The 57671-nt window shown below is 38.8% G+C and carries 55 protein-coding genes (2 of these 55 cut by a window edge); 14 read left to right on the top strand and 41 right to left on the bottom strand.

All coding sequences use genetic code 11. The annotated features are described in order from the left end of the window. Window positions 1-17 carry the end of a tryptophan--tRNA ligase gene (gene trpS / locus LJY09_RS03605; RefSeq protein WP_028412367.1) on the top strand. 973 nt of this gene lie to the left of the window's left edge, so only the last 17 of its 990 coding nucleotides appear in the window; the start codon falls outside the window, past its left edge; its stop codon occupies window positions 15-17. A gap of 29 nt (window positions 18-46) precedes the next feature. Here trpS and LJY09_RS03600 read toward each other — a convergent pair whose 3' ends face one another. The 10 genes from LJY09_RS03600 to LJY09_RS03555 all read right to left on the bottom strand — a co-directional run bounded on the left by LJY09_RS03600 (window position 47) and on the right by LJY09_RS03555 (window position 10130). Next, window positions 47-796 (bottom strand): YjbA family protein, encoded by a 750-nt coding sequence (locus tag LJY09_RS03600; RefSeq protein WP_028412368.1) that lies wholly within the window; start codon window positions 794-796, stop codon window positions 47-49. A gap of 28 nt (window positions 797-824) precedes the next feature. Further along, a complete protein-coding gene (locus tag LJY09_RS03595) occupies window positions 825-983 on the bottom strand; it encodes a hypothetical protein (RefSeq protein ID WP_155916267.1) in 159 nt (52 codons plus the stop codon). A 112-nt stretch (window positions 984-1095) separates the two neighbouring features. Further along, complete coding sequence (gene opp4C / locus LJY09_RS03590) at window positions 1096-2010, bottom strand: oligopeptide ABC transporter permease (protein WP_028412369.1); 915 nt, start codon at window positions 2008-2010, stop codon at window positions 1096-1098. Window positions 2011-2021: 11 nt separating this feature from the next. After that, window positions 2022-2987, bottom strand: coding sequence for an oligopeptide ABC transporter permease (gene opp4B, locus LJY09_RS03585; RefSeq protein ID WP_013055410.1), 966 nt, complete (start codon window positions 2985-2987; stop codon window positions 2022-2024). A gap of 28 nt (window positions 2988-3015) precedes the next feature. Beyond that, window positions 3016-4755: an oligopeptide ABC transporter substrate-binding protein gene (gene opp4A, locus LJY09_RS03580; RefSeq protein ID WP_098113539.1), complete on the bottom strand. Its 1740-nt coding sequence runs from the start codon at window positions 4753-4755 to the stop codon at window positions 3016-3018. A 43-nt stretch (window positions 4756-4798) separates the two neighbouring features. Continuing rightward, entirely contained in the window at window positions 4799-5782 is a 984-nt protein-coding gene (locus tag LJY09_RS03575; RefSeq protein WP_048021971.1) for an ABC transporter ATP-binding protein, read from the bottom strand. Further along, the gene (locus LJY09_RS03570) at window positions 5782-6804 is read right to left on the bottom strand and encodes an ABC transporter ATP-binding protein (protein ID WP_098113540.1); all 1023 of its coding nucleotides are present in this window, start codon (window positions 6802-6804) and stop codon (window positions 5782-5784) included. The genes LJY09_RS03575 and LJY09_RS03570 overlap by 1 nt, the downstream gene beginning before the upstream one ends. A gap of 226 nt (window positions 6805-7030) precedes the next feature. Further along, complete coding sequence (locus LJY09_RS03565) at window positions 7031-7804, bottom strand: DUF2268 domain-containing putative Zn-dependent protease (RefSeq protein ID WP_099330623.1); 774 nt, start codon at window positions 7802-7804, stop codon at window positions 7031-7033. A 106-nt stretch (window positions 7805-7910) separates the two neighbouring features. Beyond that, window positions 7911-9152 (bottom strand): beta-ketoacyl-ACP synthase II, encoded by a 1242-nt coding sequence (gene fabF, locus LJY09_RS03560; RefSeq protein WP_033578043.1) that lies wholly within the window; start codon window positions 9150-9152, stop codon window positions 7911-7913. Window positions 9153-9191: 39 nt separating this feature from the next. Continuing rightward, window positions 9192-10130: a beta-ketoacyl-ACP synthase III gene (locus tag LJY09_RS03555; RefSeq protein ID WP_013081747.1), complete on the bottom strand. Its 939-nt coding sequence runs from the start codon at window positions 10128-10130 to the stop codon at window positions 9192-9194. A gap of 256 nt (window positions 10131-10386) precedes the next feature. Between LJY09_RS03555 and LJY09_RS03550 the strand changes: the two genes are divergently transcribed. Beyond that, a complete protein-coding gene (locus LJY09_RS03550; protein ID WP_028412375.1) occupies window positions 10387-10587 on the top strand; it encodes a hypothetical protein in 201 nt (66 codons plus the stop codon). A gap of 28 nt (window positions 10588-10615) precedes the next feature. On the opposite strand, the gene LJY09_RS03545 is transcribed toward LJY09_RS03550, so the two are convergent. From LJY09_RS03545 to LJY09_RS03535, 3 genes are all read right to left on the bottom strand, one after another. After that, on the bottom strand, window positions 10616-10810 hold the full coding sequence (locus LJY09_RS03545; RefSeq protein WP_013081746.1) for a ComZ family protein: 195 nt from the start codon (window positions 10808-10810) through the stop codon (window positions 10616-10618). A 76-nt stretch (window positions 10811-10886) separates the two neighbouring features. Continuing rightward, entirely contained in the window at window positions 10887-11771 is an 885-nt protein-coding gene (locus LJY09_RS03540; RefSeq protein WP_033578042.1) for an NAD-dependent epimerase/dehydratase family protein, read from the bottom strand. A gap of 181 nt (window positions 11772-11952) precedes the next feature. After that, on the bottom strand, window positions 11953-12693 hold the full coding sequence (locus LJY09_RS03535) for a hypothetical protein (protein WP_013055401.1): 741 nt from the start codon (window positions 12691-12693) through the stop codon (window positions 11953-11955). Window positions 12694-12902: 209 nt separating this feature from the next. Between LJY09_RS03535 and LJY09_RS03530 the strand changes: the two genes are divergently transcribed. Continuing rightward, the gene (locus tag LJY09_RS03530) at window positions 12903-13091 is read left to right on the top strand and encodes a YjzD family protein (RefSeq protein WP_028412377.1); all 189 of its coding nucleotides are present in this window, start codon (window positions 12903-12905) and stop codon (window positions 13089-13091) included. 203 nt (window positions 13092-13294) lie between these two features. Beyond that, window positions 13295-14179, top strand: coding sequence for an NAD(P)-dependent oxidoreductase (locus tag LJY09_RS03525; RefSeq protein WP_154973591.1), 885 nt, complete (start codon window positions 13295-13297; stop codon window positions 14177-14179). A 42-nt stretch (window positions 14180-14221) separates the two neighbouring features. Here LJY09_RS03525 and galT read toward each other — a convergent pair whose 3' ends face one another. Beyond that, on the bottom strand, window positions 14222-15745 hold the full coding sequence (galT, locus tag LJY09_RS03520; RefSeq protein WP_033578040.1) for a UDP-glucose--hexose-1-phosphate uridylyltransferase: 1524 nt from the start codon (window positions 15743-15745) through the stop codon (window positions 14222-14224). Between the two features lie 30 nt (window positions 15746-15775). After that, a complete protein-coding gene (locus LJY09_RS03515; protein ID WP_228307486.1) occupies window positions 15776-16954 on the bottom strand; it encodes a galactokinase in 1179 nt (392 codons plus the stop codon). A 338-nt stretch (window positions 16955-17292) separates the two neighbouring features. Here LJY09_RS03515 and LJY09_RS03510 point away from each other — a divergent pair, with 338 nt between their 5' ends. Continuing rightward, window positions 17293-18186, top strand: a complete 894-nt coding sequence (locus LJY09_RS03510; RefSeq protein WP_013081740.1) for a helix-turn-helix domain-containing protein — start codon at window positions 17293-17295, stop codon at window positions 18184-18186. Window positions 18187-18214: 28 nt separating this feature from the next. On the opposite strand, the gene LJY09_RS03505 is transcribed toward LJY09_RS03510, so the two are convergent. From LJY09_RS03505 to argC, 11 genes are all read right to left on the bottom strand, one after another. Continuing rightward, window positions 18215-18466 carry a hypothetical protein gene (locus tag LJY09_RS03505; protein WP_014461601.1) on the bottom strand — a complete coding sequence of 84 codons (252 nt, stop codon included), beginning with the start codon at window positions 18464-18466 and terminating at the stop codon, window positions 18215-18217. Window positions 18467-18654: 188 nt separating this feature from the next. Next, window positions 18655-21258 carry an ATP-dependent chaperone ClpB gene (gene clpB, locus LJY09_RS03500; protein ID WP_098113542.1) on the bottom strand — a complete coding sequence of 868 codons (2604 nt, stop codon included), beginning with the start codon at window positions 21256-21258 and terminating at the stop codon, window positions 18655-18657. 115 nt (window positions 21259-21373) lie between these two features. Then, window positions 21374-21553: a YjzC family protein gene (locus tag LJY09_RS03495; protein WP_154973593.1), complete on the bottom strand. Its 180-nt coding sequence runs from the start codon at window positions 21551-21553 to the stop codon at window positions 21374-21376. 133 nt (window positions 21554-21686) lie between these two features. Continuing rightward, the gene (locus LJY09_RS03490; RefSeq protein ID WP_028412382.1) at window positions 21687-22331 is read right to left on the bottom strand and encodes an SDR family oxidoreductase; all 645 of its coding nucleotides are present in this window, start codon (window positions 22329-22331) and stop codon (window positions 21687-21689) included. A 102-nt stretch (window positions 22332-22433) separates the two neighbouring features. Continuing rightward, on the bottom strand, window positions 22434-23384 hold the full coding sequence (argF, locus tag LJY09_RS03485) for an ornithine carbamoyltransferase (RefSeq protein ID WP_028412383.1): 951 nt from the start codon (window positions 23382-23384) through the stop codon (window positions 22434-22436). Further along, on the bottom strand, window positions 23381-26491 hold the full coding sequence (locus LJY09_RS03480; protein WP_154989586.1) for a carbamoyl-phosphate synthase (glutamine-hydrolyzing) large subunit: 3111 nt from the start codon (window positions 26489-26491) through the stop codon (window positions 23381-23383). Before LJY09_RS03480 ends, argF begins: the two co-directional genes overlap by 4 nt. After that, window positions 26484-27557 (bottom strand): carbamoyl phosphate synthase small subunit, encoded by a 1074-nt coding sequence (locus LJY09_RS03475; protein WP_155010430.1) that lies wholly within the window; start codon window positions 27555-27557, stop codon window positions 26484-26486. The genes LJY09_RS03480 and LJY09_RS03475 overlap by 8 nt, the downstream gene beginning before the upstream one ends. Window positions 27558-27627: 70 nt before the next feature. After that, window positions 27628-28782, bottom strand: a complete 1155-nt coding sequence (locus LJY09_RS03470; protein ID WP_155010431.1) for an acetylornithine transaminase — start codon at window positions 28780-28782, stop codon at window positions 27628-27630. Beyond that, window positions 28748-29572 carry an acetylglutamate kinase gene (gene argB / locus LJY09_RS03465; RefSeq protein ID WP_155010432.1) on the bottom strand — a complete coding sequence of 275 codons (825 nt, stop codon included), beginning with the start codon at window positions 29570-29572 and terminating at the stop codon, window positions 28748-28750. The genes LJY09_RS03470 and argB overlap by 35 nt, the downstream gene beginning before the upstream one ends. Before the next feature lie 12 nt (window positions 29573-29584). Further along, on the bottom strand, window positions 29585-30817 hold the full coding sequence (gene argJ / locus LJY09_RS03460; protein ID WP_372507730.1) for a bifunctional ornithine acetyltransferase/N-acetylglutamate synthase: 1233 nt from the start codon (window positions 30815-30817) through the stop codon (window positions 29585-29587). A gap of 48 nt (window positions 30818-30865) precedes the next feature. After that, the gene (argC, locus tag LJY09_RS03455; RefSeq protein WP_033578033.1) at window positions 30866-31909 is read right to left on the bottom strand and encodes an N-acetyl-gamma-glutamyl-phosphate reductase; all 1044 of its coding nucleotides are present in this window, start codon (window positions 31907-31909) and stop codon (window positions 30866-30868) included. 353 nt (window positions 31910-32262) lie between these two features. Here argC and LJY09_RS03450 point away from each other — a divergent pair, with 353 nt between their 5' ends. After that, window positions 32263-32961: a Crp/Fnr family transcriptional regulator gene (locus LJY09_RS03450; RefSeq protein WP_033578032.1), complete on the top strand. Its 699-nt coding sequence runs from the start codon at window positions 32263-32265 to the stop codon at window positions 32959-32961. Window positions 32962-32992: 31 nt separating this feature from the next. On the opposite strand, the gene LJY09_RS03445 is transcribed toward LJY09_RS03450, so the two are convergent. Continuing rightward, on the bottom strand, window positions 32993-33301 hold the full coding sequence (locus LJY09_RS03445; RefSeq protein ID WP_013055384.1) for a metal-sulfur cluster assembly factor: 309 nt from the start codon (window positions 33299-33301) through the stop codon (window positions 32993-32995). A 235-nt stretch (window positions 33302-33536) separates the two neighbouring features. Between LJY09_RS03445 and LJY09_RS03440 the strand changes: the two genes are divergently transcribed. From LJY09_RS03440 to LJY09_RS03430, 3 genes are all read left to right on the top strand, one after another. Further along, complete coding sequence (locus LJY09_RS03440) at window positions 33537-34349, top strand: Cof-type HAD-IIB family hydrolase (RefSeq protein ID WP_028412391.1); 813 nt, start codon at window positions 33537-33539, stop codon at window positions 34347-34349. Window positions 34350-34470: 121 nt separating this feature from the next. Then, window positions 34471-34620 carry a hypothetical protein gene (locus tag LJY09_RS03435; RefSeq protein ID WP_162200718.1) on the top strand — a complete coding sequence of 50 codons (150 nt, stop codon included), beginning with the start codon at window positions 34471-34473 and terminating at the stop codon, window positions 34618-34620. A 3-nt stretch (window positions 34621-34623) separates the two neighbouring features. Then, window positions 34624-35250 (top strand): DUF3813 family protein, encoded by a 627-nt coding sequence (locus tag LJY09_RS03430; RefSeq protein WP_155010434.1) that lies wholly within the window; start codon window positions 34624-34626, stop codon window positions 35248-35250. A gap of 37 nt (window positions 35251-35287) precedes the next feature. On the opposite strand, the gene LJY09_RS03425 is transcribed toward LJY09_RS03430, so the two are convergent. After that, the gene (locus tag LJY09_RS03425) at window positions 35288-36127 is read right to left on the bottom strand and encodes a YitT family protein (RefSeq protein ID WP_025749916.1); all 840 of its coding nucleotides are present in this window, start codon (window positions 36125-36127) and stop codon (window positions 35288-35290) included. 255 nt (window positions 36128-36382) lie between these two features. Between LJY09_RS03425 and LJY09_RS03420 the strand changes: the two genes are divergently transcribed. Further along, window positions 36383-37243 carry a DegV family protein gene (locus LJY09_RS03420; RefSeq protein ID WP_028412393.1) on the top strand — a complete coding sequence of 287 codons (861 nt, stop codon included), beginning with the start codon at window positions 36383-36385 and terminating at the stop codon, window positions 37241-37243. A gap of 52 nt (window positions 37244-37295) precedes the next feature. Next, window positions 37296-37427, top strand: a complete 132-nt coding sequence (locus LJY09_RS03415; RefSeq protein WP_013055378.1) for a DUF3941 domain-containing protein — start codon at window positions 37296-37298, stop codon at window positions 37425-37427. A gap of 34 nt (window positions 37428-37461) precedes the next feature. Here the strand turns inward: LJY09_RS03415 and LJY09_RS03410 are convergent, their stop codons facing one another. Beyond that, the gene (locus LJY09_RS03410) at window positions 37462-38325 is read right to left on the bottom strand and encodes a CvfB family protein (RefSeq protein WP_098999225.1); all 864 of its coding nucleotides are present in this window, start codon (window positions 38323-38325) and stop codon (window positions 37462-37464) included. Between the two features lie 255 nt (window positions 38326-38580). On the opposite strand from LJY09_RS03410, the gene LJY09_RS03405 reads away from it, so the two are divergent. The 3 genes from LJY09_RS03405 (at window position 38581) to LJY09_RS03395 (ending at window position 41589) form a co-directional block, all read left to right on the top strand. Then, the gene (locus LJY09_RS03405) at window positions 38581-39072 is read left to right on the top strand and encodes a YajQ family cyclic di-GMP-binding protein (protein ID WP_014461618.1); all 492 of its coding nucleotides are present in this window, start codon (window positions 38581-38583) and stop codon (window positions 39070-39072) included. A gap of 136 nt (window positions 39073-39208) precedes the next feature. Further along, a complete protein-coding gene (locus tag LJY09_RS03400; protein WP_155010435.1) occupies window positions 39209-40072 on the top strand; it encodes an SDR family oxidoreductase in 864 nt (287 codons plus the stop codon). A gap of 104 nt (window positions 40073-40176) precedes the next feature. Further along, window positions 40177-41589: a sigma-54 interaction domain-containing protein gene (locus LJY09_RS03395; protein ID WP_098113545.1), complete on the top strand. Its 1413-nt coding sequence runs from the start codon at window positions 40177-40179 to the stop codon at window positions 41587-41589. A 27-nt stretch (window positions 41590-41616) separates the two neighbouring features. Here LJY09_RS03395 and LJY09_RS03390 read toward each other — a convergent pair whose 3' ends face one another. From LJY09_RS03390 to asnB, 12 genes are all read right to left on the bottom strand, one after another. Next, the gene (locus tag LJY09_RS03390) at window positions 41617-43035 is read right to left on the bottom strand and encodes an amino acid permease (RefSeq protein ID WP_098113546.1); all 1419 of its coding nucleotides are present in this window, start codon (window positions 43033-43035) and stop codon (window positions 41617-41619) included. A 23-nt stretch (window positions 43036-43058) separates the two neighbouring features. Next, a complete protein-coding gene (locus LJY09_RS03385) occupies window positions 43059-44738 on the bottom strand; it encodes a M20/M25/M40 family metallo-hydrolase (RefSeq protein ID WP_098625746.1) in 1680 nt (559 codons plus the stop codon). A 103-nt stretch (window positions 44739-44841) separates the two neighbouring features. Continuing rightward, window positions 44842-46047, bottom strand: coding sequence for an ornithine--oxo-acid transaminase (locus tag LJY09_RS03380; protein WP_098999227.1), 1206 nt, complete (start codon window positions 46045-46047; stop codon window positions 44842-44844). Between the two features lie 23 nt (window positions 46048-46070). Continuing rightward, window positions 46071-47618 carry an L-glutamate gamma-semialdehyde dehydrogenase gene (gene pruA, locus LJY09_RS03375; RefSeq protein WP_098999228.1) on the bottom strand — a complete coding sequence of 516 codons (1548 nt, stop codon included), beginning with the start codon at window positions 47616-47618 and terminating at the stop codon, window positions 46071-46073. Between the two features lie 345 nt (window positions 47619-47963). Continuing rightward, window positions 47964-48998: a LacI family DNA-binding transcriptional regulator gene (locus tag LJY09_RS03370; protein ID WP_028412401.1), complete on the bottom strand. Its 1035-nt coding sequence runs from the start codon at window positions 48996-48998 to the stop codon at window positions 47964-47966. Window positions 48999-49055: 57 nt separating this feature from the next. Continuing rightward, window positions 49056-50570 carry an alpha-amylase family glycosyl hydrolase gene (locus tag LJY09_RS03365; protein WP_098113550.1) on the bottom strand — a complete coding sequence of 505 codons (1515 nt, stop codon included), beginning with the start codon at window positions 50568-50570 and terminating at the stop codon, window positions 49056-49058. A 149-nt stretch (window positions 50571-50719) separates the two neighbouring features. Continuing rightward, a complete protein-coding gene (locus LJY09_RS03360; protein ID WP_034327384.1) occupies window positions 50720-52120 on the bottom strand; it encodes an ammonium transporter in 1401 nt (466 codons plus the stop codon). A 37-nt stretch (window positions 52121-52157) separates the two neighbouring features. Further along, window positions 52158-52499: a P-II family nitrogen regulator gene (locus LJY09_RS03355; protein ID WP_098113552.1), complete on the bottom strand. Its 342-nt coding sequence runs from the start codon at window positions 52497-52499 to the stop codon at window positions 52158-52160. Between the two features lie 185 nt (window positions 52500-52684). Next, window positions 52685-53533, bottom strand: coding sequence for a phytoene/squalene synthase family protein (locus LJY09_RS03350; RefSeq protein WP_034267741.1), 849 nt, complete (start codon window positions 53531-53533; stop codon window positions 52685-52687). A gap of 59 nt (window positions 53534-53592) precedes the next feature. Then, window positions 53593-55050, bottom strand: coding sequence for a phytoene desaturase family protein (locus LJY09_RS03345; RefSeq protein ID WP_028412406.1), 1458 nt, complete (start codon window positions 55048-55050; stop codon window positions 53593-53595). Beyond that, window positions 55047-56579 carry a phytoene desaturase family protein gene (locus LJY09_RS03340; RefSeq protein WP_034267744.1) on the bottom strand — a complete coding sequence of 511 codons (1533 nt, stop codon included), beginning with the start codon at window positions 56577-56579 and terminating at the stop codon, window positions 55047-55049. Before LJY09_RS03340 ends, LJY09_RS03345 begins: the two co-directional genes overlap by 4 nt. Window positions 56580-56893: 314 nt before the next feature. Beyond that, window positions 56894-57671, bottom strand: partial view of an asparagine synthase (glutamine-hydrolyzing) gene (gene asnB, locus LJY09_RS03335; RefSeq protein WP_098113554.1) — the end only. 1070 nt of this gene lie beyond the right edge of the window; the window shows 778 of its 1848 coding nt (coding positions 1071-1848); its start codon lies off the right edge, out of view; the stop codon is at window positions 56894-56896.

The raw sequence follows: 57671 nt of genomic DNA, 5'->3' as shown, positions 1-57671 counted from the left end.
TTGGCCGTAAACGTTAAAAAAAAACGACTGCTATGCAGTCGTTTTTTTAATTCACTTTTGGCTCTTGTTCAATTTCCCAAAGTTTTTCAAAGAAAGGTTGTCCTTTTACTAAGCGCTCGCATAATAATTTATGTTTCGGTGACCACCCTGACTTCGTTTCATCGTATAGCTGATTCCATACGTCTTGAAACGGCATCTCTTGAATGTCTTCGTATTTCGTTGGATTCCACTCTGTGTACCAGTAGCGGATTTGAGCTGTATTTTTTGTTGTATGTAGCTGATCAAGTGCCATAAATAACAGCTGTTTTAGCTGACGTTCTTTACGTGTTAGCCCTCTCATCGTTTCAGGAGACGGCGAAAGAATATGATGCTCTTTTTTAGTTAGCTCGTCTTCACTGAACTTATATTCTAGCTCTTCTTGATCCGCAATCATCTCATAAACTAACTGTTCTTGTCTTGGAATTAAGCGGCTTTTTCGAATTGGGATATGATAGCCCATCGTATCAATTGCTAAAATATTCGTTCCATCTGTAACAATAAAACAATATTCAACCTGCGTGCGCTCATGATTTTTCCGAATGTATGCTTTCTGATAGACATCTTGTAGTAGTTGTTGAGGTAGCTCGGAAAGATCATTTTCAATGTAATGAAATAAAAGCGGATTTACTTTTAATAACGGTGCTTGATCGAGCAGTTCTACACAATCGTCTTTTCTCCACTCATGGAAATGACACACATTATAACCGTTTTCTTCGCCTTCAAACCAATTAACCCATACATCATGAAGATATAGCATAATTTACCCCTCACTTACTATCTGTTTGTTATCCATCAGTATAGGCAGAGAAAGGAATTTTTATTCCAAATGATGTTATTTTTCTAAAAATTAATTGTAAAATACCTTCGTTTTTGGCTATTATGCAAATGCACTTATTTCGAAGCTCAGACATAACGCCAGTGCTAATGATTGCTACAGGCTTCATGAACTATATCCACCCCTATAAGCAGAAAAAATCCGAGTTTCTTCTATAGTAATAGGTTTGTCAGGAGGTCTGACAAACCTAAAAAAATCTATCACACTTTTGTGATAGATTTTTAACGAAGAGATTTTGGATTTAAAGCATCTTTTAATCCTTCACCAATGAAGTTGATAGCCAGGATCGTAAATGTAATAGCTAAACCTGGCGGAACCCACATCCAAGGCTTATTCTGCAGCACATCTGATTCCCTTGCTTCTGTCAGCATATTCCCCCAGCTCGGCGTATCAGCCGGCACGCCAAAACCGATAAAGCTAATCGCTGACTCAAACACGATAAGGATGGCCATCTGCAAACTGGCTTGAACCACAATCGTTGAAAACACATTTGGCAGCAAATGTTTGAAGATGATTTTAAACGGGCTGCACCCAATGGAAACAGCTGAAAGCACATATTCATTTTCTTTTTCAGCCAAGACTTTGCTTCGCACCAGCCGGGCCGTACTTCCCCAGCTTAGGAAACTAACAACTAGGATGAGCGTCCAAACGCCTGAGATTTTTCCAATTAGAATTGTATTTAACACTACAACAAAAACAATGAGCGGAAAGTTTAAGACAAAGTCTGTAAAACGCATTAAGAATTGGTCCACTTTGCCTCCGTAATAACCCGCAATCGAACCAATAAGAGTTCCGATTAAAATAACGAGTGTTGTACAAGCAACTCCAATCAGTAACGAAGTTCTTCCTCCATACAATGTACGTGCAAATACGTCTCGACCATTTGTATCCGTTCCAAACCAATGCTCACTGGAAGGCGCTGCATTCATCGCCATATAGTCGATACGTGTAATATCTGCTTTTGTAAGCAGCGGTGCAAAAATAGCAAGAAGCGTAATCACAATCATGAAAGCTAAACTTATCATAGCTAGTTTATTTTTAAAAAACTTCTTTCGCGCAATCGCCCATGGAGAAAGGTTTTTAGGAGCTTTCATATTCACTTCTGGCTGTACATCTTTTTTCGTTACAATTTCCATACTTTCTCCTCCTAATCCAAACGAATACGCGGATCTGCTACGCCGTATAACAAATCAGCAACCAGATTCCCAACCAATGTTAAAATTGAAAACAGCATTGTAAGCGACATCATAACTGAGTAGTCACGAGTTGCTACAGAGTCAACAAACAACTTTCCGATTCCTGGATACGTAAAGATTGTCTCTGTAATGATAGAACCGCTAATGATTGTTACAAGATCAAACCCTAAAAACGTAATAAGCGGAATCATTGAGTTGCGTAAGATATGAACATTATAAATTTTAGATTCTTTTGTTCCTTTTGCTCTAGCTGTGCGCACAAAATCTTTGCGACTGTTTTCAATAATATCATTGCGCAAAAATTGGGTATACTGCGCGGTCGACATCAAGCCAAGAATCAGTGCAGGTAATATAACGTGATGAATTCTACTTTGAATAAATTCCCATGATCCCTCTTTTAATCCTACTTCAACAGAACCGCTAAACGGAAACCAGCCTAACTGAAAGGAAAATAAATAAATGCCTACGATCCCTGCGATAAACGATGGAACCGCTAATGCAAAGTAATTATATCCTGCAATAAAGTTATCTGCTAAGGTATACGGTTTTCTTCCTGCATACATACCTAAAATAAATGCAAACACATACGTAATCAAAAGCGAAGTCAAAGCTAAAAAGATCGTATTAGGCATACGCTCTAAAATAATATCTAATGTCGGTAACTTATGAGTTGTTGACTTTCCTAAATCTCCTTGTGCCACTCCCTTTACCCAGTTCCAATATTGAACGTAGATAGGATCGTTATATCCTAGCTTATCACGCATTTCCTCAATGTATTTTGGATCTGTATTACTGGGGTTGATTTCTCCCCCAAAAGGGTCCCCTGGCATCATTTTCGCCAGGGAAAACACAACAAAGGAGATCAGAATCAACATTGGAATCATCCCTAAAATACGTCTTAGTGAGTATTGCAGCATCGTTGACTCTCCTTTACATGTAAAATACTTATTCCGTTACAGACCATTTCTCCGGATCTACAACTACCGTTGATGGATCTAGAGTTACGTTTTTCACACGCTTATTCACAGCATAAATATTGATATTTTCCCATAAAGGAAGTGCTGGCAGCTGCTCGTTAAAGAATTTTTGCCATTTTACATATACATCTTTACGGTATTTATCATCAAATGATTTTTCACTCAAACCGTCTTTAAGCATTTCGTCAGATTCCTTATTTACCCAACGGCCATAGTTCCATTCAGCATTAGAGCTCCATAATCCTGTAGGATCTGGATCTGAACCAGTGTCCCAAGAACCGAAGAACGCTTCTAACGCCTTATCGTCGTTATCTTTCATTTCATTGTACAAGTTAAATTCAACAAGTGAACCCGTTGCTAATTTTGTTTTAATACCAATATCATTCCATGCTTGCATAATAGCCTTCGCACGACCCTCGAAGTTGGCTGGACCAGCATAGTGACCAAATGAGATCGTAAATGGTTTTCCGTTTGGATCTTCTACAAAACCGTCATTATTCTTATCTTTATAACCAGCTTCAGCTAACAATTTCTTAGCTTTTTCTGGACTATACTTGTACTTTGTTAAATCTTTTTGGTCAGCAGCAATCCAGAATACAGACGGAATAACTGTGTTAGAAACAACCGCTTTGTCGTTCATAAATGCTTTTACCATTGCTTTTCTATCTATTGCGTAAAGCAATGCTTGACGAAGTTTTAGATCTTTGAACTTATCATAATCATCTACGTTTTTACCAGCATTTTTATCACGATGTCCAAATCGTAGACCAATATACGAATAACTAGTTGATTTCCCTTCCAAAAAGTCTAAGTTTTCTGCTTTTTCAACTTGCCCTAAATCAGCTGGGCGAACATCCATAATGTCGACATCGCCTTTTTTCAATGCTCCGGCGGAAACAGATGGATCCAGTACTTTTACAACAACGCCATTAAGATGAGGCTTACCTTTCCAATAGTCATCATTGCGTTCCATCTGAACATATTCACTTGCTACCACTTTTTTCACTTTAAACGGTCCAACACCAATAGGCTCTTTACGAACTTGTTTAGACTCTGCAAGATCTTTTACAGCAATTCCTTCATAGTACTTTTTCGGCATTGGATACGGCCATAGATTGTCTAAGTTATTTACACGAACTTCTTTAAACGTAACTTTAAATGTTTGCGGATCTACCACTTCAACTCCGGAAATAGAATCCGCTTTGCCGTCATGATATTCTTGAGCGCCTTTAATATGCTCAACGTTTACATAGCGTGGACCTGTATAGTCTTTATCAGCAATCGTTTCATACGTATATTTAAAATCATCTGCAGTTAATGGATCTCCGTTATGCCACTTAATCCCTTTTTTTAATTTAAACGTGTAAGTTAGTTTATCACCACTCACGTCCCAAGTAGCTAAGTCAGATTTAATTTTTAATTTCTTATCATAAGTAAAGAGACCTTCATTGATAAATTCTAAGATTTGGCTATCATATGCACTACCATACAATGCGTACTCAAAAAGCCCTTCCGGCGCTCCGTCAATCCCATACGTAATCGTTCCGCCATCTTTTGGCTTGTCTGTTTTTGCACCTTCAGTTTTTGCTTCTCCGCCTTCTTTATTACTAGAAGATGAAGAACTGCTTCCACCGCTGCATGCCGCTAGAAAAAGCGATAGCACAAGCAAAATGGAAACAAGTGATAAAAACGATTTCTTTTTCATCATGACGTTCCCCCTATTTAACTAATAATCTGTTCGTATGTAGCTTTTACGAGTTATATAAATGGCAAGCTACTTGATGGCCAGGTCTCACCTCCTTTAAGGCAGGTTTCGTTTGGCTGCACTCTGCCATGGCATGTATACAGCGAGGATGAAACGCACAGCCTTTTGGCGGATCAATTGGACTTGGCACATCTCCCTGTAAAATAATACGCTGTTTTTTCTTTCGTGGATCTGGTTCAGGTATAGCCGATACAAGCGCTTGCGTATAAGGGTGCAATGGCTCTGCGTATAGGCTTTTCTTATCAGCAATTTCTACTAAACCGCCTAGGTACATAACACCGATACGGTCACTCATATGTTTAACAACACTCAAATCATGGGCAATAAATAAAAAGGTTAGGTCGAATTCTTGTTGAAGTTCTTTAAGAAGGTTTAAAACTTGTGATTGGACAGAAACGTCGAGTGCCGATACCGGTTCATCAGCAATAATAAGTTTTGGACGAAGTGCAAGTGCACGTGCAATTCCAATCCGCTGACGCTGTCCACCGGAAAATTCGTGAGGATATTTATAGTATGCATCTTCCGGTAATCCTACTTTTGTAAGTAGATTCATAACTTCTGATTTTAATTGATTGGTTGATTTTCCTGTAAAATTCCGAATTGGTTCAGAAATAACATCTCCAACCATTTGCATTGGATTGAGGGAAGCATAGGGATCTTGAAAAACCATTTGGAAATCTTGTCTGATTTTACGAAGAGAAGTTCCTTTTACTTCTGTGATATCTTTACCATCGAAAATAATTTTTCCGCTAGTTGGTTCCAGCAGTCTTAGAATCGTCCTTCCTGCCGTGGATTTTCCACAGCCAGATTCTCCTACCAGACCGAGCGTTTCTCCTTTTCGAATCGCAAAAGAAATACCGTCAACTGCTTTTACATCACCAATTTTCTTTCGGAAAAATCCCCCGTGAATAGGATAATAGGTTTTTAAATGCTGAACTTCTAGCAATACATCTTTCACCGCTTTAGTCATTAGCTTGTCTTCACTCCTTTTGACGGATAGCTGTTTTCATACAGCAGACATGCGACGTCATGCCCCTGTGAATCCTGGCGAAGAACAGGCGTAACGGAACTACAGTCTTCCATTGCATGAGGACATCGGTTAACGAAACGACAGCCTGTCCGCGGCATGTTTACAAGAGAAGGCACAATTCCTTTGATCGTATTTAATACTTCTACATCATCTTCCATGCGTGGAATTGAGTGAAGAAGCGCTTTCGTGTACGGATGTTTTGGGGCATAAAATAACGTATCAACATCTGTATGCTCAACAATTTTCCCGCCATACATGACAATCACTTCATCACACATCTCAGCAACGACTCCTAAATCATGAGTAATCATAATAATAGACATATCATTGCTTTCTTGAATTTCTTTTAACAATTCTAAAATTTGAGCTTGAACCGTAACATCCAGGGCGGTTGTCGGCTCATCCGCAATTAAAAGTTTAGGCTGACAAGCTACCGCCATGGCAATCATGACGCGCTGCCTCATTCCTCCCGACAGCTGATGCGGATATTCATCGATGAGCTTTTCGGATCTCGAAATACCAACGCTTTTTAAAAGCGCAATGCTTTTTTCACGCGCTTCCGCTTTCGATATATTCATATGGTTAAACAATACTTCCTGCAGCTGATACCCAATGGTTAAAACAGGATTGAGAGATGTCATCGGTTCTTGGAAAATCATTGAGATGTCTTTTCCTCGAACATCATTCATCTCATCTTCTGATAAGTGCGTAAGATTCTTTCCGTTAAATACAACGCTTCCGCTTCTAATTTGACTATTTACTTTAGGTAATAGCCCAATAACGGATAAAGACAATACGCTTTTTCCACAGCCAGATTCTCCTACAACTCCTACAATTCGCTTTCGTCCGACTTGAAACGACACGTCGTCCACAGCATTATGCCAGGAATCATTAATGGAAAAAGCAGTTTGTAAATTTTTTACTTCTAGTAAAGGTGTTGATTCGACGGGCTTTTTATCCATTTATAGTGCACACCTCATTTTTCTAAAAATTGTTATATTTGAATAAGATATTATTACAATTTCATTACAAAATCAATATATTTTGAAAATTAATTATATTTTTTATTTTTAAAATAATGATTTTTGAATATCTCTTCAGCACTTTAACGCATAAACCTCCTAATTTTTTGTTGAAAACAGGATAAAATTTACTATTTTTTGTTTTAGGTATATAGAACTTATTTTTTTACAGTTGGAACGCAGATTTTTTTAAGATAGTATTGGTACTAAGAGGAAGCAGCTGGGTAGTAGTTAAAGTGTGAGGCTTCATACATGAAGTAACAAGATGATAACCGATATTGTAGCCCATCATTTCTGGATACCAATTTTGGCCGAATAACAGTTGATCATATTTTTTTTCGTCAGCGCACAGATTGTAATGAGGTTTAACATGCTTTTCCCACATTTTTTTAGCTTCTTCAATGGTATAATAATTTGTCCAAGGAGCTAAATATTTTTTACCACAATATTCCTCCACTGCTCTTTCAGCTAACCCTTCCATCATCATAGCGTCTAACAAAGTAATCGTTTCATCAGATTTGTTAATGGCTTTTAGCCTGCAAACGTGATGATATTCATGGGTAAGCACCGCTAACATTTCTTCATCGGATGTATGACTTGTCATAAACACAAATAATTTATCGGTAAAAGCGACACCTGCTCTTCCGTTAAATTCACGCTGCATTTTTCGATTTCGAGGATTGCTTGGCAGCACTAGCACCGCTACATCCGGCCCATTCCATGCTTTTTTAAGCTTTTCATAATGTGCTTTTACTTTCTTCCAAACCTGCCTTTTCTTCATTTCTTCTAATTCTTTTATAAACATTAAAGAAGGCGGACACATTCCATAGTTAAAAAGTAATTCCATATATTCTTTTTCTTTTAATTTCTTAAAATAGCGCGCAAGATAACGGCTTATTTCTTTCGGCTCCGTCCAAGTAGAAGTTGAAACAATCGGCATGTTTTCCCCTCTCTTTCTTCATCCTTTTGCTTCATGATATGTTCACAGCTACTCTTTTGGTTATTAAAAATAAAAAAAATTCTAGGCGTCAGCCTAGAATTTTTCATTATGCTTCGTATTTTTTAAAGATGATTGTTGCATTGTGACCGCCAAATCCAAGTGAGTTGCTTAGCACCGCTTTTACTTCTTGCTTACGCGCTTTGTTTGGAATGTAGTCTAAATCGCACTCTTCATCGGGTGTTTGATAGTTAATTGTTGGAGGAAGAATACCGTCTTGAATTGCTTTCACACTAAAAATAGCTTCTACTCCACCAGCAGCTCCTAGCAAGTGGCCAGTCATTGACTTTGTTGAACTAATTGCTACTTTTTGAGCGTGGTCACCAAATACTTCTTTAATAGCCATCGTTTCAAATTTATCGTTGTACCCTGTACTTGTACCGTGAGCATTGATGTAATCAATATCACTTGGCTGTAGACCTGCATCTTCAATCGCATGACGCATTGCACGAACGCCCCCTTCTCCTCCTGGAGCTGGCGCTGTGATATGATGAGCATCTCCTGTTGAACCATAACCCACAATTTCAGCATAAATACGTGCGCCGCGTGCTAATGCATGTTCAAGCTCTTCAAGCACAATAACACCCGCACCTTCTCCCATAACGAAGCCGTCGCGGTCTTTATCAAACGGACGAGATGCTGTTGCAGGATCTGGATTTGTAGAAAGTGCTTTATTCGCACAGAAACCAGCAATAGATAAACGCGTGATTGGTGCTTCCGTACCGCCCGTCACCATCACGTCTGCATCTCCGCGTTGAATGACTTTAAATGCATCACCAATAGAGTTTGTACCTGTTGCACACGCCGTTACCGTACAAGAGTTCACGCCTTTCGCCCCTAAAGCAATAGAAACTTGTCCTGTTGCCATATCAGGAATCATCATCGGAATAAAGAATGGACTTACACGGCGGGCACCTTTTTCTAATAACGTTGAATATTGATTTTCAAACGTTTCCATACCGCCAATTCCAGAACCAATCCAAACCCCGACGTTTGGAGCAATCTCTTCCGTAATAGTCAAATTCGAATCTTTAACAGCCGCCAATGCAGCTACCATCGCATATTGAGTAAAGCGATCCATCTTACGAGCCTCTTTGCGGTCAATAAAATCTTCCACGTTAAAATCTTTTACTTCAGCCGCTACTTTAGCAGGAAATTCATCTGCATCTAGTCTTGTTAAAGGACCAACGCCAGACACGCCTGCTACTGCGTTTTTCCAAGCTGTTTCTACGTCATTTCCAATTGGTGTAAGCCCACCAAGTCCTGTTACAACTACACGTTTTTTATTCATCGTACATTCATCTCCTTCAGTTGCTTTAAAAATGTAGTGTTATTTTCCCCATCTAATGGCAATAGCTCCCCATGTTAAGCCGCCTCCGAAGCCAACCATTACAATTAAATCATCGTCTTGAATTTTCCCTGCTTCAAGCTCATGAACAATTGAAATTGGAATCGATGCTGCTGATGTATTGCCGTAGTATTGGATTGTTTTAGACATTTTTTCTTCAGGCAAGTCTAATCGCTGTCTTGCAGCTTCCATAATACGAATATTCGCTTGATGAGGTACAAGAAAATCAACATCCTCTTTTGTTAAACCTGCTTTTTCAATTACATTAACAGCAGATTCCCCCATTTGTCGAACAGCAAACTTAAATACTTCACGTCCGTTCATGACAATATGATCAAGCTCGTTTTGATACAAGTGCTTGCCTCCTGTACCGTCGGATCCTAGTTCAAAGGATAAAATACCTCGTCCTTCTGACACAGGTCCCATTACAACTGCACCTGCTCCGTCTCCGAATAAAACAGCCGTGTTACGGTCGTCCCAATCTGTAATCTTAGAAAGCTTTTCTACACCGACCACTAATATATGCTTGTAAGCATTAGTTTCAATAAATTGCTTAGCTGTAATCATGCCGTACATAAATCCTGCACATGCTGCACTCACATCGTAAGAAGCTGCTTTTTTTGCTCCCAATTTTTCTTGCAGCATACATGATACTGTAGGAAACGGTTGATCTGGCGTTACCGTAGCAACAATGATCATGTCAATATCTTCTGCCTCGACGTTAGCTTTATGTAAAGCTTCAACTGCTGCTTTATAAGCTAAATCAGATGTGTCCTCGTTATCGGCTGCAATTCGGCGCTCTTGAATACCTGTGCGCGTACGAATCCACTCATCTGATGTATCCATTACTTTTTCAAGATCTAAATTTGTTACAACTTTCTCTGGTACATAACGTCCAATTCCTAGAACACCAGCGTTCATATCAACCTCTCCTTTAAATAAAAGGCTTATATTCCTATAAAACCTATATCTGTCATTTCATTTACCGATTATATAATCAATTATTATGAGTTGGTACTAATTTTACTTCATTTTTTATTTTTTGTCTATATGGGTGTTCGTCCTACTCAGGTATCTATCATGCTACATATAGTAATCATACGGGTCCCTCTTACTCTAGTATGGGACATTAGGTAAGAACTTACCCACCATTAAAATAGTGAAAGGAATGAGTATCATGGCAAGAAGACAAAGAAATGAAGCTTTTTCTGATTTTATGTTTGGAGCTGGGCGCAGAAAATCAAGAGAAGAAAGAGAGCGAGAGGAGTGGGAAAGATTATTCAAACAAATCGATGAAATTGTACTCGCCGTTGAAGAACTAGCTCCTCTTCTTAAACAGTTTGCCCCTTTAGTCGATTTATTTTACAAACAAAAATAACAGCTCGGATTCTACCGAGCTGTTTTCTTTAGTTGTTTTCATTTTCAGCTAATGCATCTTGCTTGCCAAGCTCATAGGCGTCGTTCATTACTTTTGTCAGTAATGTCAATACCGGCTGTACGTGTTCCATTGATAACTCAACGCCTGTTTCATCTAAAATCTGCTTTGCTTCTGGCAAGTACTTCATTGCAATTTGCATGAATTGCATATTTTGCTCTTCCATAGTGAAATCTCCTTTATTAAAAACATTTATTCCTCCTTATATTAGCGAATCTATTCTATAAGTACAACTTTCTCCTTTAATGAAGAGGTAAAAAGAATGTTCTCATATGTTTTTTTTGCAGGTAAATGCCTTCTTTAGCCGTTACTTTGGAAGAAAAATGCAGCAGTTCTTTCGCTTTCCTGCTGATTTCATATTTTTCTTGAGCCGCTTCTTCCTTCACCTCCATATGAGTAATGTTTGCTCCAGCGCTCCAAGGCTGTAATTTTTCTTCAACTAAATGAACCACTTCATATGAATATGCACCAGTTTTACAGCGTCTGAGTGCACTGACGGCGTCTTCAATATAAATAATAAAATCCGTGCCTTCCATAATGGTAAAAGCTTCCTCGTACCCGGCAATATTTTTAGAATAGCACATTGACAAAGGCTGCCAAGGTCCGTAAAGAGTGGGCGTTCTGACAATCATAATGGGCCATCCATCATCTTTATATTTTTCTATCATTCGCTCAAAATGAACGTATAGCCTTCCTTCACTACTGTCCGGTTCTGGAATCGTTGTTTCTTCAATCTTTCGCTGCTGGTCTCCAAATACGCGCATGGTAGAAACAAACACAAATCGAATGTTGAATTGACGGCATTTATTAAGTGCTTGAATGAGTACTTGCTGCGCTTTTTGCATTTCTTGTCTTAAAAAATCAGGATGATAAAAATCTCCTCCATCGAAATACGTGAAGTAGACAATATCCGTTTCTGATGTAATCATATCTAATGAATCGCCTACTTCAGTCGATACATAATTAGCGTTTCGCCCTAAGAAAAATTTCATCTCTTCCTGCAAATCATCTTCTTCTTTATGAGCAGAATGTGTATATCCTTTTACTTCTGTACCTTCGTCTAAAAAAGTCATACATAAATGAAAACCAATAAAGCGGTTTGCCCCTATTACTACTACATTTCCCATATCGCTTCCTCCAATTCTTCATTCATCATTTATTAAACAAAAGCTTAAAGCCCTATAGTTATAGAGAGTACTCATTCCTTATTTCAAAGTAGTTCATCCCTAAAAACATCATGAACTCTCTTTTTCCTTTTATCTCTTATACAAAAAGCCCCTATGATATGTATAATCATAGAAGCTTTGCTTATAACACTTTTTCATGCTGTTTATAAAATTGGAGAAGGGACCGTTCAAATAAATAGTTTTTTTCAGGCAAATAAAGTGAAAGCATAATCGGAGAGTGAAGTTCTTCACGATGTAGTTCATATTTTTTACTGTGTGCAATTGGATAATGAGTAGAGGCATTAGGCGCGGTCCATATCTTCACGGGCAGCGTTGATTTTAATTCCGTAACGGAAGGGTACTCCTTAATTAGCTTTGATACTTGCTTCCGCTCCACTTTATAAGCTTGAGTCAAGTCCTTCGTAAATTGTTTATAAAAGAATTTATTGTTTTTTTCATGTTCTGCATGCGTATGAAGATCAATACACGGATTTAGTAAACCAGCTGATCGAATGAACGTATTCCCGTCATTTTCCATTAGCTGCAGCGCTAACAGAGCCCCCATTCCTTCAGCTAAAATATGAATTCGTTTATTTAAAATTTCTTGTTTCATTACTAAATGATAAAGTTGTTTTGCAAGGTGATATGCTTCAGGAGACCCCCAATGCCGGCCATATAAATTGGAATAAAATACTGTGTATCCTTCATCTTGTAAACATTGCAACAGCTGTGACCTTCCGCCGTGCTGAATCCATAAGCTAGTTGAACTTTCAACAAAATGATCTTTATCACCCAATACTAACACACCGAAACCATTCGGTCGTTCAGGGACATGTACGACATTCCATTGCGTATCTAAGCTAAAAAAGCGTCGATGTATCATAGCTCTTCCTCCGTAACTTACTAGTTGTTCCATACAGTGTATGATAGAACCATAAAAAAGCGCACTAGAATAATGCCTATTTCTGACTTATTGCTCTTTTGTTTCTGCATGGGAGCACGCCCCTTATTTATTCATAAAAAATTCAATTTCTTATTTGACTGCTATATGCTAAAATGAAATCAAACTGTACTGTAAACGAGGTGAATAGAATGCGTGTCGTAATGGCTTTTGTTTGGGGCTTTTTACTAATGAATATGGCAGTGTACGTAATCTCTGCAATGACGGGCGGTACTTACAGTTTCGCAACCGCTTCCATCCTTGGAGTAGTTTTCACGCTAGTTGTAATTTTGATTGGAGAACTGGGTGTACCGAATAAACCAGCAAATAATCAACACTAAAAAGTGTTGGCTGTAAAGCCAGCGCTTTTTTTATTTTTCGGCATAGGTTCTTCTCAGTACTTTCTTTCCTTACCTCGTATTCAAGACATAGGACTGAGAGTGCTTTTCTCTATCTATATATAGTCGGAATCATTGATTATCCCAAACTTTAACTATATAATTTTAGAATAATCAAACTATTAACTTTAGGAGTGAATACTGCTGTGACTAAAGAAAAAATTGGTTTTATCGGAACAGGCGTTATGGGTCAAAGCATGGCCGGGCATTTAATTGACGCAGGATATGAAGTCCTTGTTTATACACGAACAAAAACTCGTGCTCAAGCACTACTTGAAAAAGGGGCCAAATGGAAAGAAACCGTTCAAGAAGTGGCCGAACAATCTGATGTTATTATCACCATGGTAGGCTATCCTCACGATGTAAAAGAGATTTATTTAGGAAAAGACGGCATTATACATAATGCAAAGAAAGGCTGCTATACAATTGATATGACGACATCAAGCCCTATACTTGCTCGTGAGATTTATCAAGCAGCAAAAGAGAAGCACATTCATGCGCTTGACGCTCCTGTTTCAGGAGGAGATATTGGGGCTCAGAAAGCAACCTTAGCGATTATGGTAGGAGGCGATTCTGGAGCATTCTCTGCCGTTACGCCTATTCTTGAAAAAATGGGGACAAATATCGTTCTTCAAGGAAGCGCCGGTGCTGGTCAACATACAAAAATGTGCAATCAAATTGCTATTGCCTCTAATATGATGGGTGTCTGCGAAGCGATACTTTATGCTGAAAAAGCCGGATTAGATCCGAATACCGTTCTAAAAAGTATTGAAACAGGCGCAGCGGGAAGCTGGTCGTTAAGCAATTTAGCTCCTCGCATGATTAAAGGAGACTTCGAACCAGGCTTTTATATTAAACACTTCATTAAAGATATGAAGATTGCCATTGAATCAGCTGAAGAAATGGAGCTGTATACACCCGGGCTAAAATTAGCAAAATCGCTTTATGAACAGCTCGAAAAACAAGGCCAGGATAATAAAGGAACACAGGCTCTGTATACCCTTTTAAAACAGCATGCCCTAACTGTATAAAGACAGGCAGCTCATTACGAGCTGCCTGTTTTTATTAATGATTTACGCTTCATTTAACGAATTCATAAAACGACTGAATGCGAGCTGCCCTTCAGCAGTTTGTTTAAACACACCTGCATGCTCTAAAATAGTCGCAAAGATCAAACCGAGCTCTTGTTGAAGAATGCTTTGGACATTTTCCACTTCAATATGCGGATATTTTTTCTTGATGTGTTCAGCCCACTTCACGTGTTTTTTCACTTGATCATGCCTGCTGGCTACTTCACTCAGGTTATTCTGAACTAACCCTTTGGCCACTAGACTCATTTCGTCTTTCAAACGACCGGGTAAAACCGCAAGCCCCATTACTTCAATTAAACCTATGTTCTCTTTTTTGATATGATGAACTTCTGCATGCGGATGATAAATGCCATCTGGATGCTTGCTGTTTGTTCGATTGTTTCGCAGTACTAAATCTAATTCGTACAAATCCCCTCTTTTCCTAGCAATAGGCGTGACCGTATTGTGAGGAGTTTGATCTGTAAAAGCTAAAATACCAGCACTTTGATCACTATATGATTTCCATTTCTTCAAAATGAAATCCGCTGCTTCCACTAATGGTGCAAGGTGCGAACTTTGAAGACGAACGACCGACATTGGCCAATGAACAATTCCAGCTTTCACGTTTGGATGCGCTTCAAGAGAGAACAATTTATTTATTCTTGCTTTAGCCATAGGAAACTCATGATAGCCTCCTTGAAAGTGATCATGCGTTAAAATAGATCCTCCTACGATGGGTAAATCTGCATTTGACCCTAAAAAATAATGTGGGAATTGTTCAACGAAGGCAAGCAGCCGCTTAAACGTTTGCTTTGAAATATGCATAGGTGTATGCTCACTCGCAAAAACAATGGCATGTTCATTATAATAAACGTAAGGTGAAAACTGCATGTACCACAGCTCTTCCTGCAATTCCACAGGGATAATCCGGTGATTTTGGCGAGCTGGGTGGTTAATGCGGCCTGCATAGCCAGCATTTTCTTTACAGAGCAGGCATAGCGGGTAGTTGCTTTCTTTCAGTGATTTGCTTGCTGCAATTGCTTTTGGATCTTTTTCCGGCTTAGATAAGTTGATAGTAATTTCAAGTTCTCCAAAGTCAGTGTTTGTTACCCATCTTTCGTTTTTAGCAATTCGATCTCTGCGAATATAGTGAATGTCTTTTGACAGCTTATAATAATAGCTTGTGGCTTTTTGAGGGTTTTGCTGATAGTGATCGTAAAAGGTTCGATTAACCTCTGAAGGCATGCTTGCAAAGCATCCCATTATTTTGGTATCGAATAAATCTCTATATGTGATAGAATTATCGGCGATTCGATTGTTTTCGGCAGCCCAATCAAGCATGTTATCTAAAATAGCAGCTGGATGTTCCAAACGTTCTTCTTTAACTTCTACCGTAATACATTCGTCGAGTTCTAACACTTCCAGCAGTTTATTTCTCACCACATCTATATCCCATTTTGTTACTAGATTCTTTTGTAAACCATATTGAATAAGTCGGGTGATTTCTTCATGAATGTTGACTGACATACACTCGTTCCTTTCTCTATCTGTTTTCTCTTATACTGCTTCTAATGTGAGTTCACGCGCTCCTTCTCCAACCGTAACCACATAAAATTCAGCTTCTAAACTCGTTTGCTTATAATAAGCGTCTTTTACTTCCTCAATAAATCTATCAACCTGTGCTTTTTTTACGATACTGATTGTACAGCCTCCAAAGCCTGCACCTGTCATGCGTGATCCAATCACACCTTCTTGCAACCAGGCTGCTTCTACAAGAGCATCTAATTCTTTTCCACTTACTTCATAGTCATCTCGCAGCGAACAGTGCGACTCATTCATCAATTGACCAAATCCTTTTAAATCGCCGTTTTGCAATTTAGCAACCGCTTCTTTTGTGCGTTCATTTTCATATACCGCATGTTTAGCGCGCTTACAATCTACTTCGTTTTGTATTAAAGATTTGTGCTTTTCAAATTGTTCTTTTGTTAAATCACCAAGCGAATCAATGGAAAGTGAAGTTTGCAAATCTGATAGTGCTCTTTCACACTCCATACGGCGCTCATTATATTTTGAATCTGCCAGCCCTCTTCGCTTATTTGTGTTAGAAATAACGAGCACAGCATCTGTTAACTGCAGCGGGCTATACTGGTATTCAAGAGTCTGGCAGTTTAACAATACGGCTTGATTTTCTTTTCCCATTCCAATTGCAAACTGATCCATAATCCCGCAGCTTACGCCGATAAATTCATTTTCAGCTTGCTGCGCCATTTTTACAAGGTCCATCATATCAATATTCAATTCAAGAATTTTATTTAAAAGTACGCATGTGACTAACTCAATTGATGCCGACGATGAAAGCCCTGCTCCGTTAGGAATGTTGCCGAAAAACAAGATATCAAAACCAAAAGGAAGATCATATCCGTGCTTTTTAAAGGTGTCCATTACTCCTTTTGGATAATTAACCCAATCATCCTCGGTTTTGTACGTTAATTGCTCTAAAGAGGATTCAATAACGCCTGCTTCAGAGAAGTTTTTAGAGTACATACGTATTTTTCGATCATGACGTTTTTGTACTACCGCATACGTTCCTATACTCAATGAACAAGGAAAAACATGCCCTCCATTATAATCAGTATGTTCTCCAATTAAATTGACACGCCCTGGTGCAAAAAAGCAGCGAATAGCTTCTGACGAATGAAATATTTGTTTGAACTCTTCGATTAATTTTTCCAGCATTTATTATCACCTATTTTAAGTAGTTTTTTGGAAACGGATTCATATGTACATTGTAAAGTCCAATTTTCCTTGCCTCAATGGTAAAATTCCTATCGATAATCGGTACTTTTTTGCTTATCACTTTAAAAATGATTCTTTTAAATTGATGATGAACTGCTCTTGCGCCAAAAAGGTGTTATCTTCATGGGAGCCTTGACTTGCAAATTATAAGAAAATAATAGATTTAGAGACATTCACCAAAAATAATCATGATATTTTCAAAAAATTATAGAAAAATGAAAGCGATTACGTTAAAGTAAGAATTAAGTACTACTTTATTTCAAAAAGAAGGTGAAAATTTGCTCTCACATTTCCAAGCTCAAGAATATTCAACGTACGCATACAGGTTTTTAGAATCCCGCACAAACGAAGTTGCGCAGCTCTGGTCGGTTGGATGGGATGAAGTTTTCTCGCCCCTTTATAACTGGAGCGGAAATCAGCGAAAAGATGTAGGAAAATATATTTTTCAATACACGGTTTCTGGGTACGGGATGATTGAAATAGATGGACAAGAATATAAAGTGGATGCTGGAAAAGCATTCATCGTCAATATACCTGGAAATTATCGCTATTACTTACCAAAGGAAAGTGAAAACTGGGAGTTTATTTTTCTTACATTATACGGAGATGAAGTACAAAAATGCTGGGATTATATTCAGTCAACCCACTCCCCTGTAATTCGATTTCACCCTGAATCAGCACCTGTTCAGCTGCTTGCTCAGATATATAAGAGGGCAAGTGAAAAACATATAGCAGATCCATTTCATGCCTCAAGCTTATCTTACCGCTTTGTAATGGAGCTGTATCAATATATTAAAAGCATGGACAGTTTTACAGAGGATTGGCCTGAAAGTATCATTAGCTCTATTTTATTTGCCCGCAATCATTATCATGAAGAAATCGGTCCGGATGAAATGGCAGATGCAGCTCATTTATCTCGCTATCATTTTAGCCGGTTATTCAAACAAACAACAGGGATTACGCCGATTCAATATTTAACGAAGCTTCGCATTCAAAAAGCGGCCGAGCTATTGCATCAAACCAAGTATTCAATCGAAGAAATTGCTGAAAACGTCGGCTATGCAAATGCCAATTATTTAACAAAAGTATTTCGTAAAACAACCAATATGACACCCGGGCAGTATCGAAAAAGTGATGCATCCATTGATGAACACTTTGCATTACCAAAATAAAAACGACTTCCATAAAAGGAAGTCGTTTTTATTTTTTATCGGGAATTTCTACTACCACAGAACCTTTTTCGTAAATAAAAGTCAATTTTTTACCCGGGATAATCATATTTTCTAAAATATCTCGTGCAGCTTGAAGTGCAAACTCTGTCCGTTCTGCCTTTTCCTGCACTTCTTCATTTTCAGCTTGAAGATCATTTTTATCCAGCGCTCTTATTTTAGTTAATGCCTGATCTATAAAATCGTATGCTTCGTCATATATAAGCTCTATACGGTCCTTCATGTGCTCATTCATGCTCCTTTGCCCATTTTGTATTATCATAAATGAATTAGATATATTCTACAACCTAAAACTGAATAAGTTTTTACGCTTAGCTCTCACGTATTTTTTTTATTTATTTTAAAAGGGATGCTGCTCTTAATAGCAAAAAAAGACCATTCAAATTATCATGAATGGCCTTTTGAGAAAACTTATACGCTGACAACAAACTCATCATCTTTTACATCAACTGTCACTTGACTATAATCTTCAATTTGCCCTGCAATTAATTCTCTGGCAATTTTTGTTTCAATATATTTTTGAATAAACCTTTTTAAAGGGCGCGCTCCGTATACCGGATCAAACCCGGAGGCCGCAATATGATTTTTTGCTTCTTCTGTTAACATTAACGAAATATGACGATCGGATAAACGCTTTTCAAGCTGAAGCAATAGCTTATCAATAATTCCCTTTACTTCATGAACAGTTAGCGGTTTGAATAAAATCGTGTCGTCTACTCGATTTAAAAATTCTGGGCGAAAATGCTGTCTTAATTGAGCCATCACTTGCTCTCTGGCTTTTTCAGTAATCTCGCCTTCACTTGTTAAACCATCTAATAAAAATTGAGAACCAATATTTGACGTCATAATAATGACTGTATTTTTAAAATCAATGACTTTTCCTTTTGAATCTGTTGCTCTTCCATCATCTAGTATTTGAAGGAGCACGTTAAATACTTCAGGATGAGCTTTTTCAATTTCATCTAACAAAACGACTGAATAAGGCTTGCGTCTCACCGCTTCCGTTAGCTGTCCGCCTTCTTCATACCCTACATAGCCAGGAGGCGCTCCTATAAGCCTAGAGACCGCATGCTTTTCCATGTATTCAGACATATCAATACGAACCATTTGTTCTTCACTGTCAAATAACGAATGTGCCAACGTTTTGGCTAGCTCCGTTTTTCCTACTCCGGTAGGTCCTAGGAAAATAAATGATCCAATTGGGCGGTTCGGGTCTTTAATGCCTGCCCTTGCGCGAATCACAGCATCTGTAACTAAGGATACGGCTTCGTCCTGTCCAATCACACGCTGCTGTAAAATTGACTCAAGCTTCAACAGCTTTTCTCTTTCTCCTTCAACTAGTTTCGACACCGGAATTCCCGTCCATCTTCCTACAATTTCAGCAATTTCTTCTTCCGTTACTTCTTCTCTTAACAAACGGTTTTCTTGTGCTTTTTCAGCAGCTGTTTCTTCCAGCTGTTTTAGTTCTTTTTCAAGAGCTGGAATGCGTCCGTGGCGAAGTTCGGCTGCTTTATTTAAATCATATTTCCCTTCAGCTTCTTCTAGGTCTCGCTTCGCTTTTTCAAGCTGCTCCCGGACATCTTGCACCGTTTGAATCGACTGCTTTTCTTTTTCCCACTGCAGCTTCATTGTATCTGCACGTTCTTTTAAATCAGAGACTTCTTTTCGAATTGCCTCTAACCTTGTGATGCTTGCTTGATCTGTTTCTTTACTTAATGCCGCTTCTTCAATTTCAAGCTGCATGACACGTCGCGTTACTTCATCTAATTCTGATGGCATCGAATCAATTTCTGTTCGAATAGTTGCGCATGCTTCATCAATTAAATCAATTGCTTTATCAGGTAAAAAGCGATCTGAGATATAACGATCCGACATAACCGCTGCTGAAACAATCGCCCGGTCATGAATATTTACACCGTGATGAATTTCAAATCGTTCTTTTAAACCACGTAAGATAGAGATTGTATCTTCTACTGAAGGTTCTTCAACCAGCACCTGTTGAAAGCGTCTTTCAAGAGCTGGATCTTTTTCAATATACTGACGATACTCATCAAGAGTTGTAGCTCCTATACAGTGAAGTTCTCCTCTAGCAAGCATTGGTTTTAAAATATTCCCTGCATCCATCGCTCCGTCCGTACGACCTGCTCCAACGATTGTATGAAGTTCGTCAATAAATAAAAGAATTTGACCGTTGCTTTTCTTAACTTCTTGAAGAACAGCTTTTAAACGCTCTTCAAATTCGCCTCTGAACTTCGCTCCTGCTACTAAAGCTCCCATATCTAATGAGAAGATGGTTTTATCTTTTAATCCCTCAGGCACATCTCTACGAACAATACGCTGTGCTAGACCTTCAACAATCGCTGTTTTACCAACGCCAGGTTCTCCAATCAAAACTGGATTGTTTTTTGTTTTTCGCGATAAAATGCGGATAACGCGGCGAATTTCTCCGTCTCGTCCAATGACTGGATCAATGTTCCCTGCTCGTACTTCTGCCACTAAGTCTCTTCCATATTTAGCTAACGCTTCATATGTAACTTCCGGATTTTGACTTGTAATTCGCTGATTTCCTCGAAGGCTAGTAAGCACATCTTGCAAAGCTTTTTTTGTTATACCGTGACTTGAAAATAACTTGCCATATTCACTAGAAGACGGTTCCTGTGCTAAGGCTAAAAAGATGTGCTCAACTGAAACATAATCATCTTGCAGACGAGATGCTTCTTCTTGAGCTTTGACAAACAGCTGCTGGAGTTTATTTGTAATATAAACTTTCCCTGCTTCAGCTCCACTTCCTGTAACGGCAGGTTTTTTCGCAAGCAGTTGATTTACCTGCTGCTGAAAAGATTGATGATCTATATGTAAATGATCTAATATGCGAGGAGCAATACCATCTTGCTGATGAATAAGCGTATAAAGCAAATGAGCAATATCCACTTCCTGCTGATTTCGTTTAATAGCTTCGGACTGCGCTTCCATCACGCCTTCTTGCAATTTTTGGGTCATTTTATTTATGTCCATTGAACATCCTCCTTCGATACATTTGACCTTTATTGACCTTTATTTCATTATACCCAGCAATGGGAAAACAAGTAAAGCCATTCAATTTAGAATGGCTTCTTTATTTTTTTACTATTTAAGGCTTGCGAATGTATGTCCAGTGGCGATCATCGTTTGCCGTCTCTGGAAAACGCTCTCCTGCTTTTAATTTAACCTTTTGAGGATTATTTACGTTGCTTCCTGTTTCACCAATTTCAATATACACTCCGTTATTAGGAGCTTTTTGACCCGGTGTGAAATGACGATTTTGTCCCATTGTCCTGCCTCCTCATTCCTGAAATGAAATGTTCTCCTATACTATTCCCTTAAGATTTCCGTTTCATAATGGAGATGTTTTCATATTAGGAACAGAACAGAAAAGAGCAGACCTTTAGATCTGCCCTTTTGTATCAATGAGTAAATTTAATAGCTTGTTCAATTTCAGTTTCTCCGGCTAACATTTCAAACGTTTTTCCTATCGTAGCTTCTTCGTTTAGGCATTCTACAAGCACGGTTGCTACATCTGCTCGAGGAATCGTCTGAGATTTATCTTCAATATCATTATTGATATCAATTTTTCCAGTAGCTGAATCATTCGATAAAGTTCCTGGTCGTACAATTGTATATTGCAGATTAGACTGCTTTAAGTATTCATCCGCTATCGCTTTAGCACGCAGGTAAAGTTGTAAGCCTTCTGGTCCTTGTTCAGGTGCATCTGTTCCCATTGAACTTAACATAACAAAGCGCTTCACACCTTGATTTTTTGCTTCATCAATGATATTTTTAGCACCGTTTTGATCCACAGCGATTGTTTTTTCGTCTCCCGTATGTCCTCCAGAACCTGCTGCAAATATGACAGCATCCATACCTCTTAAAGCATCTGAAACATCTTGCTCCAAGTCACCAAGTACAACGTTAGCGCCCAGCTTTTTTAAAGCGTCTGCTTGTTTTTCGTCGCGAATCATCGCATAAGCTTCATGCTGCTTGCTGTTTGCGACTTTTTCTACCACTTGTTTTCCCGTTGTTCCGTTTGCTCCAACAACTAATACTTTCATCATAAATCACCTTTCGTTCTGTTTAGTATACAACTGGTGTTCCCACAATTAATTCCCTTTAAACAAAAAAACCTTTCTGATATTCTCAGAAAGGTTTTTTTCTTAGCCTAAAATTGCTTGAAGCAAGGCCTTTTGTACATGCATACGATTTCCAGCCTGCTGGAAAACAACCGAATTTGGTCCGTCAATAATGCTTGCTGTCACTTCTTCTTCACGATGCGCAGGCAAGCAGTGGAGAAATAAATAGTCTGACTTCGCATGGGCAGCTAGCTCTTCATTTACTTGATAAGGAGCAAATATTTTCAAGCGCTGCTGTGCTTCTTCTTCCTGTCCCATACTTGTCCACACGTCTGCATAAATAGCATCGGCATTTTTTACAGCCTCTACAGGATCTTTTGTAATCGTAACCTTCGCACCCGTTTTAGCAGCTACTTCATTAACATAAGCTGTTACAAAGTCTTTTGGCTCATATCCGTCAGGGCATCCAATTGAAATATCTATTCCCATTTTTGCACATGCAATCATTAAGGAATGCGCTACATTATTTCCGTCTCCAACATAAGCTACTTTTAGCCCATCAAATGATTTCTTGTGCTCGTAAATCGTTAATAAATCAGCTAGAGCCTGACAAGGATGATAATCATCTGTCAAACCATTAATAACGGGAATGGATGCGTAATCTGCAAGCTCTTCGATCTTGCTATGTTCAAACGTACGAATCATGATAGCATCGATGAATTCAGATAGTACGCGTGCTGTATCAGCAATCGTTTCTCCGCGTCCAATTTGTAAATCCTGGCTGCTTAAAAAGAGGGCGTTTCCTCCAAGCTGCATCATTCCCGCTTCAAATGAGACTCTTGTTCTTGTTGAAGATTTTTCAAAAATGAGCCCCAGCGTTTTTCCTTTTAACGATGTGACGATTTCACCATTTTTATGCTTTTCTTTCAGCTCAATGGCGCTTTCTAAAAGTGACATAATATCGTCTGATGATAAATCTTTAAGCGTAAGCAAATCTTTTCCCTTTAAATTCGTATTTACCGATACTGTACTCATGATACTGTCACTTCCTTTTTAGTTTTTTGAAACCATTCTTGTAGTGATGAAACGTGATATTCATCGACTTGGAACGATTGGAAAAATAGCGAAGCCGTTTCTGCCTCCGTCATAACCATTAAACCGTGTTTTAATGCTGACATACGGCTTTCTTTATCTTCAGGCTGTAAACTTACATATAATAAAGCTTCTTTCGTTTTTACCCATTCACTAACTTCTTTATCTTTAACAAGAGTTAATCCCGCGCTTTGCGCAAGTTCTTCAAGGCCCTGTGCTTCTCCGTTAATATACACTTCTGCAGCACCTTTTTTACTTAACACATACTGATGGAATACTTTTTTTGCTGCTTCTTCAATCGTTGAAGAAATCGCAATTCCTTCACCAGTTGACTTCATTTCTGGTCCAACAAGCGGATCAACTCCTGATAATTTACTTGTCGAAAACACTGGAAACTTAATAGTTGTATAAGCCGGATCCGGCAATAAACCTAGCTTCTCGCTAATTTCCGACAATGATTTCCCAAGCAATATTTGAGTTGATAGCGAAACAAGCGGCGTGTTGCACACTTTGCTTACTACAGGCACTGTACGGCTGGCACGCGGATTAACTTCCAGCATGTAGACTTCATCGTTGTAAATAACATATTGGATATTCATAATCCCTTTATATTGAAGTTTGTTTACAATTTTTTGAGCGTAGCTCACCATTTTTTCTTTATGTGCTGCTTCTACTGTTTTTGCTGGTAAAAGCGCATAGCTGTCTCCTGAATGAACGCCGGCTTTTTCAATATGTTCAACGATTGTCGGAATCAACACATCTTTTCCGTCTGCTACAACATCAATTTCTGCTTCTTTTCCAGGGAAGTAAGCATCAATAAGCATTGGGAAATGAGACGCTTTAATAGCTGGTAAACAAGCCTGCAGCTCCGTTTCATTTTGAATTGTCAGCATTCCTTTTCCGCCAATGACGTAAGAAGGACGAATAAGTAATGGGAATCCCATAGCTTTTGCTTTTTGTACAAGTTCTTGCTCATCTTTCGCCATTTCACCTGGGATATGCGGAATATCACAGTCGTCTAAGAGCTTATAAAACAGGTCGCGATCTTCAAGTGCATCAATAACATCATTTGTAATCCCTAGTAAATTGACGCCAGCTTCTTCTAGCCCTTTAACAAGCGAAATAGCCGTTTGACCTCCGTATTGAACAATTACATCCGTCACATTTTCAGCATCAAGAACGTTTAGCACATCTTCTACTGTTACAGGTTCAAAATATAAGCGGTCTGCTACTTCAAAATCCGTACTTACCGTTTCTGGATTGTTGTTAATTAAAATTGTTTCGTATCCTTCTTTTTCAAGAGCTAACACACCGTGTACAGAACTGTAGTCGAATTCTACTCCTTGGCCGATACGAATCGGTCCAGAACCGATAATCGCAACTTTTTTATTCGTTGATGGTTCAATCTCACTCTCGCCATAATAACTAGAGTAGAAATAAGCCGTAGAGGATTCGAACTCCGCTGCACATGTATCTACCATTTTGTAGCTTGGCGTAATATGTAGTGCTTTACGTTTCGCTCTTACGTCAAGCTCTGGCACGTTCCATACGCTTGCTAGATACGCATCTGTAAAACCATGCTCCTTCACTTGCTTGAAGTGTTCAGCTGTAATGGAATCAAAACGTACTTCCTTCAAAGAGGCTTCCATTTTAATCAGCTGCGTAAAGTGTGTTAAATAGAAATAATCAATTTGCGTTACTTCATGGATATACTCAGGCGTTGTACCGCGACGTAAAAGCTCAAGGATAACAAAAATACGCTCATCGCTTTGTTCGCCAAGCTTGCTTTTTAATTCATCCGTTGAAAGTTCTTGCAGTTCTTCTACTTCCAATCCTTGTAAATCAATTTCTAAAGAAGACAGTGCCTTTTGGAAGCTACGTGTAAAGTTACGGTCAATAGCCATTACTTCTCCAGTTGCTTTCATTTGCGTGCCAAGCGTTCTCTCCGCGTAGAAAAACTTGTCAAACGGCCATCTTGGAAATTTCACTACTACATAGTCAAGAGCTGGTTCGAAGCTTGCATATGTGTCTCCTGTTACAGGATTTAATAACTCATGAAGCGTGTAGCCTACTGATAGTTTTGCAGCAATTTTAGCAATCGGATAGCCCGTTGCTTTTGATGCAAGAGCAGACGAACGGCTCACACGCGGATTTACTTCAATTAAATAGTACTGCTTGCTTTTTGGATCAAGCGCAAACTGAATGTTGCAACCTCCAATAATGCCAAGCGATGAAATAATTTTAACTGAAGCCGAACGAAGCATTTGATATTCCACGTCGGTTAACGTTTGAGAAGGAGCAACGACTACCGAATCTCCAGTATGAACACCCACGGGATCAATATTTTCCATGTTACAAATTGTAATGCACGTATTGTTCACGTCACGCATAACCTCGTACTCAACCTCTTTAAATCCAGCGATGCTTTTTTCAATTAAGCATTGAGTAATAGCACTTTCACGTAAACCTGACGCTGAAAGTTTTTCAAGTTCTTCCATAGAATGAGCAATTCCTCCGCCCGTTCCGCCTAACGTATAAGCAGGACGTACAATAACAGGAAAACCAATTTTCTCGGCAAAAGCTAATGCTTCTTCTACTTTTGTGACAACTTCACTTTCCGGCACCGGTTCATTTAGTTCATTCATTAATGCACGGAACTCTTCACGGCTTTCACCTTTTTTGATTGATTCAATCGGTGTTCCTAAAAGTTTCACATCGTATTTTGGCAAAATATTTTGTTCATGAAGCTCAAGGGCTAAGTTTAAACCCGTCTGTCCGCCTAATGTAGCTAACAAACCATCCGGCTTTTCTTTTGCAATAATTTTCTCTACGCAGTCTACTGTTAATGGTTCAAAATAGATTCGATCTGCTACGTGAGTGTCCGTCATAATCGTAGCTGGATTATTATTGATTAAGATAACTTCATAACCTTCTTCTTTTAATGACAAGCATGCCTGAGTTCCTGAATAATCAAATTCTGCTGCTTGCCCAATTACGATTGGTCCTGATCCGATTACTAAAATCTTTTTTAATGTTTGGTCTTTAGGCATATACTTTTCCGCTCCCTACTTGCTGTACTTTCGTCATAAATTCATCAAAGATATACGTGCTGTCACTTGGTCCAGGATGTGCTTCTGGATGATATTGAACCGAAATAACAGGAAGGTCTTTATGCATTAAACCTTCAACCGATCCGTCATTCACATTTTTAAATCGAACGCTTAATGGCGTAGACGTAATCGTCTGTTCATCTACGACATAGCTATGGTTTTGAGACGTCATACACACTTTGTTAGTCGTTAAATCAATTACAGGCTGATTAGCTCCTCGGTGACCGAACGCCAGCTTTTTGGTTTCTGCCCCAAAAGCAAGCCCAATTAACTGATGTCCAAAGCAAATTCCCAAAGTTGGATACGCTGAAATAATTTCTTTTAATTCATCCAGCTGACTGCTTACTTGAGTTGGATCTCCAGGTCCGTTTGATAAGACAATGCCATCCGGCTGCAGCTCTTTTACTTTTGAAGAGCTTGTAGAATAAGGAACAACCGTTACTTTGCACTCTCGATTTAGCAGCTCTTGTAAAATTGATTTTTTATAGCCAAAGTCCATTAATACAACGTGTTTTTCACCGTTTCCGTAAGTAACAGGCTCTTTTGTTGACACTTCTTTTACTACATATCCATCGCATTCAGCAGTAAATGCTGGCGACTCAGCAGATGCCGAAAAGGCAGATTGCATCGTACCTTCTTTTCGAATTCGTTTTACGACCGCTCTCGTATCCACATGTGTAATAAGCGGAATGTTCCATTTCTTTAAATATTGTTTGAAGCTGTACATCGCTTCGTAATGGAACCCTTCATCTGAACATTCGTATACGACAACGCCTGCTACGTGAGGCTTTTTGCTTTCATAATCTTTCTCATTGATACCATAGTTCCCAATCAAAGGGTACGTAAAGACGATAATTTGATCTTTGTAAGATGGATCAGTCACAACTTCTTGATAACCAGTCATTCCAGTAAAGAAAACAATTTCTCCTTCTGCCTGGTGCGTTGCTGTATGTTCAATGTGTCCGGCGAACGAATCGCCGTTTGCTAAGTGTAAATATCCGTTCATTGTGCATCCCTCTTCGAATAATTATTTATAAAACAGAATTTTTATACAAACATATTCAAAAAAATTTGTATTATGAAGTAATTTTTGTTTGGCTAAACGCTTCTTCAATGATATGAATCGCTTGGTCTAACTCTTCTTTTGTTACAGTTAAAGGCGGCAGCAATCGTACTACATGCGGTCCTGCTCCCAGTGCTAGCAATCCTTTTTCACGCATTGCTGCAAGCAATGCCGACTGATGTTCTCCGCATTCAATTCCAATCATAAAACCTTTTCCGCGAACATCTTTTACAAATGAATAATCTGCTACGCTATTTTTCAAAGCGTTGGTAAAATAAAGGCTTTTTTCTGCAACCTCTGCTAAAAATGCTTCGTTAAAAATAATGTTTAAAGTTGCTTTAGCTGAAGCTAATGCAATTGGATTTCCTCCAAAGGTTGTTCCGTGAGTACCAGGTCCAAACGCTTCTTTGAGATAGCCTTTTCCAATCATCGCACCAACCGGCATTCCGCTTCCTAACCCTTTAGCTGCTGTAATAATATCTGGTGACACATTAAAATGCTGATAGGCAAATGGTTTTCCTGTTCTGCCGATTCCAGTTTGCACTTCATCGACTATAAACAGTGCTTCGTGCTTTTTACACAGCTCTTGAATAGTTAATAAAAATGCTTCGGTTCCTGGAACAACTCCGCCTTCTCCTTGAATGACTTCAACCATAATTGCTGCTACGCTGTCGTCCATTTCCTGTTTTAATGCTTCTTCATCATTGTATGGCAAGTAAACAAACTCATTAACAAGAGGACCGAAGCCATCATGAATTTTTGCCTGCCCTGTAGCTGTCATGGTAGCAAATGTACGTCCATGAAATGATTTTGTAAAGGTAATGATTTTATGTTTTTGCGTGTACTTGCGCGCTAATTTAATCGCCGCTTCGTTGGCTTCTGCACCGCTGTTACAGAAGAATACTGCATCACCGTTTGAATGTTCCACAAGCTTACCTGCTACATCTTCTTGAATCGATTGATGAAATAAATTTGACACGTGCCACACTTTATTTAACTGCTCTTCGATCGCTTTTTGAACATCAGGATGACGATGGCCTACGTTACAGACAGCGATACCTGAAATAAAATCTAAATACTCATTTCCTTTGTTATCTATTAATTTTGTTCCTTGCGCCTCTTCCACATGGATATCAAACCGTTGATATGTTGGAAACAATGAACTCATCGCTATCTTCTCCACCTTTTCCACTATATTTAATTGCTGTACCAATCAGCTTTCCTTCCTTATCTAAAAATCCATCAGTTCCGCTAATAATATGAACTTCTTCAAGTAAAGGAGATAACGCATTTACCGCTGATGTCACTTTTGGAATCATTCCGCCGTAAATTACTTTTTCTTCAATAAGTGCATCAATCTCTGACTTTGTAAGTTCAGGAAGCAATGCTCCATCCTTTAATACACCTTTTACATCCGTCACAAACATCAGCTTTTCAGCATTTACTGCTTGTGCAACGGCTCCGGCTGCCACGTCAGCATTAATATTATAGCTATTACCTTCTTCATCGGCTCCAATGGAAGAAATAACCGGAATGTACTGACTGTCAGTTAGTTGTTTTAATAATGTATCGTTTACGCCTTTTACTTCTCCAACGTAACCTAGACGTTCAACATCGATAGCCTCTGCTTTAAGCAACGATCCATCAATTCCTGATAGTCCTACTGCTTTTAAGTTCGCTTTTTGTAGTTCTTTTACAAGATGCTTATTAACTTTGCCTGCTAATACCATCGTCACAACTTCTAATGCTTCTTTGGACGTTTTTCGAAGCCCATCTACAAATTCCGTTTCAATGTGAAGCTTGGTAAGCGTATCTTGAATATCAGGCCCGCCTCCGTGCACAACAATGATCTGATATCCACTCGCTTTTAACTGCTGAATACTTTCAAAAAAAGCGCTTGTTAACTGATTGATAATGCTGCCTCCGCATTTTACAACGACGATTTGTTCACTGCTCATTTCACTCTCTCCTTACGTTCGATAACTGGCGTTGATTTTCACATAATCGTAAGTCAAATCGCAGCCCCACGCCTTGCCAATTCCATTTCCCTGCTGCAAGTCAACATAGACTTCAACCGTATCATTTTCTAAATAAGCTTTTGCTTCTTCTTCACTAAATGAAACAGGCTGGCTGTTTTTTAGCATTTGGATATCACCTAACGAAACGTTCACTGCTTCTGGATTAAGCGCTACGCCGCTGTAGCCAACTGAACAAATAATTCGTCCCCAATTGGCATCGGCTCCATACATGGCCGTTTTCACTAAGTTCGAGCCTACAATTTGTTTAGCAATCACATTTGCCTCTTCGTTTGTATGAGCACCAGATACGTTTACTTCAATTAGTTTTGTTGCTCCTTCACCGTCGCGTGCAATTTGTTTGGCTAAATCTTCACACGTCAAGCGCAGTGCTTCATAAAATGACGTCCATTCAGGATGATCTGGTGTAAGCGGCTGGTGATCAGCTTTTCCATTTGCTAAAACAACAACCATATCATTCGTAGACGTATCACCATCTACTGTAATTTGATTAAAGCTTTTATTTGTAATAGAACCCAGCGCATCTTGTAGTACTGAAGCTTCAACCTTAGCATCCGTTGTGATAAAGCTAAGCATCGTAGCCATATTCGGGTGAATCATACCTGATCCTTTCGCTGTGCCGCCAATCGTAACCGTTTTGCCGTCAATGGCTGTTTGATAGCAAGCTGACTTCATTACGGTATCTGTTGTTAAAATAGCCGTTTGAAATTCTTCTGCTTTTTCTTTGTTCGACGAAGGACTTAATAACCCAATGCCCTTCACGATTTTTTCCATATCTAGAAGCTCTCCAATTACCCCTGTAGAAGCTACCGCTACATGATGAGGTAGAATATTAAGCTTTTCTGCACATGTATTTCGCATTTGGTATGCATCTTTTAATCCTTGTTCTCCAGTACATGCATTTGCACATGCGCTGTTCACAACGATCGCTTGCAGCTTCTGCTCTACTGCTACACTTTCTTTTGTAACAGCTAAAGGCGCTGCTTGGAAGGCATTAAGCGTGTAAACAGCTGCGCAATTAGCTGGCACATCACTTACAATAACTCCTAAATCTTTTTTAGCATAACGTAAACCAGCGTGAACGCCATCTGCTGAAAAACCTAGCGGCGTTACAATTGTACCGTTCTCTATTTTCTTTATCTTTTCTTTCGTTTGTTTAACCGTAATCACTATACGTTCCCTCCTGCTTTTATCGTGATTAGTGATGCTGTGCTTTTATGGGAAGACAGGCAGTAGTCCAATACCCGTTTGCTGTTCAAATCCCATCATGATATTGGCATTTTGAATGGCCTGACCGGCTGCCCCTTTAACTAAGTTATCAATGACAGAAACAATCGTGACACGCTTTGTTCGTTCGTCAAATGCAATACCAATATCGCAATAATTTGATGCACTTACTTCTTTAGTAGACGGAAATTCACCAGCTTTTCGAACGCGAACGAATGGGGAGTTTTGATATGTATCTACATATAGCTGATGAAGCTCTTGTACTGAGCTCTCTTCAGAAAGTTCAGCGTATATCGTACTCATAATCCCTCGCGTCATTGGAACTAAGTGCGTACTGAACGTAACATGGCCAATTTCCTCATCCCACTTTTCTAAAATAGATTCAATTTCTGGGATATGCTGATGCTGATTAACTTTGTATATTTTCATATTTTCATTGATTTCAGCATAATGAGCCATTTGCGAAAGACCACGTCCTGCTCCTGAAATTCCGGACTTTGCATCAATGATAATAGAGTTTGATTTCACCATTTGTTTACTAACGAGAGGCGCTAGCCCAAGCAGTGTAGCTGTTGGATAACAACCCGGGTTCGCAACGAACGTACTGCTTTCAACTTCTTCTGCAAACCATTCCGCTAACCCATACACGGACTGTTGTAAAAACGCTTCGGCTGCAGCAGGCTTTTTGTACCACTTTTCATAAAGAGCTTCTGTTTTTAATCTAAAATCTCCAGATAAATCTACCACTTTTATTCCTTCTTCTATTAATTGAGGTACAAGTTTGCTAGAAACACCGGACGGAGTTGCTGTAAACACTAAGTCTAATTCTTTGGCCATGTTCTTAGGGTTTATATCTTGCAGTGTATATACAGTATTAGAAAGGTGAGGATAAACTTCTGCTAGTTCCATCCCATCCTGAGAGGATGAATAAACTGCATAAACATGAAAATGCGGGTGATTCGCTAACAAACGAATCAGTTCTACTCCTCCATACCCTGTTGCTCCAACAATTCCTACCTTGTATTCTTTCATTTTAAAACTCCTTTTTCCACGTATCTATTTGAATTATTTATCATTATAATACCGTATAAAAATAAAATCAAATGAATATTTAAAAAAAACCAACACTTTATTCTATATTTTTAAACATTTTTATTTATTCATAAGTTTTTATTTTTATAACTATCTTTCTATTTTTGTTTAGAAATTGTTCACAGATAGTTTTGGAAAACACTGGTTGTTTTTGTGTATAATAAGAGTATCGATAAAAATCATCCGTATGACATTTCTTCATACGGCTAGTGGACGTACAGGATATACAGACTGTTCTAACTTAATAGATTAATAAGTAACAGTCGCAAAAATTTTGAGTAAAAGGTGATAACATGATGAACATCACAACGGATTCTTTTTCAAATGAGCTGCAGCAATTTTTTATGGACTTTGATCATAAAATTTCGTTTAAAAAAGGTGACTTTCTCTTTCAAGAAGGGTCACCTTCAACTCATTTATTTTTTATTACTTCTGGAGCTGTACAAGTAAGTAAAGTGACGCCGGAAGGACGCGAACTGACGCTTCAGCTGGCAAGTTCAGGAGACTTAATCGGGGAAGTTATGCTGTTTTGCGGATCTACTCCCCATATGCTTCAAGCAAAAGCCATTGAACCTTGTACAGCGATCAGCATTCAAAAACGGGTGTTAGAAAACGAACTAGCACAATACCCTGCTCTTTCCATGGAGTACATGAAGTGGATGGGACTTCAAATTAAGCGAATGCAGACAAAGTTTAGAGACTTAATTCTAAATGGAAAAAAAGGAGCTCTCTATTCTACGCTGATTCGCATGTCCAATAGTTTTGGGGTAATGAAGCCAAATGGTATTTTATTAAACGTAACGTTGACAAATCAAGAGATCGCTAATCTATGCGGGACATCCCGAGAAGTGGTCAATCGTATGCTCGCTGAGTTGCGAAAAAATGAAGTAATCTCAATGACAGATGGAAAAATTATCATTCATAAGCTCTCTTTTTTAAAGAAAGAAATAGACTGTGAAGACTGCCCTGTGGAATTGTGCAGAATTGAATAAGAAAAAAAGCCATCGTTGATGGCTTTTTTTCTTATTGAACACCTAATGCAATTTTAGCGTAGCGCGTCATGCGATCTTTATCCCATGGCGGGTTAAATGTGATATTCACTTCTACATTTTCTACTTCTTCAAGAGAAATTAATTGTTTTTTCACTTGTTCGCCAATCACACCCGCTAGCGGGCAGCCAATAGAAGTTAACGTCATCGTCACGATAACCGTGTTGTTTTCTTCCATTTCCACCCCGTAAACTAAGCCTAAATTTACGATATCAACGCCAAGCTCTGGATCAATTACTTCTTCTAGTGATTCCATGATTTTATCTTCTAACTGTTTATCCATATTCATTCTCCTTTCTTTTACTTCCGTAATTATCTTCACGTATTAAATATACCCTTAAACAATTTATCGTAAGCAATCAATAACTATGTCTTACACCGTAACAAGACAACTTTTGCATGTCAATCGTTCTGCTTTGCTCATAAGGAAAAGTTGTGTAAAATATGGGAATACAAGCATGAATATTAGTAGAATTCAATATAATCGTATAACTACTTCAATTTAAAAGGAGCCCTATATGAGAAACGATCAACACTTAATCGCCTTAGATCTGGATGGAACATTGTTAACGAATGAAAAAACCATTTCACCTAAAACAAAACGGGTATTAGAAAAAGCCAAACAAGACGGACATATTGTAATGATTGCAACTGGAAGACCTTATCGTTCCAGTGCTATGTATTACAGCGAATTAGATTTATCCACGCCTATCGTAAACTTTAACGGAGCGCTTGTCCATCATCCCCTTCAGCCTGATTTTGGCACGCATCACGAACCTTTAAATCGCCGAACTGTTCATGACATTGTGACAGCTATGCAAGACTATCGCATCAACAATATCATGGCAGAAGTACAAGATGATGTGTATCTTCATTTTGAAGATCGAAAATTAATGGATGTACTCAGCCTAGGGGATCCTAAATTACAAACGGGTGATTTGCGTCATACGCTGCAGCACGATCCAACGTCTATTCTAATTCACGCAGATGAAGAACATGTACAAGATATACGCTCTCACCTTTCAGATGTTCATGCAGAAGTACTAGAACATAGACGCTGGGGAGCACCTTGGCATGTCGTTGAAATTGTAAAAAAAGGACTTAATAAAGCTGTAGGTCTTGAGCGCGTAGCTAATCATTATCAAATTCCTCGCGAACGAATTATTGCATTTGGAGATGAAGACAATGATTTTGAAATGATTAAATTTGCAGGACACGGTATCGCCATGGAAAATGGTATTAGCGAATTAAAGCAGCTAGCGCGTGAAGTAACAAAATCGAATGAAAATGATGGTATTGCTTATTATTTGGAAAAAACGTTAAATTTATAACTTAGCTTTTTTTGAAAAGCAAGGTAAATTTTTATCGCTATCATTTTTTTTATTTAGCACACACTATAACCGACACTTCTTAAGGTGTCGGTTTTATTTATATTACGAGGAGGAATTTATGATGGGCAGAGGCAATCGATCAAAACGTTTTGTGAAACAAGGTGCAGACGCAGTTCAAAAACATGATGAACGAATTCCTTATCATATGACTATGGCGGAGGCAGAAGCATTTCAAGCTCACCAGCGCCAAACTCCTCATGGAGGACAGTAACTTATGAAAAATTCACTTTTTGGTCAAGTAAAAGATGCGATTCGAAACGCAGTATCCGGCCATTCAGAAGATCAGCTTCATCGTCAAAAGCACGGCAACGGTGAACTTGATATTTCAGAAGGCGTATTAAATAGTATTGCTTCTAACGCTTCTCCTGAGGAGCAAGAGCAGCTGAAGCAATTCCAAAACTCATTGCATCAAGCGTATGATACAGATGGAGAATCACATGGGCGCGAGAAAAGTGCAGACATTACGTCCGATACGCTGTCTCATATCGTTCAGAATGCTTCTTCCGAAGAGAAGGCACAGCTTGAACAGCTTCAAAGCACTTTAGAAGGCGGTCAGTCTCACGCTCACGGTGAAGCTCACACGTCTAGTGAAAACGTGGCAGCTGATATGCTGTCTCATGCACAGCAAAGCGCTTCTCCTGAAGAACAAGCTCAGCTTCAACAGCTTCAGAATACATTGGGAGCTGCTGGTCAAAATCATCAAACGTCTCAGGCTCATACGTCTGCAGCTTCTGATGAAAACATTGCAGCTGATATGCTGTCTCATGCGCAGCAAAATGCTTCTCCTGAAGAACAAGCTCAGCTTCAAGAACTTTCTAATGACTTAAAAGGCACACATTAATAAAAAAGAGTCCAGGTAATGAATACCTGGACTCTTTTTAATCTTTGCGAAACAAACCAAAGATTCCCGTTGTTTGAACTATATTAGTAAATGCCTTAGGATCCACCTCTTTAATTACTCGTTCCAAGTCAAATAATTCATACCTAGTTAAAACAATCATTAGCATTTCTTTATCTTCGTTTGTGAAGCCTCCTTTAGCCGGTACCGCCGTAATCCCTCGCACGAGTTTGGCATGAATCGCCTTTCTTAGCTCCACTCCTTTTTTCGTTACGATCATTGCTGTGAGTTTGACATGACGCGTATGAATAACATCAATGACGCGAGTGGTCGTATAAAGCGTCACAAGCGTATAAAGTGACTTCTCAGCACCATATAAAAGACCTGCTAGCACGATAATAATTGCATTTAATATGAACATATAAGTGCCAATTGGTCGGTCTTTTACTCGGGACAAAATCAGGGCAATGATATCGAGCCCACCAGTTGAAGCTCCAAATTTTAACGTAATTCCTACCCCTACCGCTAAAATAACGCCTCCAAAAACTGCATTAAGGATGATGTCCTTAGAAAGTGCTTGAATAGGAATAATTCCAAGAAACAAAGTTGTTGCAGCAACGCTGATAAAACTGTAAACAGTAAATGACTTCCCCACTTTTTTCCACCCTAAAATAGTTACAGGAATATTTAACAACAACAGCAGCACTCCAGTGGAAATAGTAAAAGGAGTGTAATCTGTCACGATACTCGAAACAAGCTGTGCTACTCCCGTAAAGCCGCTCGAATATACATTAGCAGGTATCAAAAACAAGTTGAGCGCAAGCGCATTCAATAATGCTCCTACTAAGACGACTATCGCTTTTTTTGTTTCAAGCCACATATTCAAATGACCGACCTCCGCTTTTTAAAACTTCTTACTTCCTTATACCCATTTATAAAATGAATAAAGTCAGCATCTTTAAAATAGTTAGTACATATAGTATGTACGATTTGGCAGAATTAAAAAAACTTATTCAAAAATTGTATTTTCCTCCAAGTGCTTATACACTAATACTATGTCGTATATAACGCTTTTCAATGTTTATACATCAAACTCATTTCATATTTTATAAATGCAATTAGGAAGGTGACATTTATGTCAATTAAACTTTTAACCGATAGTGCAAGCGATTTGCCTTTATCCTTTTTTCAAGAAAATAACGTTGGCTTTTTACCGCTTCGCGTAAGCTTGGATAATCAAGAATTTTTAGATCTACAAACGATTGAACCAGCTTCTGTCTACGAAGCCATCCGTAAAGGCAAGATGCCGAAAACGTCTCAAGCGGCTCCAACTACTATGTATGAAGTCTTTGAGAACATAGCTAAATCAGGTGATTCGTGCATTTATTTAGCTTTTTCTTCGGAATTGTCCGGTACATATCAAACAGCAATGATGATTCGAGAAGAACTCCTAGAAAAGTATCCCGATTTCCAATTAGAAATAATCGATACGAAATGTGCATCTCTTGGCCAGGGAGTAGTTACTTATTATGCAGCACAATTATTACACCAAAACCTCTCGCTAGTAGAAATGACAGAAAAAATAAAGCAATACGCTCTGCATATGGAGCATATTTTTACGGTTGATGACTTGGATTTTCTTGCTCAAGGAGGCCGCGTGAGCAAAGCTTCTGCTTTTGTAGGAGGTCTGCTTAATATTAAGCCGCTGCTTCATGTGGAAGATGGAAAATTGATTCCAATCGAAAAGATCCGCGGCCGTAAAAAAGTATTTAAACGCATGCTTGACGTGATGGAAGAGCGAGGAAAAAATCTCTCTTCTCAAACCATTGGAATTAGCCATGGAGATGATTTAGAAACAGCTCTTCAGCTGAAAGAGATGATTCAAGAACGTTTTGGCACCAAACATTTTATTATTAATATTATTGGTGCAGCCATAGGTTCTCATTCTGGCCCAGGGACAATTGCAGTCTTCTTTTTGAACGAAACCATCGAATAATTTAAAGAGGTCAGGGCATTCTAAAGGTACGATCAAAAAGGGGTGTATCACAATGCCAAAAACGAGCGATAACGATAAAAAAGCAAAAGATAATAACGCAAAGCTTCACGAAAAGAATCTGCAAGCTAAGCATAACCGTGAGCTTGGAAAACATTCATTTTCTAAAAAAACTGATCACTTATAAAAAGAAGCCGCTGAATTTTCAGCGGCTTCTCCTTTTAGTTTTCTTCTTTTTTAAAATATGTCCATCCTTCTTCTTGATAAACTTTTCCTTCTTTCATCAGTTTACCAAGCGCACGTTTGAACGCAGCTTTACTCATATTAAAGCGCTCACGAATATCTTCTGGATAGCTTTTATCCCAAAATGGCATAACGCCACCGCGGCTTTCCATGTAATCGTATAGTACTTGTGCATCTTCATCCATGCTTTCTTGTTTGCGCGGAAGAAGCGATACGTTTAGCGTTCCATCTTCTTTTACATTAATGACGCGGCCAGTTACATGCGTACCAAGCTTCGGTTCTTTACGTCTTTCGCTTTCGTGAATAAATCCAACATATCCTTCATCTGTCATAATAAATGAACCTACGCGCAGGACACGGTAGATATATCCGCTCACTTCACGATTAAAAAGTTCAGGTGGAGCATCTAATGCCATTGCTTTCATCACATCGTCTGTAGCAATTTTCCCGTACATTTTACCGCGCTTTGAAATCTTCATCGTACAGTAAACTTTATTTCCAACTTCTGGCCACAGCTCTTCTAGCGCAGGTAAGTCTGTTGAACCAATTAACATATCTTTGTTCATGCCGATATTTACAAACACGCCTAAACCCGGATTAACATCTACGACTTCAACCCACTCATAGACACCTTCTTCAACAAGAGGTAAGTGCATCGTTGCCGTTAAGCGGTCTTGCTGATCAAGGTATAAAAAAACTTCTACTTCTTCCCCTTCAGCAAGTTCTGTTGTTGTTTCATTTTTATGTAGCAAAATTTCTTCTTCACCTTCTGCTAACATATAACCAATCGGCGTTTCCCGGTTTACTGTTAAATACGCTTTCATCCCAGCTTCTACATTCATCGTTCTATCCATCCTTTATATAAATTAGTAGTGATTGTTCCTTCACCACATACCTTCTCACTTTGCATCAAACAGCATTTCAAATTTCAAATCAACTAAAATGCACGCATTGTTTAAAAAAGCTGCTTCTATAGCTTACAACAAAAAGCATAACTTGTATTGTATCAATTACCGGCTCTCTATTCAATATCAGTTGTATACAGTTTGTGTTTTATTTATAATAAAAGAACAAACTCTTTACATATGGAGGTTATTATGGCTAAAGATAGTTCATTTGACGTTGTGTCACAAGTTGATTTATCAGAGGTAACAAACGGCATTACCATGGCAACAAAGGAAATTAAAACCCGCTATGATTTTAAAGGCAGTAAAAGCGAAATCTCGCTCGAAAACGAAGAGCTTGTTCTTATTTCTGATGATGAATTTAAGCTTGAACAGTTAAAAGACGTACTGATTTCTAAGCTCATCAAACGCGGCGTACCTACACGCAATATCTCCTACGGTAAAATTGAAAATGCTTCTGGAGGAACGGTTAGACAGCGCGCTAAGTTAATTCAAGGTATCGACAAAGACAACGCTAAAAAGCTAAATACAATTATTAAAAATACCGGTTTAAAAGTAAAAAGCCAAATTCAAGATGATCAGCTTCGCGTAAGCGGTAAAAATCGTGATGACCTGCAGCAAATTATTTCAGCTATTCGCAGCGCTGATTTACCTATTGACGTACAATTTATTAATTACCGCTAAAAATGGATGCCTCCGGCATTCATTTTTTCTTTTAAAGCCTTTTTTATCCGTTTAGGCTTCCCTATGCATAGATACACTCTCTTAACAAATACTAGTATACGCTTACATACTCATATTAATTAAGGAGTGTATACTAATGAATCAAAATCAAAAACAAAACTTCCCTCCTCAGCATCAGCAAACTCAGCCAGGTATTGAGAAAGATATGCATCCAGTCCCTACCTCTATCGCTCCAGACTATAAGGCAAGCGGAAAATTACAGAATAAAGTAGCCGTTATCACCGGAGGAGACAGCGGAATTGGACGTTCTGTCGCTTATCATTACGCGAAAGAAGGCGCAAATGTTGTCGTAACCTATCTGAATGAACATGATGATGCAAATGAAACTAAAAAACAAGTTGAACGAATGGGAGCTTCTTGTTTGTTGCTTGCTGGTGACATAGGAGATGAACATTTTTGTCAAGAAGTCATCTCAAAGGCCATTCAGACTTTCGGAAAAATAGACATCTTAGTCAATAATGCAGCTGAACAGCACCCTCAAAAAAGTATTACGGATATCACGACTGAACAGCTTACCCGTACGTTTCAAACGAATATTTTTTCAATTTTCCATTTGACCAAAGCTGCATTGCCTCATTTAAAACAAGGAAGCGCTATTATTAATACAACGTCTGTGACAGCCTATCATGGGCATGACCAGCTGATTGACTACTCTTCAACCAAGGGTGCTATCGTGGCTTTCACACGTTCTTTGTCAGCTTCGCTCGCAACAAAAGGCATTCGTGTAAACGGCGTAGCTCCAGGACCCATCTGGACACCTCTTATTCCGTCTACGTTCGACGAACAGCAAGTTGCAACATTTGGGTCTAACACACCTATGAAACGAGCAGGACAGCCTTCTGAGCTCGGAGCGGCCTATGTATATTTGGCAAGCTCTGATTCTTCTTATATGTCCGGGCAAGTCCTTCACATTAATGGAGGATCCATTGTAAACGGATAACATTTCTCTTCGGTCATTCATTTATTTTTCTATGGAAACACTATCAGAATTCAGCTATTTTTGTTTAAATAGAGATATGAACACCGCTAAAGGAGAGTATTTGAATGACCGATACATTAAGCACTCTTAAACATATATATGAAACCATTTTAAATAAAGTCGATGCCGGTATCCATGCGGTCGATGAAACAGGAAAAACCATTATTTACAATGAAAAGATGACAAAGATGGAGCTGATGGATGAACAAGACGTTTTACATAAAAACTTGTTAGATGTGTTTATGTTCAAAGAAAATCAGCAAAGCACGCTTGTACAGGCGCTGCAAAAAGGAAAAGAAACGGTTAACGTCAAACAAACGTATTTCAACAATCAAGGACAAGAAATCACGACGATTAATAATACCTTCCCTATTTTAAAAAACGGTGTCATTCAAGGAGCGGTTGAAATTGCTCAAGACGTGACGAAACTAGAGCGTCTAATCCGGCAAAACATTAGGCAAAAAGGAAACACACGCTTTACGTTTGATAGCATCATCGGAAGCAGTCAAGCCGTTCACGATGTTATTGAAGACGCTAAGCGCGCCACTAGAACTCCTTCTTATGTCTTAATTATTGGAGAAACAGGCACGGGGAAAGAACTGTTTGCCCAAAGCATACATAATGGCAGCAGCCGCTCTTCCGCTCCTTTTATTTCACAAAACTGCGCTGCGCTACCGGATAATTTAATTGAAAGCCTTTTGTTCGGTACGAAACGCGGAGCTTTTACAGGTGCAATGGATAATCCTGGTCTTTTCGAACAAGCGCAAGGAGGCACATTACTGCTAGATGAAATCAACTCGTTGAATCCAAATCTGCAGGCTAAGCTTCTTCGAGTACTGCAAGAAAAAACCGTACGAAGAATTGGGGATACAGTAGACAAACCGGTGAACGTTCGAGTCATCGCGAACATGAATGAAGACCCAATCGATGCGATTGCAGAAAATCGATTACGTAAAGACTTATATTATCGACTTGGCGTCGTGACGCTTTTTATTCCTCCTCTTCGTGAACGAAAAGAAGATATTATTGAATTAACAAAGTTTTTCATCAAAAAATACAATGATTTGTTTCAGATGAATGTAAAAACCGTAGATCACCAAGTCATGTCTTCTTTTCTCTCTTATGACTGGCCAGGAAACGTACGGGAATTAGAACACATTATTGAAGGTGCAATGAACTTGGTGATGGATGAAGATGTTATTCACTATTCTCACCTTCCTTTTCAATACAGAACAAAGTTCCAGCTAAAGCAGCATGAACATTTTGAAGATAAAACAAGCGGTGAAGCACCCTCTTATCCAAGCGCTTTTCACCCTCCTCTTCCTTTAAAGGAACAGCTGTTAGCGTTCGAAGCAGAATGTATTAAACAAACGCTTGAACAACACAGCCACAACATCTCAAAAAGTGCTAAGATACTAGGGCTGACTAGACAAAGCTTGCAGTATCGTATGAAACGATTAGACATCCGCTCTAAATAAAAAAGAAGTGCACAGTGCACTTCTTTTTTATTTTGCTTTATAAACCGGTGAATCCGATTGTTTTTGATTAATATTTTTCTTGATTCCTACGTGATAATACACGTAGAGTACAATAATTAAAGGGACCCCGCAGTAAAGACCAATTCGTTGATCCGGAATAAAAATTAAGCTGATTAATACAAGTCCATACAAACAAAAACCTAGAATAGGAACGAACGGATAAAGGGGCGTTTTAAATTTCAATTCCTTTACATCTCCTCCTTCCGCTAAAAAACGACGGCGGAACATAAATTGAGAGGCACAAATGGACATCCAAACAATAATGGTCACCATTCCTGAAATCGAAATAAACCAAAGATATACGGTTTCAGCAGCCACGACGCTTGTAATCAGCGAGCATCCCGAAATAATCATCGTCACAATTAACGCGTTAATTGGAACACCTTTTGAAGATAATTTCTTTAAAGGTTTTGGCCCCATATTGCTGTTTGACAATGACCAAAGCATACGGGAAGCAGCGTAGACCCCAGAGTTCGCCACGGATAACACAGCTGTTAAAATGACAAAGTTCATGATATCCGCTGCATAGGGAATTCCAATTTGATCTAATACGGCAACAAACGGACTTTCAATAACTCCCGCTGTTTTGTATGGCAGAATAGAGACTAAAACAAACATAGCTAACACAAAGAAAAACAGCGTTCTCCAAATGACGTTTCGAATAGATCTCGGCAACGTTTTCTCAGGACTTTCACTTTCTCCTGCTGCAATGCCGACAAGCTCCGTTCCTTGAAACGAAAAGTTAACCGTTACTAAAGTCAATAAAACTGCCAGTATTCCATTTGGAAAAAGACCTGCGCCTTGGGTAAAATGTGAAAGAAACGGTGCGGGTTCTCCTCCTTTAAAATCAATAAAACCAAAAACAGCAGCTCCTCCAATTAAAATAAATAGAATAATAGCCGTAACTTTAATACTCGAAAACCAAAACTCAGTTTCAGCATAGCTTCGAGCAGAAAGAGCGTTAATTAAAAACGTAATGACGCCAAAAATCAAGCACCATGACCATATAGGTACATCAGGAAACCACCTCTGCATTAAAATTCCTGCTGACGTAAATTCAAGCCCTGTCGTATTTGCCCAGCTGAACCAGTACAGCCATCCAATCATAAAGCCTGTAGAAGGTCCTAAAAACCTTGTAGCGTATTCTTGAAAGGAACCTGAAACCGGCATTGCTACCGCTAGCTCTCCTAAACAAAGCATAACTAAGTACATGAGGAAGCCGCCTATTATATAAGCAAGAATGGCTCCTCCCGGCCCTGCCTGGCTAATAGTAAAACCCGAACCTAAAAATAGGCCTGTTCCAATCACGCCTCCTAACGCAATCATAAATAAATGTCTGCTTTTCATTGTTCTCTGTAATTGGTTTTGTTCTGTATGTCTATTCATCGGTACCTCCGTTCTTCATTTTCTTATATGTGGTTTGTACAAGCATGCTTACTTTTTAGCATCTGAACAGTTGTTTCTTGAATCAGCTTAGGAAGGACGCCGAACGAATAAGGCTTATACACTCGCTCTGTCCACTTATGTCCGTCTTTCCCATATACTCCTATATTGATGGACGGAATATTTAACTCTCGAATTTCACGGAAAGGAATCGCCCCTGCAATCCCCCACCCCGGAAAGTTACGTGTAAAAGCATCGATTTCCTCATCTGTCTCATGAAGAGATAAAAAGCTGCCATCCGCTAGGTAGGGAAAAAAATTTTTAAACTGAAACGTCTCTCCCGTCTGTTTTCCAACCTTCTCCACAGCCGCTTGTAAAGGATAAAGAAGCTGCTGATCTCTGCTTTCGTCTTTCTTCAAGTGATTATGAGGCAAATAAGGCGGTGCAAAAAAGACAATTACGCGCGGACTTTGATGCGGATCTAACTTTTGAAGTTCTTCAATTACTTTAAAGCACCTTGTTCTAAGTTCTAAATGCGCATACTGTTCGAAAGCTCGTTCAATACAAGCCTGAGCATTTATCCCTTTTTGATCCAATTCTTCCAGATAATCTTCCAAACTCACAACATCCACTTTCCAAGACAAGTTTCGCTTTGGTAAATTCGTTCTTCGCGCAAAAAGTTCGTAATAATCAGAAAGTTTTTTCTCTACTTTTTCACATGCTTCGATTGATAATCCAATTAATTGACTCATCACTTCTTTTGCCGTTCGTTCATAGATGAAATAGTTAAAATACAAATGACTGCTTACGGCGGTTTGCACATTATAAGCCTCTTTATTATCTCGTTGATACAGACAGGAAGGTGGCAGTACCAGCTCTCCTTCAATATTTTCAGCTAGATTAATATTGTTATGGATGCTTCCCGTAATCTCAGATGCAATCAAATTAGGATCTATACCAGCAAGCGTATCTCCTACGTGTACCTCCCTTCCGTAAATATAAAAACATGGAAGCAGTTTCCCAGCAGCTCCTGTATAAATATAGCGCGTGGAATCTCCATCGTAAAGAGGTGTAATAAAGTCGGTATTAATCGCTGCTACATATGAAAGATTTTTCTCTTTTTTCAAACGGTTCAGTTCAGAAACAGCAGAAATAATTCCAGCATGCTGACTTTCCTCATCTGGGTTGACCATAAAAAGGACGTTTCCTTCTAATTGATCTCGATGCTTAGTAAAATGCAGCACATTGGCTAAATGTACAGCAATTCCACTTTGCATATCAACGGCTCCTCTTCCAAACATCCATTCACCTGAACGAGCATCTCGCTGTACATCTTCATTAATGTTATGCATAGAGAAATAGTGCTGAAGTTCTTCTGGATCTAACGCTATGTCTTTTAATGGACCAAAATCTTCAATGCCAACCGTATCTAAGTGAGCGTGATAAATCATTGTTTGAGCATTTTTTTTGCTGCCTTGAATAAAAGCAAATACATTTTTTCTACCTAGCGTATCGCCATTAATTTTCTGTTCCCAAACGTGAAGGGGATTTTCTTTGAAATAAGGAAAACTTTGAAGCGTGTTTTTAATGAAATCAGCAATCTTTACTTCGCCGCTTGTCCCATTGATACTTTTGATTTTCACTAACGCTTTTGTTAAACATTCAACTTGCTCTTCTATGCTTAGCTGTGAGAGTTGGGTATACACTTCTATTCCTCCTGCCTATCAAATAAAAACGTTATTTAGCTGCATATGAACAAAAATAGTACGATATATACATATCGTACTATTTTTATTTATTTTAAACCGATTACTCAGCAAATACTTTTTCAATTCGTTCAATTGCCCAGTCCAACTCTTCTTTTGAAATCGTTAGGGGCGGAGCAAAACGAATAACCGTACTATGCGTTTCTTTACAAAGCAAACCTTGGTCTTTTAATTTTTCACAATAAGGACGAGCCTCTTCGTGTAATTCTACCCCGATGAACAGGCCTCGGCCGCGCACTTCTTTAATAACTGGATTGCTTAAGCTTTGGAGCTTCTGCTTGAAATAAGAACCTAATTCTAATGAACGCGCTGGAAGTTCTTCATCTTCAATTACTTCCAAAGCAGCTAATGATACGGCACAAGCAAGCGGGTTTCCTCCAAATGTTGAACCATGAGAGCCAGGGTTAAAGACACTTAAAATGTCTTCGTTAGCGACTACGCAAGAAATAGGGAAAACTCCTCCTCCAAGCGCTTTACCTAAAATCAGCATATCTGGTTCTACGTCTTCCCAATCACAAGCAAACATCTTGCCTGTACGCGCTAAGCCGACTTGGATTTCGTCAGCAATAAATAGCACATTGTTTTCTTTACATAAGTCAGCTGCAGCTTTTAAGAAGCCTTCTGGAGGTAAAACGATACCTGCTTCGCCTTGAATTGGCTCAATTAAAAATGCGGCCGTATTCGGTGTAATAGCAGCTTTTAACGATTCTAAATCACCGTAAGGAATCGTTTGAAGTCCTGGAAGCATCGGTCCAAAACCACGTTGATATTCTGCTTCAGATGATAATGAAACAGCTGTCATTGTACGACCGTGGAAGTTGCCCACACATGCGATGATTTGTGCTTGATTTTCAGCAACACCTTTCACATCGTAAGCCCAGCGGCGTGCAGCTTTAATGGCTGTTTCAACCGCTTCTGCTCCCGTATTCATTGGAAGAGCCATATTTTTATTTGTTAATTTACAAATCTTTTCATACCATGGACCAAGCTGATCATTATGAAACGCTCGTGACGTTAACGTTACTTTATCAGCTTGACGTTTTAATGCTTCAATAATTTTCGGATGACGATGTCCTTGGTTAACAGCGGAATACGCGCTTAGCATATCCATATATTTATTATTTTCTGGATCGTGTACCCATACGCCTTCTGCTTTTTCAATTACAATCGGCAGCGGATGATAGTTATGTGCCCCAAACTTTTCTGTTTGCTCAATAATTTTCACCGTTTTTTGTGTTTCAGTTGTCATATTTATTCCTCCTTATTTTCCAATTAAAATGTTTCAGATGTTGTTTTTGCTTGCATGTGAAGAACTAGATAATCCGGTCCCCCTGCTTTTGAATCCGTTCCTGACATATTAAATCCGCCAAAAGGCTGGTATCCTACAATCGCTCCTGTACATCCTCTGTTAAAATACAGGTTTCCAACATGGAACTCTTCACGGGCGCGTTCAATATGCTCGCGGTTATTTGATAATAAAGCGCCTGTTAATGCATATTCTGTATTGTTTGCAATCTCCATCATATGATCAAAATCTCGCGCTTTAGAGAATGCTACTACCGGACCAAAAATTTCTTCTTGCATGAGACGAGCTTTTTCATCTACATCCGCAAAAATAGTTGGCTGAATAAAGTATCCAGTTGAATTGTCTGCTTCTCCTCCCGCAACGAGACGCCCTTCTTCTTTTCCAAGTTCAATATACGATAATACTTTATTGTACGAAGCCTCGTGAATAACAGGTCCCATATAAGTCGAAACTTCTTCCGGGTTGCCAACAGTTAATGTTTTTGTTAGCGCAACTGCTTTTTCAAGCACTTCATCATATACATCTTGATGCACAACAGCACGAGAACCTGCGGAGCACTTTTGCCCTGCAAAACCAAATGCAGAATATACGATTGAAGAAGCTGCTAAATCAAGATCAGCATCTTTGTCTACAACCACCGTGTCTTTTCCGCCCATTTCAGCTATAACACGTTTTAGCCATTTTTGCCCCGGCTGTACTTTTGCTGCTCTTTCGTAAATGCGGCAACCCACTGCACGCGAGCCGGTAAATGAAACAAAGCGTGTTTTTGGATGTTCCACTAAGTAGTCACCAATTTCAGGTGTAGCACCAGGAATAAAGTTTAATACGCCTTTTGGTAATCCTGCTTCTTCCATTACTTCTACAAATTTCGCTGCTACTACAGGAGTGGCATCAGCTGGTTTTAATAAAATCGTATTTCCGGTTACAATAGCTGCTACTGCGGTTCCAGCCATAATAGCTAACGGGAAGTTAAATGGTGAAATAATAATACCTACGCCAAGCGGAATATAATTGTACTGATTATACTCACCGTCTCGGCTCTGTACTGGGGAACCGTCTTTTAATGTCAGGACTTGACGTGCATAGTACTCTAAAAAATCAATTGCTTCTGCTGTATCAGCATCTGCTTCGTTCCAAGGCTTTCCTGCTTCTTTTACAAGATAACTAGAAAATTCATGCTTTCTTCGACGAATGATGGCCGCTGCGCGGAAAAGAATATCTGCTCGGTGTTCTACTTTCCACTTTTTCCACGTTTCAAAAGCTTTTAGAGCTGACTGTATTGCTTGCTCTGCTAGATCTTTATTTACTGTAGATACATATCCAATTACTTCTTTTATGTTTGCTGGGTTAACAGACGTAATTTTCTCTTCGGTCTCCACTTTTTCACCGTTGATTACAAGTGGATACGTCTTGCCAAGCTGTGTATTCACATATGTTAATGCTTCTTGAAATACCTGTTTATTGTTTTCGTCCTTAAAATTTGTAAATGGTTCATGAGAATAAGAAACTACCATGATATATGCCTCCTAGTATGCAAATCTTTGTTTACTTTATAGTTATGCAAATAGCGTGCCAACTTTTAATAAAACTTTACAGCCTCTTTATCATCAAGGCTTTCACTACTAATATCCTTCTTTCTTTTTGATAAAAGAAAAAATAATTGGCATATGTATATTTTTTTGGCGCTTAAAATGCCAATTTTTTTTGCGTAAAGAGGATGTTGAGACATACCTAAATCAATTCAATCTAAAAACGAAAAAATCCGAACGAGTTTGATTCTCCATCAAGAATCAAACTCGTTCGGATCTTCCTTCAACTACACTACTTTTGTCTCAGCCTCTTTCTATTTGTGTATTACGTTATCTTTTCGTCATTTGAATGGTTTTGCAGGACTGTCTTTTAATCATTTTGTGAGGAACGCGCACTTGTTCTGCAACAGCATATGGCGTTTCAATCTGCTTAATCAAGCAGCTTACAGCCTGATAACCAAGTTCAAAAATATTAATATCAATTGATGTAAGAGCTGGTCTAGCCATTTCAGCGATTAAGACATTATTAAAACTGACAATAGAGATGTCTTCAGGAACCGAAATTCCCATTTCATCCAATGTATTTAAAACGCCTAATGCCATTAAGTCATCTGCTACTACTAGAGCCGTTGGACGTTCTTTTAGAGATAAAAGTTCGCAAACAGCTTCTTTTCCTCCCTTCTGTAGAAATTCTTCATGAATCACATACTCATCCCGGTAAGGAATGTTTGCTTTTTGAATCGCTTTATCATAGCCTGTTAAACGGTCAATGGTAACGACTAATTCAAGACTTCCACCAATAAAAGCAATACGCTCATGACCAGATTCAATTAAATATTCCGTCGCTTCTTTTCCAGCTTTAAAATTGTCGTTATCAACAAACGTGATGCTTTCACTATGCTTAAACGGCTTTCCAATAACTACAAACGGAACGCTCTGTTCTTGCAAATAAGAAAGTACTTGATCATCAACTTTGGAGTACAGCAAAATTAATCCATCCACTCGTCTTCCCTGTACCATTTGAACAACTTCTGCAAAAATCTCTTCTTCCGTTTCTCCAGTGGACATATAAATCGCTCTTTTGTTTTCGTGAGCTCCGGTGCTGATTCCTCTTAGCACTTCTGGGAAGAATGGATTTTGAAACACCTTGTCTGCTGAGCTCGGCATCACTAGGCCGACTGCCTCTGTCGTTTGATTTGCTAGACTTCGCGCAATAATATTTGGGTGATAACCAAGTTCTTTCATAGCCGATCGCACGCGCTGTTTTGTTTTTTCACTAATTCTTGAGCTGTCTGCAATGACGCGAGATACCGTCGAAGGGGCTACATTTGCTAAATTTGCCACATCTTTTATTGTTACACCCATAATTCCACCTCTTAATTATGTTTTCTTCATTACTACTTATCCAATATAGTTTGACAACTACGACGCGCTGTCCTTTTTATGAGATTGAGAAATTTTCTTTTCTTTTCTTCTTTTTGACGATGCTTTGTACAAAAAGATGCCGAATCCCGTATAAACAGCGGCAACCGCTGCGATATATCCAATATTAACCCCTGAATTTTTCACTACTTTATATACATTTGTCGTCTCAGGCTCCAATGAAATGTTGTATACATCGTCAACTGGTCGTATAATTCCTTCCGTTATTAACCCTCTTAATTCATTTTCTTTTCCAACTTTTTTAAGCGGTACATTAATGGCCGACGTTTCCTTTGTATTATTAATCACAACAAACGTCGTTTCGTCCTTATACCTTCTCTTGTATACGGCCACACCTTTTTGCTCAGACACAAGGGTAAAGCTTCCTTTTCGAAGAGAAGGCGATTTTGCTCTAAGTTCAGCCAGTTTTTTTAAATGATCTATAATATCGGGATTAGCTAAAAAATTCATCATGCCATAATTTTCTGCTCCCTTTCCCCCATTCAGCGCAATTTCTGTTCCATAAAAAACGATCGGTACACTCGGCGAAGTATAAAGGTAGGAAAGCCCTTGCTTTGTTCGGGCTCCAGGATGGTTTTCACTCTTTAATGCTTTTGCTGTAAAACGTGTGCTATGAACATCATCTAAAAAATTGGCTAAAGGCAAATTACTTCCTTTTTCCCACTTGTCATACAACATTTTCTGCGGACGATTAGTACCGCTAAACGTAGCAGCAGTGGCTTCGGCTAGCGTTCTATCTACAAGCAAATCCATTCCTAATGAATCAGCCTGCTCACTTTTTTTTAATGAATGCCCGTTTATTTCTCCTATTAATAGAAAGGAAGGATCCATGCTTTTTAACGTCTGAGAAAAAGATGAAATAAATGCAGAAGGAGCTTGATCGATATCTTTAACGTAATATCCGTCAATATCTGTTTGTTTGCTCCACCAGGCAGCATTTTTAATAAGGTATTTCTGCACGGCGCTTTCTTTTAAGTTAAGGTGAGGCAATGCTTTAATTACTTCGTTATCCGTACCGGATTCATTACTTATCCATGTTTGTTTTCCTTTATCTGCTATCCAGGTATGATTGTTACTGATTGTCAAAGGAAATTCGACCATAATTTTTATATTGCGCTCATGTGCTTTCTTCACAAGATTTTGTAAGTCTTTTAACGTTCCAAAATGATCGTCTATTTTATAATGGTCGGTCACCGCATATCCATGATAGCCTGTCTCATCATTTTCCATAAAAGGAGTCAATAAAACAGCGGTAAATCCCATCTCTTGAATATAGTCTAACTTTTGTGCTACTCCCTGTAAATCGCCTCCATAATAGGCATCTGAGCGTTCATAGTTAACATTTCGATCATTCTGTTCACTTCCGTTATAAAAACGGTTAATCATCAATGAGTATATCACCTCATCACGTATATCTTTATGATCTTGCGCTGAGGCGCTGCTTCCAAAAAGCAATAATAGTATAAGTAGCATACTTGTCCTTTTCCATTTCATCTATTCCCCTCCTATAGACGAACTGTTTCAAACTCACTTTTGTTTCCATTATAACGTTAACGCTTACATTATTGTTAAATAAGTTGATAAAAACAAAAAAAGTGATTAAAAGTTTTTACTTTTAATCACTTTTTTCTATCTATATACTGCTATATCGTCTCATTTACGTTCGATATATGAGGTTTATCCGATACTTTACCCACTTTATTTAATCGATCAATCAATCCAACACCAAATTCAGGATGAAGATTGCCGTCTCCTGTCGCTACAAAACTTTCACGAAATTCGTATGCGGATGAACCGTGTTCAGCAAAATCTAAACCAGCAATTTCTTCTTCGCTTGATACTCGAATGGAAGAAAAACGCGTGAGAACAAATAAGAATAACCCAACCGTTCCAATTGTCCAGCCCATCACAGCTATAATTCCAAGAGCTTGAATACCTAATAGCTGTACGCCGCCACCATAAAATAAACCGTTAGCTGTATCAAACAGCCCCACTGCTAACGTCCCCCAAATACCGCAAATTCCATGAACAGTAATAGCGCCAACTGGATCGTCTAACTTCATTTTGCTATCGATAAAATGCACAGCTTCTACTAGAATAATTCCTGCAATCAGCCCAATGACGATCGCGCCCGGGATCGATACGTTTGCTGTTCCAGCTGTAATCCCTACAAGTCCAGCTAAGGCACCGTTTAATGTTAAGCTAGCATCAATACGTTTGTAGCGAAACTTTGTGTATAAAGCAGAAGACAGGACTCCGCATGACCCAGACATTAATGTTGTTGCAATGATTCCCGGGACAAGAGCAGGATCGGCTGCTAATGTACTTCCTCCATTAAATCCAAACCAGCCAAACCAGAGGATAAATACACCTAATGCGCCAAGCGGAATGTTATGCCCTTGAATAGCATTGACTTTTCCATCGCTTCCATACTTTCCAAGACGTGCTCCTAGAAAAGTAACTGCTACAGCCGCACCAAGAGCCCCGGTCAAATGAACAACTGTCGATCCTGCAAAATCTACGAAGCCTAGTTTGGACAACCACCCTCCTCCCCATACCCAGTGACCTACAACTGGATAAATCACAGCTACCATAGCAATCGTGAGCATCATATAGCTGGATAGTTTCATACGTTCCGCTACCGCTCCTGAAATAATCGTAGCGCACGTTGCTGCGAAAACAATTTGGAAGACGAAAAAGCTCATTTGATCGCTTTCTCCATTTAAAAAGAAACCGCTTGAACCGATAAATCCTCCTTTTGAATTTCCAAACATAAGGGCAAAACCAATCACAAAATACAATACGGAAGATACAGCTACCGTTAGCATATTTTTCATTAAGATATTAAGCGAATTTTTCGAACGAGTGAAGCCTGTTTCAACCATCGCAAACCCTGCGTGCATTAAAAACACAAGCACTGCCCCAAACATTACCCACATCATGTCAATTGATGCACTGACTGATTCGACAGTTGGATCAGCTGCATTAACGCGTGTTGCCGCCAACAAACTAATAAACAAAACCGCACTAATTTTCTTTTTCAACGCTTAACTCCCCCTCTATTAAAATAACACTCTCTTTTTATAAAATAGCCTCTACACCTGCTTCTCCTGTTCTAATTCGTACAGCATCCTCTACCGGATAGACAAAAACCTTTCCGTCGCCTATTTGGTTCGTAGAACAAATTGATTGAATGATCTTAATGACTTCATGAACTTGTTCTGCTTCTAAAATCATTTCTACCTTGACTTTAGGTACTAGTTTGATTTCAAAACTTTGTCCCCTGAACAGTCCCTGCTCTCCTTTTTGCTGACCGCAGCCTGCCACTTCTGAGACTGTTAATCCGTTTATTCCTACTTCCTCTAATTTTACGCGCAGTGCTTGAAATTTTTCTGGACGAATGATAGCTTCCACTTTTTTCATTGTAACCCCTCTTTCATGTTAGTTTTATTAACATTTAATGTTATGTATATTATCATATAGGTAATTTTCTGAATATTCAAGTTAATATGTGATAAAAATGAGACTTTTTTCTTATTTACATAATAGTTAACGCTTTCATATCTTTTCAAAAAAAAGTAACGCAAAGGAAAAGTAGCTCCTTTGCGTTACCCCGTAGAAATAGATGTCATAATTTGCTTTTTCACTTGACTTGTGACAAAATGCTTTTCTGTAAATACTTCATAATGTTCTTTTCGAATTTTATCAAGAATTGCTCGGTATAAATGCGCCGCTCCTGTAAGAGGTAAACGAGAAGCCACGGGATATTTATGAATCGACTGAAGCCCTTTTATATAATACATTTCTGCTTCTTTGGCAAGGTGCTCCCACATTTCTATAAATTCAGAAGTGACCCACCGGTTCTCTAATAGCGTGCGCGTATATCCGTAAGAATTCATAAGGTCTTTCGGTAAATAAATGCGCCCTCGCTCTAAGTCTTCCCCCACGTCTCTTAAAATGTTGGTCAGCTGCATCGCAATGCCTAACGCAACTGCTTCTTCTTCTAATTCTTTATGAGTAGTTGGAGCTAAAATCGGTAAAAGCATTAACCCTACCGTACTCGCTACATGATAGGAGTATGTTTTCACTTCATCAAGCGTATCGTATTCTTTTTTTACTAAATCCATTCGCTGACCGGTAATCATATCGTCAAATGCTTGAACATTCATTTCATATTGTTCAAATACATTGCGCAGAGCTACCCACATGGCGCTTTCGTTTAATAGTTCTCCATTTTTAAACCGAGCAAATTCTCCTTCGAATTGCTGCAGCTCTATTTCAGGATTACTTCCTTCATCTACAATATCATCGACTTGACGGCAAAATGCATATACCGCCCATACTGCCTTTCTTTGTTTTGACGGCAGCATGGAAAAAGCTTTGTAAAACGTTTTTGAGTTTTCTTTAATAATTTCTTCACACTGAGTGTACGCTTTGTCTAACGAAATGTTCATCATATAGGACCCCTTTCTCTATTAAAGGATAAACCATCATTTCCTTATGGCTTCACAAGATCTTAAGAGAGCTTTGCAACCGTTTGAATAGACGATTGTTCAATAAGATGATCAGCCAACATTTTTGCTCCTTGCATAACAATTGGCACGCCTCCGCCTGGATGTATAGATGCTCCCACCGCAAAAACATTTTTATATTCGTACGGCTGGTACTGAGGTCTGAATACGCCTGACTGAAACAGCTCAGGAGCAATACCAAAGCTTCCGCCTTCGTAAAGTCCAAATGCTTGAGCATCATTTGGCGTGCGTACTTTTACCCATTCTATTTCTTTACGCAGCTCCCCAAACCCTTTTTCTTCCAAAGTTCGAATGATTCCATCAACAAAATCTTGCTGATTGCTCCAATCAATGTGGCCACCTGATGGAACCGGTACAAGTGCATATAGCACACTTTTTCCTTCGGGAGCTAGGGATGGATCAATAACAGAGGGATTAAATGTATAAATAGCGGGATCTTCAGGAATCGTTTTATGCTTAAACACTGCTTCCATATGTTTAGCCAAATCATTGCCCATAAAGTATTGATGCACATTGTGATGATCATATTTTCTCTTCAAACCAAGATAAAGCAGCAGACAGCTGGACGAAGGCACATACTTCTTTTCTTTTTTTTGAGCAATTTTCGCCATATTAGGAAAGTCGCCATTTAAAATCACTTGATCAAATGGGTGAAGTTTTTCGTCAACAATAACCCCTTCTGTCTTGTCTCCTGATATAGAAAGCTCTTGAACCACCTTATTCAAATGAATGCTTACACCTTGCTCTATCAGCGCCTTTTCAAGAAGTGGCACAAGACTTGCGTATCCCCCTTTTACGTAATAGATGCCATGAGCATGCTCACTGTAAGGAACAAGGGAATAAATAGCTGGTGCCGAATAAGGATTCCCTCCAATATAGAGAGATTGCAGCGAGTAGGCATCTACTAGACGTTCATCATGGAAATACGTTGAAACAAATTTTCTCATTGATTTATTTGCATTCATTTTTTTTAATGCCTTAATGTTTTGCCATGTCCAAAAATCTCGTTTATTTACAAATGTTTTTTCCAAAAATGCATTACTTCCTAGTTCAAATCGCTTTTTTAATTCAGTCATAAAACGCCGGTAGTTTTGCTCTTCGCCTGGAAACAAACGGCTAATCTCCTCTAACTGATCTTTTTCAGTCGCTTTTTTTGTATAGGTCGTACCGTCTGGAAAATGAATATCATAAAGTGGATCACAGCGTATTAGTTCATATTGAGAAGCAGAAATGCCCGCTTCATCTAAAATACGTTCAAGCATTAAAGGCAGCAAGACAATCGTGGGACCTTCATCAATTTTATAACCGTCTTTTTCTACAAACGCCAGCCGGCCGCCCAGCTTGTTTTCTTTTTCGAAAATATCAACAGAAAAACCTCGTTTGCTTAATAACAAAGCGGTAATTAAACCGCCTATTCCGCCTCCAACAATTGCTGTTCTCATAATGCACTCTCCATTTCCTTCATGGTTTTAAACGGCTCATTCAGTAATTGTCCGTCTCTTTTTAAGATGAGCTTTGTCGTAATGCGGGATGATTCCAGAATAGTTGGTAGACCGCTCCCTGGATGAGTTCCTCCTCCAACTAGCCAGCAATTTTCTAATTCTTCAAATTTATTATGCGGACGCAGTACCATCATTTGAGTGAGCTGATGTCCAAGGTTAAATGTCGCTCCTTTATAGACCAGCACGTCTTCTTCCCACTGCTTTGGTGAAATGATTTTTTCAACTTCAATATGACTCTCTAAATCTTTGAAACCCGTTTTCTTTTCTACAATTTTTAATACTGCATCTCGAAAAGCTTTTTGTTTTTCATCCCAGTTTACACCGCTGAAATTATTTGGAACCGGCGCTAAAATATAAAGAGCAGACTTTCCTTCTGGTGCTAAAGTTGGGTCTGTTACACTTGGGTTTTGAATGTAGATGGAAGGGTCTTCTGAAAGAGCTAACGTTTTTGTGATCTCTTCTACATTTTTTTTATAATCTTCAGCGAACACAATCGTGTGATGAGGCAGATCTTTGTACTGTTTGTCTATGCCTAGATAAATCATAAAAGTGGAACAAGAGTATTTTTTCTTTTCAAGTTTTTTAACTGCATATTTTTTAAGCGTACCTTCATCTATTAAATTCGTCATGGCATGAGCAAAATCTCCATTGATAATGACGTCGTCTGCCCCTATTCGCTCTCCATTTTCTAGAATAATTCCTTTTACTCTCTTATTTTCAATCCATAGTTTTTGAACACCTTGGTTTAAGTGGATGTGCCCTTGATGTTCTTCCACTACTTTTGCCATTGCTTGAGATAGCTGATTTACTCCTCCTATCGGATGGAAGATACCGTAGGCATGTTCCATAAACGATAAAATAGAAAAGGCTCCTGGACATTCCCAAGGGGACATTCCCAAGTACTTCGATTGAAAAGTAAAAGCTAATTTCAATTTCTCATCAGTGAAATACTTGCCAAGTACATCATAGAGCGTTTTACCTAAGGATAAATGCGGCAGTGCTCGAATTGCTTCAGGCTTTAAATAGTGATGAAAACGATCCATCTGCCCTTGCAATAAAGGCAGCAAAGCCGCCATCTTTGCTTCGGTGTCTTTCATAAAGCGCTCATAGCCTTCCCCGTTTCCTGGGTATAAACGTTCGATTTCTTCTTTCATCTTTTTATGGTTATCCGTCATCTGAATCTGTGCATCATCAAAGATAAGCTCATACATGAGATTTAGACGTTTTAAGTCCATATAGTCATGCGCATTGCGATTAGCAGCTTGAAATAATTCTTCAAAAATCTGTGGCATGCTCAAAAATGTAGGACCCATATCAAACGTATAACCTGACATTTTAATCGCTGAATTTCGCCCGCCCACGTATCCTTGCTTTTCATATACATCTACTTTATAGCCATGACTTGCTAACAGCATTGCTGCCGCTAGTCCTCCTGGACCTGCTCCAATCACGATTACGTTTTTTTGCATACATACACTCCTAATCTTATACAATAGTTATACAAACATTATACAAAGCTTTATTATTAAACACAACGATAAACTGCTTGTCTTTATTCGAATCATAAAATTACCAATAACTAAACCATGAAAATATGACGTTTGTACCATTTTTCCAGGGTTTCAGTACACTTTCCCTTTATTCGGTGCTTTCAAGCTTTTATTTTATATCTATGTAAAGTTATACAAAAATAGACTGCGGTCTTCTTCTCTACTTAAACGTATAAAAAAGAGAAATGGATGACTGATTTTATAAAAAAACCCTCTGTACTGAGAGGGTCCTGTCATTCAACAATTTGAATATTATTGTGAGTAAACCAGACGTGAATTTGAGCTAGATGAGCTAGCAGCTGAGGCCCTGTCATTAATTGACCAAACCACGGCGCTTTAAATCCTTCTCCGCCTGTATCAATAATATGCTTTAACTGCTGCTTATCAAAAAATTCATAAAGAGGTGACTGTTTATCTTGTAAAAGAGATTGAAGCCATACAGTTACAGCTTTTGTATAAGCTGGGTTATGCGTTTTAGGGTAAGGGCTTTTCTTGCGATAAAGAACGTCATGAGGCAAAATTCCTTCAAGCGCTTTGCGTAAAATCCCCTTCTCTTTATTGCCCGTCATTTTCATCTCCCATGGAATATTCCATGCATATTCCACAAGGCGATGATCTGCAAAAGGTACGCGTACTTCTAAGCTCGCTCCCATGCTCATACGATCTTTACGATCTAATAAAGTTGTCATAAACCAAACCTGATTTAAATAAAACAGCTTTCTCCGCTGCGCATCTTCTAACGATTCACCTTCTAATTCAGGCACTTCCTTTAACGTTTCTTCATATCTTGCACGTACATAATCTTCTAACTGTAATTTCTTTCTCCATGAACTTTGCAGCAAATCAATTCGAGCATCTAATGAGCGCATCCACGGGAAAGTATCCGAAGACAAATCGTGTTTTCGGTGAAACCACGGATATCCTCCAAAAATTTCATCTGCACATTCTCCTGATAAGCTCACGACAAAATCTTGTTTGATTTCACGGCAAAACCAAAGCAACGATGAATCT

The sequence above is a fragment of the Priestia sp. J2 genome, assembly GCF_020790095.1.
In the GTDB taxonomy this organism is placed as follows: domain Bacteria; phylum Bacillota; class Bacilli; order Bacillales; family Bacillaceae_H; genus Priestia; species Priestia zanthoxyli.
Note: the sequence above shows the minus strand (reverse complement) of the source record. Positions and strands in the feature narration are given on the sequence as shown.

What these genes read in the sequence shown, in the direction of transcription:
- LJY09_RS03405 (WP_014461618.1), top strand. Translation starts at nt 38,581, where the DNA reads ATGGCTAAAGATAGTTCATTTGACGTTGTGTCACAAGTTGATTTATCA.
- LJY09_RS03430 (WP_155010434.1), top strand. Translation starts at nt 34,624, where the DNA reads ATGAAAAATTCACTTTTTGGTCAAGTAAAAGATGCGATTCGAAACGCA.
- LJY09_RS03505 (WP_014461601.1), bottom strand. Translation starts at nt 18,466, where the DNA reads ATGAAGGACCGTATAGAGCTTATATATGACGAAGCATACGATTTTATA.
- LJY09_RS03480 (WP_154989586.1), bottom strand. Translation starts at nt 26,491, where the DNA reads ATGCCTAAAGACCAAACATTAAAAAAGATTTTAGTAATCGGATCAGGA.
- LJY09_RS03445 (WP_013055384.1), bottom strand. Translation starts at nt 33,301, where the DNA reads ATGGATAAACAGTTAGAAGATAAAATCATGGAATCACTAGAAGAAGTA.
- LJY09_RS03535 (WP_013055401.1), bottom strand. Translation starts at nt 12,693, where the DNA reads ATGATACATCGACGCTTTTTTAGCTTAGATACGCAATGGAATGTCGTA.
- galT (WP_033578040.1), bottom strand. Translation starts at nt 15,745, where the DNA reads ATGTCAGTCAACATTCATGAAGAAATCACCCGACTTATTCAATATGGT.
- LJY09_RS03595 (WP_155916267.1), bottom strand. Translation starts at nt 983, where the DNA reads ATGAAGCCTGTAGCAATCATTAGCACTGGCGTTATGTCTGAGCTTCGA.
- LJY09_RS03350 (WP_034267741.1), bottom strand. Translation starts at nt 53,533, where the DNA reads ATGATGAACATTTCGTTAGACAAAGCGTACACTCAGTGTGAAGAAATT.
- LJY09_RS03450 (WP_033578032.1), top strand. Translation starts at nt 32,263, where the DNA reads ATGATGAACATCACAACGGATTCTTTTTCAAATGAGCTGCAGCAATTT.
- LJY09_RS03575 (WP_048021971.1), bottom strand. Translation starts at nt 5,782, where the DNA reads ATGACTAAAGCGGTGAAAGATGTATTGCTAGAAGTTCAGCATTTAAAA.
- LJY09_RS03550 (WP_028412375.1), top strand. Translation starts at nt 10,387, where the DNA reads ATGGCAAGAAGACAAAGAAATGAAGCTTTTTCTGATTTTATGTTTGGA.
- LJY09_RS03355 (WP_098113552.1), bottom strand. Translation starts at nt 52,499, where the DNA reads ATGAAAAAAGTGGAAGCTATCATTCGTCCAGAAAAATTTCAAGCACTG.
- LJY09_RS03515 (WP_228307486.1), bottom strand. Translation starts at nt 16,954, where the DNA reads ATGCTGGAAAAATTAATCGAAGAGTTCAAACAAATATTTCATTCGTCA.
- LJY09_RS03400 (WP_155010435.1), top strand. Translation starts at nt 39,209, where the DNA reads ATGAATCAAAATCAAAAACAAAACTTCCCTCCTCAGCATCAGCAAACT.
- LJY09_RS03530 (WP_028412377.1), top strand. Translation starts at nt 12,903, where the DNA reads ATGCGTGTCGTAATGGCTTTTGTTTGGGGCTTTTTACTAATGAATATG.
- argC (WP_033578033.1), bottom strand. Translation starts at nt 31,909, where the DNA reads ATGAAAGAATACAAGGTAGGAATTGTTGGAGCAACAGGGTATGGAGGA.
- argB (WP_155010432.1), bottom strand. Translation starts at nt 29,572, where the DNA reads ATGAGCAGTGAACAAATCGTCGTTGTAAAATGCGGAGGCAGCATTATC.
- LJY09_RS03410 (WP_098999225.1), bottom strand. Translation starts at nt 38,325, where the DNA reads ATGAATGTAGAAGCTGGGATGAAAGCGTATTTAACAGTAAACCGGGAA.
- LJY09_RS03565 (WP_099330623.1), bottom strand. Translation starts at nt 7,804, where the DNA reads ATGCCGATTGTTTCAACTTCTACTTGGACGGAGCCGAAAGAAATAAGC.
- LJY09_RS03425 (WP_025749916.1), bottom strand. Translation starts at nt 36,127, where the DNA reads ATGTGGCTTGAAACAAAAAAAGCGATAGTCGTCTTAGTAGGAGCATTA.
- LJY09_RS03420 (WP_028412393.1), top strand. Translation starts at nt 36,383, where the DNA reads ATGTCAATTAAACTTTTAACCGATAGTGCAAGCGATTTGCCTTTATCC.
- LJY09_RS03490 (WP_028412382.1), bottom strand. Translation starts at nt 22,331, where the DNA reads ATGAAAGTATTAGTTGTTGGAGCAAACGGAACAACGGGAAAACAAGTG.
- LJY09_RS03495 (WP_154973593.1), bottom strand. Translation starts at nt 21,553, where the DNA reads ATGGGACAAAATCGTCATTTCACACCGGGTCAAAAAGCTCCTAATAAC.
- pruA (WP_098999228.1), bottom strand. Translation starts at nt 47,618, where the DNA reads ATGGTAGTTTCTTATTCTCATGAACCATTTACAAATTTTAAGGACGAA.
- opp4C (WP_028412369.1), bottom strand. Translation starts at nt 2,010, where the DNA reads ATGGAAATTGTAACGAAAAAAGATGTACAGCCAGAAGTGAATATGAAA.
- LJY09_RS03545 (WP_013081746.1), bottom strand. Translation starts at nt 10,810, where the DNA reads ATGGAAGAGCAAAATATGCAATTCATGCAAATTGCAATGAAGTACTTG.
- LJY09_RS03345 (WP_028412406.1), bottom strand. Translation starts at nt 55,050, where the DNA reads ATGAGAACAGCAATTGTTGGAGGCGGAATAGGCGGTTTAATTACCGCT.
- LJY09_RS03475 (WP_155010430.1), bottom strand. Translation starts at nt 27,557, where the DNA reads ATGAACGGATATTTACACTTAGCAAACGGCGATTCGTTCGCCGGACAC.
- argF (WP_028412383.1), bottom strand. Translation starts at nt 23,384, where the DNA reads ATGAGTACAGTATCGGTAAATACGAATTTAAAGGGAAAAGATTTGCTT.
- LJY09_RS03435 (WP_162200718.1), top strand. Translation starts at nt 34,471, where the DNA reads ATGGGCAGAGGCAATCGATCAAAACGTTTTGTGAAACAAGGTGCAGAC.
- LJY09_RS03380 (WP_098999227.1), bottom strand. Translation starts at nt 46,047, where the DNA reads ATGACAACTGAAACACAAAAAACGGTGAAAATTATTGAGCAAACAGAA.
- LJY09_RS03395 (WP_098113545.1), top strand. Translation starts at nt 40,177, where the DNA reads ATGACCGATACATTAAGCACTCTTAAACATATATATGAAACCATTTTA.
- LJY09_RS03555 (WP_013081747.1), bottom strand. Translation starts at nt 10,130, where the DNA reads ATGAACGCTGGTGTTCTAGGAATTGGACGTTATGTACCAGAGAAAGTT.
- LJY09_RS03470 (WP_155010431.1), bottom strand. Translation starts at nt 28,782, where the DNA reads ATGAGTTCATTGTTTCCAACATATCAACGGTTTGATATCCATGTGGAA.
- LJY09_RS03390 (WP_098113546.1), bottom strand. Translation starts at nt 43,035, where the DNA reads ATGAATAGACATACAGAACAAAACCAATTACAGAGAACAATGAAAAGC.
- clpB (WP_098113542.1), bottom strand. Translation starts at nt 21,258, where the DNA reads ATGGACATAAATAAAATGACCCAAAAATTGCAAGAAGGCGTGATGGAA.
- LJY09_RS03370 (WP_028412401.1), bottom strand. Translation starts at nt 48,998, where the DNA reads ATGGGTGTAACAATAAAAGATGTGGCAAATTTAGCAAATGTAGCCCCT.
- LJY09_RS03540 (WP_033578042.1), bottom strand. Translation starts at nt 11,771, where the DNA reads ATGGGAAATGTAGTAGTAATAGGGGCAAACCGCTTTATTGGTTTTCAT.
- LJY09_RS03440 (WP_028412391.1), top strand. Translation starts at nt 33,537, where the DNA reads ATGAGAAACGATCAACACTTAATCGCCTTAGATCTGGATGGAACATTG.
- LJY09_RS03600 (WP_028412368.1), bottom strand. Translation starts at nt 796, where the DNA reads ATGCTATATCTTCATGATGTATGGGTTAATTGGTTTGAAGGCGAAGAA.
- opp4A (WP_098113539.1), bottom strand. Translation starts at nt 4,755, where the DNA reads ATGATGAAAAAGAAATCGTTTTTATCACTTGTTTCCATTTTGCTTGTG.
- opp4B (WP_013055410.1), bottom strand. Translation starts at nt 2,987, where the DNA reads ATGCTGCAATACTCACTAAGACGTATTTTAGGGATGATTCCAATGTTG.
- LJY09_RS03365 (WP_098113550.1), bottom strand. Translation starts at nt 50,570, where the DNA reads ATGAAATGGAAAAGGACAAGTATGCTACTTATACTATTATTGCTTTTT.
- fabF (WP_033578043.1), bottom strand. Translation starts at nt 9,152, where the DNA reads ATGAATAAAAAACGTGTAGTTGTAACAGGACTTGGTGGGCTTACACCA.
- LJY09_RS03415 (WP_013055378.1), top strand. Translation starts at nt 37,296, where the DNA reads ATGCCAAAAACGAGCGATAACGATAAAAAAGCAAAAGATAATAACGCA.
- LJY09_RS03570 (WP_098113540.1), bottom strand. Translation starts at nt 6,804, where the DNA reads ATGGATAAAAAGCCCGTCGAATCAACACCTTTACTAGAAGTAAAAAAT.
- LJY09_RS03340 (WP_034267744.1), bottom strand. Translation starts at nt 56,579, where the DNA reads ATGCAAAAAAACGTAATCGTGATTGGAGCAGGTCCAGGAGGACTAGCG.